The organism is Ruegeria sp. CI1, from assembly GCF_056536925.1.
In genome coordinates this window covers 111,810-168,169 of sequence record NZ_JBQFQP010000010.1, presented here as the reverse complement: position 1 = coordinate 168,169, position 56,360 = coordinate 111,810, and the positions used below count along the sequence as shown (strand labels likewise).

The following is a 56,360-nucleotide window of genomic DNA, read 5'->3' as shown; positions in this document are numbered from 1 at the left end:
TTGGCTATTACTACGCCAAGGGTGACCTGCGCCCGATCAACGGATTGGCCGACATCAAGGAAGTTACCGCCTCGATCGAAGTCCTTCTGGGTTAACGGCGCATGGGGGCTTGACGCCCCCGCCAAAAGCCCATATCGACCCCCATCCCCATTGGGAATCAACCGTGCAGACGGGATTCGTTCCGTTTGTCCGGATCACCTCGAAAATGATGCTGGACCCTCTGGCCACACTGCCACGGTCAAGCGTTGTGAAAAAAGGTTCTGGAGTTACGGAACCGCAACGAAAAGGAAAGTGACACGTGGCACGTATTGCCGGCGTAAACATCCCGACTGCAAAGCGGGTACCCATCGCCCTCACATATATCACCGGTATCGGCAACACCTCGGCCAAGGCGATCTGCGACGCCGTGGGCATCGAACAAAGCCGCCGGGTCAACGAACTCAGCGACTCCGAAGTGCTCGCCATCCGCGAACACATCGACGCCAACTACACCGTCGAAGGTGACCTGCGTCGTGAAACGCAGATGAACATCAAGCGCCTGATGGACCTGGGCTGCTATCGCGGTCTGCGTCACCGCCGCAACCTGCCGGTTCGCGGTCAGCGCACCCACACCAACGCTCGTACCCGCAAAGGCCCCGCAAAGCCGATCGCGGGCAAGAAGAAGTAAGGAGGGTCTGACCGATGGCACGCGACAAGACACGCATCAAGAAAAAAGAGCGCAAGAACATCGCATCGGGCGTCGCCCATGTGAATTCGACCTTCAACAACACCAAGATCCTGATCTCGGACGTGCAGGGCAACGCCATTTCGTGGTCGTCTGCTGGCACCATGGGCTTCAAGGGATCGCGGAAATCGACCCCCTACGCCGCTCAGATGGCTGCCGAAGATGCAGGCAAGAAGGCGCAGGAACATGGCGTCAAGACGCTCGAAGTCGAAGTTCAGGGCCCCGGTTCGGGTCGTGAATCGGCGCTGCGCGCGCTGGCTGCAGTGGGCTTCAACATCACGTCGATCCGTGACGTGACCCCGATTGCTCACAATGGTTGCCGCCCGCCGAAGCGCCGCCGCGTCTGAGCGATTGCAATTACAAGCTGGGGCCGTGTTATTGCGCGGCCCCGGTTCGCCGTTTTGAAACCTCGGGCGTCTGCACCTGATTGGTCATGGGGCGCAGACAGGAATGGAGGGATTACATGATCCATAAGAATTGGGCAGAATTGATCAAACCGACCCAGCTTGACGGCAAGCCGGGCAACGATCCCGCACGCCAGGCCACCCTGGTCGCCGAACCGCTGGAACGCGGCTTTGGCCTGACGCTCGGCAACGCGCTGCGCCGCGTGCTGATGAGCTCGCTGCAAGGCGCGGCCATCACCAGCGTTCAGATCGACAACGTCCTGCACGAGTTCTCGAGCGTGGCAGGCGTTCGCGAAGACGTCACCGACATCATCCTGAACCTCAAGGGCGTGTCTCTGCGCATGGAAGTCGAAGGCCCCAAGCGCCTGTCGATCAATGCCAAAGGCCCCGCAGTTGTCACCGCAGGCGACATCAGCGAAAGCGCCGGCATCGAGGTTCTGAACCGCGATCACGTCATCTGCCACCTGGACGATGGCGCCGACCTGTTCATGGAGCTGACCGTCAATACCGGCAAGGGTTATGTCTCGGCTGAAAAGAACAAGCCCGAGGACGCGCCCATCGGCCTGATCCCGATCGACGCGATCTATTCGCCGGTCAAAAAGGTCGCCTATGACGTTCAGCCGACCCGCGAAGGTCAGGTTCTGGACTATGACAAGCTGACCCTCAAGATCGATACCGACGGTTCGATCACCCCCGAGGACGCGCTAGCCTATGCCGCCCGCATCCTGCAGGATCAGCTGTCGATCTTCGTCAACTTCGACGAGCCGGAATCGGCTGGCCGTCAGGACGAGGACGACGGTCTGGAATTCAACCCGCTCCTGCTCAAGAAAGTGGACGAGCTGGAACTGTCGGTCCGTTCGGCAAACTGCCTGAAGAACGACAACATCGTCTATATCGGCGACCTGATCCAGAAGACCGAAGCCGAGATGCTGCGCACCCCGAACTTCGGCCGCAAGTCGCTGAACGAGATCAAGGAAGTGCTGTCCGGCATGGGTCTGCACCTCGGCATGGATGTCGAGGACTGGCCGCCCGACAACATCGAAGATCTGGCAAAGAAATTCGAAGACGCGTTCTAAGCATCTTCGGCTGCGGCGGCGGGGCCAACCTGCCGTCGCGGGTTTTGTACAATTCGGACAAATGAGGTCTGAAAACCGGTACAAAACGAACAATCCGGGCAATCCCGCCCCAAGGTGAGCCTCTGACACGCATCGGAGGCCGGACAAAGCAAAACGCTAAAGAAGGAACTAGAAAATGCGTCACGCACGTGGTTACCGCCGCCTGAACCGCACTCATGAGCACCGCAAGGCTCTGTTTGCAAACATGGCCGGCTCGCTCATCGAACATGAGCAGATCAAGACAACTCTGCCCAAGGCAAAAGAATTGCGCCCGATCATCGAAAAGCTGGTCACTCTGGGCAAGCGCGGCGACCTGCACGCCCGCCGTCAGGCCGCATCGCAGCTGAAAGAAGACAAAGACGTCGCAAAACTGTTCGAGGTTCTGGGCCCCCGCTATGCCGAGCGTCAGGGCGGCTATGTCCGTATCCTAAAGGCAGGCTTCCGTTATGGTGACATGGCTCCGATGGCGATCATCGAGTTCGTCGACCGTGACGTCGACGCCAAAGGCGCAGCCGACAAGGCCCGCGTTGCTGCCGAAGACGCGGCCGCTGACGAAGAGTAAGTCTAAAACATCTTTTTTTTCAAACCCCTGCGCACCTTGCGCGGGGGTTTTCTTTTTGGTTGATCGTACCTGACATTTTGACTGTTGGCCCTTATGGTCATGTGAAAGACATTGCTAGGATCGAAGCACGTCGCTTTGGAAAACGGTTTTATGGCCAACACAAAAACCGCCGGGTACTCCGGCAAGCCGCTGTCGCAGAAGCTTGGGTTCAAACCGGGCTGGTCGGTTCGCTTGGTGAACCCGCCAGCATACTATCCGCAGCTCGTTGCGGACGCCCAAGACGTTCGTTTCGCCCCCGATATGGCCGAACCTGACGCGGTGCATCTATTCCTGCATGGCGGGGAAAACATCGCCCAGATCGCGTCTGAACAGATAGGTATCCTGCGTGAAGGCGGGATGCTTTGGGTGTCCTGGGCAAAAAAGTCTTCAAAACTGCATTCCGGCATTACCGAAGACGATCTCCGCACCGCAATTCTGCCGCTGGGTTGGGTCGATGTGAAAGTCTGTGCCGTAGACACAGACTGGTCAGGCCTCAAGTTCCTGCGCCGAAAGGGCTGAGTCCCGCGCTTGCATTCACGCGAACATCGCCGCATATCCCAATGGAAGTCTGCTAATGGGATCGACAATGCTCCGCCTGATACTCATCGTTTTTTCATTCCTGACGCCTCCATTCGCCGCCGCCGAAACCCGGGTGCCGCAGTCGCAGACTGAAATATCAATGGGGTTCGCCCCGGTCGTCAAACAGGCCTCGCCCGCCGTGGTCAACATCTATGCCAAGATCATCCGGCAGGGGCGATCTAACCCGTTGTTTTCAGATCCATTTTTTCGCGATTTTTTTGGCGGGGATTTCGGAGCACCGCGTCCCCGGGTGCAGAACTCGCTGGGGTCGGGCGTCATCCTGTCAGAGGACGGCTATGTCGTGTCCAACTTTCACGTTGTCGGAATGGCGTCGGAAATACAGGTCGTGACCACGGACCGGCGCGAGTTTACCGCCGAAGTGGTGCTGGGAGACGAAGAGAGCGACATCGCAATCCTGCGCCTGCAAGGCGCCGAAGGATTGCCATTCCTGAGACTGCGCGATTCTGATCACGTCGAGGTGGGAGAATTGACACTTGCCATCGGTAACCCTTTCGGGGTGGGTCAGACTGTGTCCTCCGGCATCATCTCGGGCCTTGCGCGATCCGGGACAGCAACCGGGAATGCGCGGGGGTATTTCATTCAAACCGACGCACCGATCAATCCCGGCAATTCCGGCGGTGCTTTGATTGACGTTAATGGCAATCTCATCGGTATCAACACCTCGATCCTCAGCCGCTCGGGCGGGTCGAACGGGATCGGGTTTGCCATTCCGGCCAATCTGGTGACGGAATTCCTGCGTCAGGCGCGGGCCGGGAACGAGACATTCGTACGCCCCTGGGCCGGAATGGCCGGCCAGCCGATGAACGCCGATATTGCCGAGTCTCTGGGACTGGCGCTACCAGAGGGCGTGGTGATTTCGGACCTGCACCCTGAAAGCCCCATTGCCAAGGCCGGGTTCCGCGTGGGGGATGTAATCACCCATGTCGACGGGCAAGAGGTCAACTCGCCCTCCGAGATGAAGTTCCGCATGTCCGTGTCCGGGATTGGTGGTGTTTCGAAGATGACCCGCCTGCGTGGCGGCGAGAGGGTAGAGATTGAGGTAGCGATGACCGATGCTCCCGACGAACCGCCCGCCGAGGAAACGGTACTGGACAAACGGACGGCGCTACCTGGTCTGACTGTGGCGCGCCTCAACCCGGCGGTGATCTCTCGGCTTGGCCTGCCGTTGTCATTGGACGGCGTGGTCGTGCTTGACCCCGGGGCTTTTGGCGCCCGAGCGGGTTTACAGCCGGGCGACATTCTGGGGGCGGTAAACGGCGAAGAGGTAAAGCGCCCCGACGACGTGCGTCAGGCCTTGACCGATACCGGGCGCCGCGTCCGCATTGATCTGCAGCGACGTGGGCAGTGGGTGTCGCTGCGGTTCAGGATCTGAGCCGTGGCAGACCTGTTCGACACTGGCGCAAAGGAACCTGCGACCGAGCCCCCACGGCCATTGGCCGACCGGCTGCGGCCAAAGTCGCTTGGCGAGGTGATCGGACAAGAGCAGGTGTTGGGGCCGGATGCCCCGCTGGGGGTGATGCTAGCCTCGGGCAGTTTGTCGAGCCTTATATTCTGGGGTCCACCCGGTGTGGGCAAGACCACCATTGCGCGGCTTCTGGCACAGGAAACGGATCTGCATTTCGTTCAGATCAGCGCGATTTTCACCGGTGTACCAGATCTCAAGAAGGTGTTTGAGGCGGCGAAGATTCGGCGTCAGAACGGGCAGGGCACCTTACTGTTCGTCGACGAGATCCACCGGTTCAACAAGGCCCAGCAGGACGGATTCCTGCCGCATATGGAGGATGGCACTATCCTGCTTGTCGGGGCGACGACCGAGAACCCGTCATTCGAGCTGAACGCTGCCGTACTTAGTCGTGCGCAGGTTCTGGTACTGGAACGGTTGGGTCTGGCCGATCTGGAACGATTGACTCAACGCGCGGAAAAGGAACTGGGCCGCGCCTTGCCGCTGACGGGTACGGCGCGCGAGGCACTGCAGGAAATGGCTGACGGAGACGGGCGCGCATTGCTGAACCTGACCGAACAGGTCGCGGCCTGGAAAGTGGACGGCCCGCTCGATGTCGATGCATTGGCCAACCGGCTGATGCGACGAGCGGCGAAATACGACAAGTCGGGGGATGAGCATTACAATCTGATCTCGGCATTGCACAAATCGGTGCGGGGGTCGGACCCGGACGCTGCCCTTTACTGGTTCGCGCGGATGCTGACCGGTGGAGAAGATCCGCGTTATCTTGCCCGCAGGATTACCCGCATGGCGGTCGAAGATATCGGTCTGGCCGATCCGCAAGCGCAATCGATCTGCCTGCATGCGTGGGAAACCTACGAACGGCTCGGCTCGCCCGAAGGCGAGTTGGCCCTGGCGCAGGCCGTCGTCTATCTGGCACTGGCACCGAAATCGAACGGGGCCTATGTCGGTTACAAGGCGGCGATGAAACTAGCCAAGCAGTCAGGCAGTGAACCCCCGCCCAAGCACATCCTGAACGCGCCGACGTCGTTGATGAAAGATCAGGGGTACGGCGCAGGATATGCTTATGACCACGACGCCGAAGATGGATTCTCGGGACAGAACTACTTCCCTGACGGGATGAAGCGACCGGTTTTGTACCAGCCGGTCGAACGTGGTTTTGAGCGTGAGTTGAAAAAGCGGCTGGACTATTTTTCCAAGTTGCGGACTCAGCGGAACCAAAGCTGAACTGGATCTGACCGAACCCATCTGGGCTTGACTTCACGGGCGTCGCGCGCGAGAGCAACGCCAATGTTTTCTTCGGTTCTGCATGTAGCGCTTGGCGGCGCGATCGGGGCGACGCTCCGTTACCTCACCGGCGTGGGTGTGATGCGCGCGCTTGGTCCGCAGGAGTTTCCTGTGGCGATCATTCTGGTCAACGTGATTGGCTCGTTCCTGATGGGTATGTTTGTCGTGGCCGCGGCGCACCGCGGACTGCATTACCTTAGCCCGTTTGTCGTGACTGGCTTGATGGGCGGGTTCACCACCTTCTCGGCTTTTTCGCTTGAGGCAGTGACGCTGTATGAACGCGGCGCTGTGGTATACGCGGTATTGTATGTCGGGCTGTCGGTGATCCTGTCCCTGTCGGCACTGGCTGTTGGGCTTTTTGTTGCACGGGAGATGTGGGCATGAGCGTTCAGTTGATCACCATCGGGCAAGAGGATGCCGATCAGCGCATTGACCGTTGGCTTCGCCGGGTGTTCCCGCATGTGGGGCAGGGCCGGATCGAAAAGATGTGCCGAAAGGGCGAATTGCGGGTCGACGGCGGGCGAGTCAAGGCTTCGACCCGGTTGGCCGCCGGACAGGTCGTGCGGGTGCCGCCGCTGCCGGATGCCGACCAGAAACCGATCGTTCAAAGATCACGTGTTTCGGATGCGGATGCAAAGATGATCCAGTCGTGCGTGATCTATCGCGACGATCACGTTCTGGCGCTCAACAAACCGGCAGGCCTGCCGGTGCAGGGCGGCAGCGGACAAACCCGGCATGTGGATGGTCTGGCCGAGGCGCTGAGATTTGGCTATCAGGAAAACCCCCGGTTGGTTCACCGGCTGGACAAGGACACGTCGGGTGTTTTGTTGCTGGCGCGGACGCGCGAGGCGGCCAAGGGTCTGACCGCTGCCTTTCGCCACCGCAACACGCGCAAGATCTATTGGGCCTTGGTCGCTGGTGTGCCAACCCCTTATCTGGGCGAGATCAAGACCGGGCTGGTCAAGGCGCCGGGTCACGGCAAGCAAGGTGAAGGCGAAAAGATGATTGCCGTGCATCTGAAAGAGATCGACAGCACACCGGGTGCCAAGCGGGCGCACACACTATACGCCACACTTTATCGGGTGGCCGGGCGTGCATCCTGGGTCGCAATGGAGCCGGTCACGGGCCGCACGCATCAGCTGCGCGCGCATATGGCGGCAATCGGGCATCCGATAGTCGGGGACGGAAAGTACGGAGGCTCCGGGCAAGAAAATCTGGGCGATGGCTGGGGCGCGCAACTTGGCGGTATCATCAGCAAGAAACTGCATCTGCACGCACGTCAGCTTTCGTTCGAGCATCCGGTGACCCACAAACCGACGACTGTCACGGCCGATCTCCCGGAGCATATGAAGGAGAGCTGGACCACATTCGGCTGGACCGAAGATCTGGCAGCCGAGGACCCGTTTGAGGCATTGCAATGACCGGTTCATTGCGACTGATCCTGTTCGATGTGGACGGCACGCTGGTGGACAGTCAGGGCTCCATCGTGGCCGCAATGAATGCTGCCTTCCAAGCGTTGTCACTTCCCGCACCCGATCGAACAGCGACCTTGTCCATTGTTGGGTTGTCCCTGCCGCAAGCCATGGCGCGTCTGGCGCCGGAGTACTCTGACAAGATTTGGCACAACCTTGTCGAAGGCTACAAAGAGGCCTATCACGCGCATCGCCTTGCGCAGGGTGCAGCAAGCTCGCCGCTCTATCCCGGCGCGGTTGACGCTTTGCAAGCGCTGCACTCGGTCCCCGAGTTTTTGCTTGGCGTGGCGACAGGGAAATCCCAACGAGGATTGGACGTGTTGCTGGAAGCGCATGGGCTGAATAGCTTTTTCGTCACCCGTCAGGTCGCAGATCACCATCCGTCGAAACCTCATCCTTCGATGATCGACACTGCACGGCGGGAAACGGGCGTCGATGCCGCCTCGACGGTCATGATCGGCGACACCAGTTTCGATATGGAGATGGCCCGGGCGGCAAATGTTGCAGGGGTTGGTGTAAGCTGGGGGTATCACGACAGATCAACCCTGTCACAAGCTAATCAAGTCATCGATGGTTTTGATCAACTCCCCTCTGCCCTGGGAAATATCTGGAACTGAATACATGAGCGATTGGAAACCGAAGCGGTTTTGGAAAGAAAGCGCCGTAGTTGAGGTCGAAGGCGGATTTACAGTCGAACTCGACGGTCGGCGGGTGAAAACTCCGGCCAAATCTGGGCTGGTAATGCCAACTGCAGGCATGGCCAGTGAAGTGGCCAGGGAGTGGGATGAACAGGAAACCGTGGTCGATCCAAACACGATGCCGTTTACGCGTTCGGCCAATGCGGCAATCGATAAGGTGCATCATCAACATGCCGAGGTTGCGGACATGTTGGCCGCCTATGGCGATTCGGATTTGCTATGCTATCGGGCAGACCAACCCGAATCTCTGGTCGCAAGGCAGGCTGCACAGTGGGACCCGGCGCTCGATTGGGCAAAAAGTGATCTCGGTGTGAGACTTGCGCCGGTTGTCGGTGTCGTTCACCAGCCACAATCTGTTGCTGGGCTAAAGGGGCTCGGTGAAAAAGTTCATCGGATGAACGACTTTCAGTTAGCAGCGTTTCACGATCTTGTGAGCCTTTCAGGTTCGCTGATTCTCGGGTTTGCAGCTGCCCGGAATTGGCGCGATCCGGATGAGATTTGGCGCATTTCGCGTTTGGATGAACTTTGGCAGGAAGAGCAGTGGGGTCCCGACGAGGAAGCGCTGAAACACGCGGAAGTAAAGCGCTTGGCGTTTTTGCACGCTAAGCGGTTCTATGATCTCGCAGAATAGGTGGAAGCTTTCTGCCAAAACTGATTGACCCAAGGTCAATCGATACCAAAGCGTTATCGATTTCCCATATACTGGTCTTGACGTTTCTTGACGAATGGGACCAAACTTGAGCCCACTAAAGGGGAGAGACCTTTTGGGTAACCTTTCCGGCAAATGGGATTGCCGGTTGAACCGCCTCGGTAAGGGGTGGAAAATCAGGAAGAGGTAAATATGAAAAAATCCGTAATTTTGGGCGCGGCTACGGTTGCCGGTCTGGCTGCAGGTGCCGCAGCGGCAGGAACCATGGACGACGTCAAGGCGCGTGGCAAGCTGAACTGCGGTGTGACCACCGGTCTCGTTGGCTTTGCAGCGCCTGATGCAAATGGGGAGTGGAAAGGCTTTGACGTGGCCGTGTGCCGCGCTGTGGCAGCCGCAGTACTCGGCGATGCCAATGCCGTTGAATTCGTGCCGACCACTGGTAAAACCCGCTTTACCGCCCTGGCATCGGGCGAAATCGACATGCTGGCGCGCAACACCACTTGGACCTTCAGCCGTGACGTCGACCTCAAGTTCGAATTCACCGGGATCAACTATTATGACGGTCAAGGCTTTATTGTGCCTAAAGCGCTGGGCGTAAGCTCGGCCAAGGAACTGGACGGGGCGACCGTTTGTATCCAGACCGGCACCACAACCGAGCTGAACCTGGCGGATTTCTTCCGCTCGAACAACATCAGCTATGAGCCGGTTCCGATCGAAACCAACGCGGAAGGCCAGCAACAGTATCTGGCGGGCGCCTGTGATGCCTACACCACCGACGCGTCTGGCTTGGCAGCCACCCGCGCCACTTTCGAAAACCCGGGCGATCACGTGATCCTGCCGGAAATCATCTCGAAAGAGCCGCTGGGGCCGCTGGTCCGCCACGGTGATCACGAGTGGGGTGACGTGGTTCGCTGGACCCTCAACGCATTGATCTCGGCAGAAGAACTGGGTGTGACCTCGGCCAACCTTGACGAGATGACTGCCGGAACTGACAATCCGGAAATCAACCGCCTGCTGGGTACCGAAGGCACCTTGGGCGAAATGCTGGGTCTGGATGCCGAATGGGCCAAACGCGCAATTGCGGTTGCCGGAAACTATGGCGAAATCTTTGCCCAGAACATCGGTGAAAGCACTCCGATCGGTTTGGCGCGTGGTCTGAACGACCAGTGGACCAAAGGCGGTCTGCTGTACTCGCCGCCGTTCCGTTAAGTGTCACGCTGAAAGGGCGCAGGACAACCTGCGCCCTTTTTGCACCCATAAAAAACAACAGACCCGGCGATGGGGAGCAGGGAAGAACCCTGCCCGACAAAAAAACCGGGATGTCACGGGGATTACATAGGTCATGACGACTCTCACTGACCCGCCAAAGGAGCAGTTCCGGCTGTCCATGCTCCTTTACGATACGCGGTACCGTTCTGCGACAATCCAAGTTATCGCGCTGATCGGTTTCATGCTTTTGGCAGCCTGGATCATTTCCAATACTATCAACAACTTGGCAGAGCTGGGAAAACCGGTCGAATTCGGCTTCTTCGCGGAACCGGCCAGCTATGACATCAATCAACGCCTGCTGGACTACACTTCGCGCGACACACACCTAAGGGCGGCTTTTGTCGGTTTGCTCAACACACTGGTCGTAGCGGTATTGGGGTGTATCACCGCGACCGTACTGGGGGTGATCATTGGCGTTCTGCGCCTGTCCCATAACTGGATCGTTGCACGCTTGATGACAGTTTATGTCGAGATGTTCCGCAACGTCCCAGTACTGTTGTGGATCGTTTTCATCATGGCGGTCCTGATCGAAACACTTCCATCGCCGCGAGCCTTCCGTGGAGAGAATCCCGAGGCCACGATGATGCTTAGCGACAGCGTGGCGGTTACCAACCGCGGTGTGTATGTCCCAGATTTCCTGTTTTCCAACAGTTTGGGAGATGTCCATCTGTTTGGTGAATCCAGCCTCCGGTTTGATGTCAGCCTCGATCTGATCGCGGTTCTCATCGTTCTTGGCGCTGGTTTTTGGGTTTCAAACTGGCTCAAGCATCGCGCAGACCGCATTCAGGAGGCCACCGGCGACCGTCCGGTGACATGGTGGCAGCGACTAGGCGTAGTTCTAGTGCCGCTGGCAATCCTTTTGTATCTGCTGGGATTTCATCTGGGGTATCCCGAACTCAAGGGCTTCAACTTCATGGGTGGGACACACCTGCGGAACTCGCTGATCGCCCTGTGGCTGGCGCTGTCGCTCTATACGGCCGCGTTCATTGCAGAGATCGTGCGAGCAGGCATCATGGCCATATCCAAGGGCCAAACCGAGGCCGCAGCCGCGCTGGGTCTGCGTTCAAACAAGATCATGAGCCTGGTAATCCTGCCGCAGGCATTGCGGGTGATTATCCCTCCGCTGATCTCGAATTATCTCAACCTCACCAAGAACTCCTCGTTGGCGATCGCCGTGGGCTACATGGACATCACCGGGACGCTGGGCGGCATCACAATGAACCAGACTGGACGTGAACTGGAATGCGTTCTGCTGTTGATGCTGGTGTACCTGACCATTTCGCTGAGCATTTCGGCGGTTATGAACTGGTACAACGAATCCGTAAAGTTGAAGGAGCGTTGAGATGTCTGACATAGGTTTTGTCCGAACTGAAATGCTCCCCGAAAAGGAGCCACCCGCGTCTGAAGTAGGCGCCCTCGGCTGGATGCGCCACAACCTGTTTTCTAACTGGTTCAACTCGATCCTGACCATTTTGGCGATCTTCTTCGTCTATAAGATCCTTGCAGGGCTGGTTCCGTGGATTCTCTCTCCGACTTGGGATGCTGGTTCGTTGTCGGAGTGTCGGGAAATCCTGCATAATCTGGGCCGTGAAGGTCATTACGCCGGCGCGTGCTGGGGTGTGATCCATGAGCGTTGGATCCAGTTGATCTTTGGCTTCTACCCGGCAGAGCTGTATTGGCGTCCAATTGCGACTTTTGTCCTGTTGGGGGTGGCTTTGGCGCCGGTTCTGTTTGCCGACAAGGTGCCGTCGAAACTGCTGATCTTCACAGCGCTTTACCCGTTCATCTTCCCCTGGCTTTTGTGGGGTGGAACGATCTGGGGGCCTCTGGCGGCCCTGCTTGGGTTCGTTATCGGTTGGTTCGTCTATACCGCCGTTAGCAAGGCGACCAGCAATCTACTGGGCATCATCCTGGGGGTGTTGGCGGCCGTGATCTGGTGGGTCGTCGTTTCCGGGTATTTTGTCGAAACAATGAACTCGATTGCTGCAATTGGCATTGAGCCCGTGGAAAGCCGCAAATTCGGGGGCTTCATGTTGTCGATCACCATCGGCGTTGTAGCCATTGGTTGTTCGTTGCCGCTGGGCATTGTTCTGGCGTTGGGCCGTCAATCTGATCTGATGATCGTCAAATACCTGTGTGTGGGCTTTATCGAGTTCATCCGGGGCGTGCCTCTGATCACGTTGTTGTTCGTGGCATCGACACTGTTGAACCTGTTCCTACCGCCGGGGACGAATTTCGACATCATCTTGCGTGTGCTGATCATGGTGACACTGTTCGCCTCGGCCTATATGGCCGAAGTGATCCGGGGTGGTCTCGCTGCCCTGCCGCGTGGCCAGTATGAAGGCGCGGATTCGCTTGGCCTCAACTATTGGCAGGCGCAGCGTCTGATCATCATGCCTCAGGCACTCAAGATCTCGATCCCGGGTATCGTTTCGACTTTCATCGGGGTGTTCAAGGACACCACGCTGGTTTCGATCATCGGACTTCTGGACCCTCTGGGCCTCAGCACCGCAACACGCGCGACGACTGAATGGAATGGCATCGTATGGGAACTTTATGGCTTCATCGCCTTGATGTTCTTTGTCTTCTGCTTCTCCATGTCCCGCTATTCCATGTATCTGGAGCGCAAGCTCCACACTGGCCATCGCTAAGGAGGGCCCAATGTCTCAACTTGCTGTAGATCGTGAAATCGACCGTTCAAAGATGACGGTCAGCGACGAGGTCGCTATCGAGATCACCAATATGAACAAGTGGTACGGGTCCTTTCACGTGCTGCGCGACATCAATCTGACGGTCAATCAGGGCGAACGTATCGTCATCGCGGGTCCGTCAGGGTCCGGGAAATCCACCCTGATCCGATGCCTGAACGCGCTGGAAGAACACCAGCAGGGCAAGATCGTGGTGGACGGAACGGAACTGTCGAACGACCTCAAGAACATCGACAAGATCCGGTCGGAAGTTGGCATGGTGTTCCAGCACTTCAACCTGTTTCCACATCTGAGCATTCTGGAAAACTGCACTTTGGCCCCGATCTGGGTGCGCAAGACGCCCAAAAAAGAGGCCGAAGAACGGGCAATGCACTTTCTGGAAAAGGTGAAGATCCCGGAACAGGCGGACAAGTATCCCGGTCAACTTTCAGGTGGTCAGCAACAACGTGTGGCGATTGCCCGTTCGCTCTGCATGATGCCGCGGATCATGTTGTTCGACGAACCCACTTCGGCGCTGGACCCGGAAATGATCAAAGAGGTGCTCGACACCATGATCGAATTGGCCGAGGAAGGCATGACCATGCTATGCGTCACGCACGAGATGGGCTTTGCACGTCAGGTCGCCAACCGTGTGATCTTTATGGATGCAGGTCAAATTGTGGAACAGAATGAACCGGAAGAGTTCTTCAACAACCCAAAGAGCGACCGAACCAAGCTGTTTCTCAGCCAGATCTTGGGTCACTGATATTTGGTTGGGGAAGCCCATTCTATTTCGACAAAAGGGAGGGCGGGGTTTCCCCGCCTTTCTCATTCCAGAAGGTCGCGTGGGACGACAAAATCCATCACTTCGCCGGTGCGTTTGCCGAGATCGTGCCAGTTACAGATTGGAAACTCGATAGTCGTGGTTGCGCATGTAGGATAGTCGAAGAATCGAGCATGAGCAGGCGCTTCCTCGACAACACTCCTGGCGAATGTGGCAATGCCAGGATTGTGGCCCAGCAACAGAACTGTCCGCCCGCTGGCTTCGCGCAGAACGTCAAATATCTGTTGCGGCGATGCGTGATACAGCACGTCCGTATAGTCGGGTTCGGGCGTGTCGAAACCCATTTCCTTCCAGGTTTCGCGGGTGCGTCGCGAAGATGAACTGAGAACCTGATCCGGCTGCCAGCCTTTGTCTCGCAGCCAAGTTCCTATCGCTTTTGCGGATTTTTGACCGCGTTTGTTCAGAGGGCGGTCGAAATCCTCCTGAAACGGATCGTCCCAGCTGGATTTGGCGTGTCGGGTCAGGATCAAGGTGCGGGTCATCGGGGATGAAAATGCTGCATGTGATGTGCGGTTTGCGCCGGATTTCGTTCTGCCCCAGCACTGAGTGGGCAAGCCAGACGGGCGGTACAACCTTGTGTCATGCAGGTTTGGCCGCCCTTGGTGTCGAGATAGCTGTGACAGGCATCCACTTGGTAGAAGGTGTCTGAATTCAACGCACCCACCGGGCAGGACGTGGAGCAAGGGGCACTACATGTAATACAGGGCGAGGGCGCATATGTCGTGGGAATGGCGAGTTCACGGTCAAACCAAAGAGCCCCCCGATATGAGATCATCATGCCCACCGTGTCATGCACCAGAGCGCCAACTGGGCTTTGAAAGGCCCGCCCGGATTTCAGCGCCCAATCAATGAATGGCTCGTAAGGGGGGCCGCCAAAAGGAAATCGCGCTTCGGCGCCCAAGCTGTCGGCCATGTCGCCGATGACGCGGGCCGACCAGCGATCGACCGGATCAGGGTGGCCATCCTTCCCTTCGGGTGCAGCTTGAAAAACGTCCCAAAATTCAGGTCCTGTCCCCAGCAAGATCAGGGTGCCCGAGTCAAGACCTTTGGCCTCGCTTCTGCAAGGATGCTGGGCACCCATCACGATCAGCCGAGCTGTGTGAGCAACCGCTTCGATTTCGGAATAACTCACTTGTTCCGAAACGGCAGCCAAAGACTCCACCCCAGTCGTGCTGGTCGGTCGTCCTGCCATTTCAGGCCGACAGTCATCGCGCCGTGCCCGCGTTTCGGCTGCGCCACATATGTTCCCAACATCCGATCCCATATCGACAGGGCAAATCCGTAATTGCTGTCGTGCTCGTCCCGCAGCACCGAGTGATGAACACGATGCATGTCGGGCGTAACCAGAACCCTACGCAGAACCGCGTCAACGGCAAGCGGAAGTTTCAGGTTCGAGTGATTGAATAGTGCCGTCCCGTTCAGCAGGATTTCAAAAATCAGCACCGCCAGTGCACTGGGCCCCAGCAGGTAGATCAGCCCGATCTTCAAGAGCATGGAAAGCGCAATCTCGACCGGGTGAAAACGGATGGCAGTAGTCACGTCCATGTCACGGTCGGCATGATGAACCCGGTGCAATCGCCACAGGACCGGAACTTTGTGCGTGATCAGGTGCTGCGTCCATATCGCAAAGTCCAGTATTAGAACCGAAACTATGACCTCGATCCATCCGGGCCAATTGACAGTATTGAAAAGGCCCCAGCCATTGCGGTTGGCATCCAATGCAGCACCAACTGCCAGCAACGGCATGCCGATGGCCATGAGGCGCAGCAGGACGCTGTTCAGCACCGTGATCGACAGATTGGTCAGCCATCTTCGAGATCGCGCCAATTGCCTTGCGCGACGCGGCGCCAGCGTTTCGGCGCCCGCGAACAGGGTAAAAAGGGTCAGGAAAACACCCAGACGAATGGCGGCTTCATTTTCCATACATTCACACTTGAGCATGTGAACGAAAAGCGCAAGCTTGGAACCGTCACGAAATCGTCAATCCGGGCGAATCAACGACCCTGCGCCATGTTCAGTGAATAATTCCAGCAAGACTGCGTTTGGCGCGCGACCGTCCAAAATGACCACCGCTCTCACGCCACTGTGCAATGCATCAAGCGCGGTTTCCGTTTTGGGGATCATGCCACCTGCGATGGTACCCTCGCGCGTCATCTCGCGAATCTGCCCGGCTTTCAGTTCGGTAACCACCTCTCCGGCGGCGTTCTTGACGCCCGAAACATCAGTCAGCAACAACAGGCGGTCGGCTTTCAAAGCAGAAGCAATTGCCCCGGCCGCAGTATCGCCGTTGACGTTGAAAGTTTCGCCGTTTCGGCCTGCGCCCAGGGGTGCGATCACCGGAATGATGTCATGGGCGAAAAGGTTGTGCAGCAATTTGGGATTCATCAGCGATGGTGTGCCGACAAATCCCAAGGAGCTGTCGGTCTGGTCGCATATCATCAGATTGGCATCCTTGCCCGATAGCCCGACCGCCATACCACCCTGGGCATTGATCGCCTGCACGATTCGCTTGTTCACCACGCCGGACAGCACCATCTCCACTACTTCGACGGTAGCCTGATCGGTGACCCGCTTGCCATTTACGAATTCGGACTGGATATCCAGCTTGTCCAGCATTGCGTTGATCATCGGGCCGCCACCGTGCACGATGACCGGATTTACTCCGACCTGACGCATCAAAACCACATCGCGGGCGAAGCTTTCCATGGCCTCGTCGCTGCCCATGGCGTGACCACCCAGCTTTATGACGACGATGGCTCCGTCATAGCGTTGCAGATACGGCAAGGCGCTGTTCAATGTGGCGGCGGTTGCGATCCAGTCCCGGTTCATGTCTCGTGTCTTCATGGCTTAGGTCCCTTTGACGAACCGTGTTAGGGCCTTTGGGTCAGGCTGCCAAGACCCTGTGATTGCCAATATTCGCTGTGGTTATTCCAAATGTGCGATGATTGAGCGTAGGGTCGCAATGCCATCTCCCTTCTCTGACGAGGTCAGGACAATCTCGGGAAATGCGGCGGGGTGCTTTGCCAGCGCGGAACGTACCTGTGACAGAACCTTGTCACGATCATTGGCCTTAACCTTGTCCGCCTTGGTCAACACGCATTGAAAGGTGACGGCGCTTGTGTCGAGCAGTTTCATGATCTCGTCATCGACCGGCTTCACCCCGTGGCGAGCGTCAATCAGCACAAAGGCCCGTCTCAGCGTTTGCCGCCCGCTAAGGTACTGTTTCAGGAGCTTTTGCCACTTCTCGACTATCTTGATCGGTGCGTTGGCGTAGCCATAGCCGGGCAGGTCGACCAGATACAGATCGGGGCCTTGGGCAAAAAAGTTGACTTCCTGAGTACGTCCCGGCGTGTTCGACGCCCGCGCCAGCCCCTTGGTACCTGTAAGCGCATTTATCAGGCTCGACTTGCCTACATTCGAGCGGCCTGCGAAGCAGACCTCCAGCCGGTCAGGTTCGGGCAGGCCAGTCATGGCAACCACGCCCTTTACGAATTCCGACGGCCCGGCAAAGAGCTTTCGCCCGGCCTCTTGGGCCAGCGCGTCAGGGTCTTCAGCCAGGGGAAATGGAAGGGCGGTCACAGAGGCACTACCTTATCGTTGAGACGGATGGAGCCGCCTTTGAGGACTTCGGCGCGAACACTGAAATCACGATGCCCCCAGGTTTCGAGTGTTTTTAGCGGGTCCGCATCGTGAACACCTGTTTCGGGGTTGGTCATTGTCGATGGGCATCGCACCGTCCGTTCCCGAACGCGGAGAACCGCATCCCCGATTTGTATGTTGCGGTTGATCCAATCGAACTCTTCCCAAGGGGCCAGCCCATCAAACCAAATGTTGCCGCGCCAACGCAGTATTGACAGTTCTCGTCCCATCTTTTGCTCGACCGCCTGATGCGAAGCCATGTTGCACAGGGTAACGGAGGGAAAATCACTATCCGTCATGCCGCGGCCCGGCGCGCGGATGATCCGGGCTGACGCGGCTCGATTTTCGGGCATCAGTGGGCGCACCCAATCCAGAAATACGTCCGCCTCGACGTCGGGCGCAAAGGTCAAATCCGGTCGTTGTGGGTGGCTCAAAGTAACCCGGTCGCCTTCCAAGAGGGCGGTTATGGCCATTAGTGCAGGAACTTTTGCGACCCGACTGAAATTCACGCAAGGTGCCCATGTGGTGCCGTCCGCTTTTGACATCTCGTGGGCAACGGCCCAAACACGATCCCCGGGCATGGTCTGCCCGGGGGTCAATGTTACGTCTTTCAAAGCTTCGCGGCCATGACTTTTGATCGGATGCCGCCAGAGGCTGGTGACGACTCCACTCATTTTTTATCCGTTTTCGGCGTTTTCTTGAAGCTGGATCTAATGTTGCCAAACACGTCGGGGGTATAGCCGTGACTGCGCATAATGATGTATTGCTGCGTGAATGTGATCGTGTTGTTCGCGATCCAGTACACCACGAGTCCGCTGGCGAAACTACCCAGCATGAACATGAAGACCCATGGCATCCAGGCAAAGATCATCGCCTGCGTTGGATCGGTTGGCGCCGGGTTCAGCTTTTGTTGTACCCACATCGAGATACCCAGAAGCAGTGGCAGGATTCCAATCAGAATGGTTGCCATCAGCGTTCCCGGCTCGGGGCCGGCCCAAGGCAGCCAGCCGAAGAAATTCATGATCGAGGTCGGGTCCGGCGCGCTCAGATCCTGGAACGGGCCGAACCAGGGGGCCTGACGCAGTTCGATGGTGACAAAAATCACCTTGTAGAGCGAGAAAAAGATCGGGATCTGCAGTAGAATCGGAAGACAGCCCGCGGCAGGGTTAACCTTTTCCTTCTTGTAGAGCTCCATCATTCCCTGCTGAAGCTTTTGGCGGTCGTCGCCAGCGGCTTCTTTCAGGGCTTCCATCTGCGGCTGCAATTCCTTCATCTTGGCCATCGACACATAGGATTTCAGCGCCAGCGGGAACACGATTGCCTTGATGATCAGGGTCAGACCGATGATTGACCAGCCCATGTTGCCGATCAGCTGGTTGATGTTGTGAAGCAGCCAGAAGATCGGCTTGGTCAGGAAAAAGAACCAGCCCCAATCGATGCTGTCGATAAATTTCTGAACGCCCTGGGCCTGGTATTCGCGAATGGTTTCCCATTCTTTTGCTCCGGCGAACAGCCGCGTGGTGACCTCGACAGAACCGCCGGGGGCGACTGTCAAGGTCGGCAATACGGTTTCGGTTTGGTAGATCTTGCGGCGATCATCATATTTTGCGGCGGCTTTGAATGCCGTACCCTCAGCGGGGATCAGCGTTGTCATCCAATAGTGATCGGTAAAACCGATCCAGCCGCTGTCCTTGACCTGGAAGACCTCAGCCTGCGCGCGTTCGTTCGGATCAACGTCGAAATCGCGCACGTTCTTGTATTTGATCTCCGAAAGCGTTCCGTCGGTCATCCCGATGACGCCTTCATGTAGGATGAAGAAATTCTTCAAACCGGGCAGGTCGGCGTCCTCGCCAGTTCCGTGTCGGGCCAGAATACCATAGGGTGCCATGCCCACTTCGGCCTGTGAGGCGTTTTCGACGGACTGGGTCACGGTGAACATGTAGTTTTCGTCGACCGAGATTGTCCGACGGAAGGTCAGGCCCCGGCCATTGTCCCAAATCAGCGTAACCGGGCTGTCAGCGCTCAGCGTTTCGCCCTTCTCCAAGCTCCACAGGGTATTGGGGCCGGGTACGTCAGTGCCGGTAACACCTGCACCCGGCGCCCAGCCATAGAGCGCATAATAGGCCGATTGCGTTCCTACTGGGGACATCAGTTCTACGATCGGGGAGTCCTTGGCCAGAGAGACCCGGTAATCCTTCAGTGACAGCTCGTCGATCCGACCGCCGGACAGCGACAGGCTGCCGGTCAGGCGTGGGGTGTCAATCTTGACCTGCGGTGCTTCTGCTTCGGGCTCGGCCTCGGCCGTGACGTTGGTCGCGGGCGCCGACCCGTCCGTGCTGACGGCACTTGGAGTTTGAACGCCATCGCTTTCGATCGTGCTTATAGCGGTCTCATTGGTGGGAGTTTCGGGTTCCGGAGGAGGGAACAGCACGAACCACACAAGGATCACTAGAAAGCTGAGCACGGTTGCGAGGATAAGGTTCTTGTTCTGATCGTCCATCTGGGACAGCCACCTTGTGCTTTGATTGACACCGGTGGGTTCAACAGAGTGCAGCCCAAAAGGTCAAGCAGATTCGCCCTGAAAGTCACCGGTAATCCGCCGTAAAGGACACGGAATGTGAAAGAATCACCCGGTATCGCGCCCAATTTTCGGTGTCTCCTGCAGTTTAGTGTTGTGAACGGACAACCAATCCAACGTCTGCCCAAACGGCATGGGGCGCCCGATCTCGAACCCCTGAACGTGGCCGCACCCCAACTGCGCGAGCACTGAATGTTCTCCCGCAGTCTCGACGCCTTCTCCCAGCGTTTCAAGATTCAGCCGTTCGGCAAGTGAGAGAACCGCAGTCAAAAGCTGCCGCTGCGCAGGGTCACGATCAACACGTGTTACAAAGGAACGATCGATCTTGATCCGTGAGATATTGAAGCGTTTCAGAGAAGCGACCGAGGCATGCCCGGTTCCGAAGTCATCCAGGTCGATCCAGCAACCCAGATTGTGCAACTCTGCAATGTTGCGCGCCACGATGTCTCCTGGTGTCTTGCTAATCACTGTTTCAAGAACTTCTACGGTTAGCCGACCTGGCGTCAGATCGAACTGATCCAGATCCCACCGAATCCTGTCCACCAAACCCGGGTTGTGCAACTCGTCTGACGAGAAATTGACCGCGATACGCGGCACGTCTGCCCCGGCTTTGTCCCAGGCGACCAGTGCGGCAAGGGCACCACGCAGGATGTTCTGCCCGAGGCGTTCCATCAAACCCGCCTCTTCGGCGACGGCAAGAAAGGCACCGGGGCCAAGAATGCCGCGGTTCGGATGTTCCCACCGGGCCAAAGCCTCGAATCCGGTCAGTTTGCCTGTGTTCGTCGAGATTTGTGGTTGAAACCACGGAACGATCTGGTTGCAATTCAGGGCGTGCTGAATATCCCGCCGCAGATCCGCCCGGGTGGTTATCCTGTTACGTGTGTCGGAAGTGTAGGCGCGGATTGACGAAGGGCCATTTTGTCTGGCTTCGTTCGAAGCCGCTATCGCGGCACCGATCCATTCTTGCGCGCCGTGACCTAGTGCGCGCCGATCGAGGCAGAAACCAAGGGAGCATGAGACATAGATGGTTGTTCCGTCCAGCGATATCGGATCTTCGATCCCGCTTTGAATGCGCCCCGCCAATTGTATGCAGTGTTCCAGATCCAGCTGACTTACAGGTGATACACAGACAGCAAATTTGGCGTTCCCGAGGCGGGCCACGATATCCTGACTGCGAACCGTTGCCAAAATGCGTTCACCACTGCGTTGGACGATGGTGTCGACGGCCAATGTGCCGTGCCGTTCTTCGATTCGATCGAGGTCGTCCAGAACGATTATGAAACACGCCGATTCCTGCCCGCTGGCCCGCAGGCCTGCGAGTAACTCTGCGGCCTTGATTTGGAATTCATCCCTTTGAATAAGACCGGTCACGCGGTCGCGTGAGTGATTCTGTTCGGTGGGCCAACGCCCCAGTGCACCCGCAAACGCGAATACTAGCGGCAAGCCAAGAGAGGTCAGGAGCAGCGCGCCTTCGCCGCCTAGCCAGAATGCACCCAGAGTGATCGCGGGTAGAAAAGCGAGAATGGCCGGTCCGTTCAGCACTGCAAGAGCTCGACCACATAACCGAGTGAGCAAAGAATGTATCTGCATCGTTTCCTTGGCCTCGTGTTAGAGCATCGTACGCTCTGACTGAACCTAGGAAACCTCTCTAAGTGAGACGTTAACGCAGTAACGGAATTTCGTCTGGATCCTCAGATTTTTTTCCAACCTGAGCCACAAGCCCTTGAAAATCGAACAGTTTCGGATCCAGCATATGCGAAGGGCGGATGTTGGTGAGTGCTCGGAACATGACCTGCCGGCGTCCCGGGGTGTTCTTCTCCCACTGGTCCAGGATCTGTTTGACCTGTTGACGCTGCAATCCATCCTGACTGCCGCACAGGTCGCAGGGAATGATGGGATAATTCATCTGGGTCGCAAATTTCTCGCAATCTGTCTCGGCGACATGGGCTAGCGGACGATAGACGAACAGGTCGCCTTCTTCATTGACCAGCTTCGGAGGCATTGTCGCCAAGCGCCCGCCGTGGAACAAGTTCATGAAGAATGTTTCCAGAATGTCATCGCGGTGATGGCCAAGAACGACCGCCGAACACCCCTCCTCACGTGCAATCCGGTACAGGTTTCCACGTCGCAGCCTTGAGCAAAGGGCGCAATAGGTTCGCCCTTGCGGAACTTTGTCGACCACCACCGAATAGGTATCCTGATACTCGATGCGGTGGGGTACGCCCATGCGTTCCAGAAACTTGGGCAGTACAGTTGCGGGAAAACCCGGCTGTCCCTGATCCAGATTGCAGGCCAACAGTTCGACCGGAAGCAGCCCGCGCCATTGCAATTCGTGCAATACTGCCAACAAGGTATAGCTGTCCTTGCCGCCCGACAGGCATACCAGCCATTTGGCACCGCGATCCACCATGCCATATTGCTCGATCGCTTCGCGTGTTTGACGCACGATGCGTTTGCGCAGCTTCTTGTACTCGGTGGTCGAGGGCGCGCCGGTAAAAAGCGGGTGGATATCATCGGGTTCGTCGAGCATTGGCTGGCTGTACTAGGTTTGCCGGAACCGGGCAAGGGCATGCGATTGTCGTTCATGATAGGAAAGGCAATGGCATGTCAATTTCGCTTCGGTCTGGCGAATTCGCAATCGCAATATACTCATTTGGGTCCTATAGAAGGGTGGATATTGCCTGGCGGTCCGAGGTCTAACCGGGACGATGCGCACTATACCGTCAATGGAATGTGCCGAGCACAAAGGTCGGATCAGTCAGCGGGTGCTACGACGGATAAGAGGAAATCGGATGGCAAAGGCCGTTGTGATCGGCGCGGGACCGGCGGGACTGATGGCTGCCGACGAACTGGCTATCGCCGGTCATTCGGTTTTTGTTGCAGAAGCCAAACCCTCGGTCGCACGAAAGCTCCTTATGGCGGGCAAGTCCGGTCTAAACCTAACCAAAGACGAAGCTTTCTCTGACCTAATCAGCGCTTATGGTGATGCTGCCGATTGGCTATGCCCGATTGTTTCGGAAATGGATTCTCAGGCGGTTCAGGATTGGGCGCGGAGATTGGGGCAGGAATTATTTACCGGGTCCACCGGGCGGGTGTTTCCGGTTGCAATGAAGGCATCTCCCCTTTTGCGAGCGTGGTTGTCCCGCTTGGACCGGTTGGGTGTTCGATTGCAACCGCGGTGCCGTTGGGTCGGATGGGATGGTGCCGATTTGGCTTTTGAAACGCCTGAAGGACGGCACTGTGTCGCTGCTGACGTCACTGTGTTTGCGATGGGGGGCGCCAGTTGGTCGCGCTTGGGCTCGGATGGGGCATGGGCGCCCTTGCTGGCCGCGCAAGGTGTGAAAATTGCTGAGTTCGCACCGGCAAACGCCGGTTTGCTGGTTGCGTGGTCAGAGCATATGCGACCCTTGTACGGCGAGCCAATCAAGGGCGTCGCTTTGAGTGCGGGAGGGTCGCGAACACGAGGGGAAGCGGTTATTTCTGCGCGGGGGCTGGAAGGTGGTGGTATCTATGCAATCTGCAAGGCGGTTCGGGAAGGCGCGCCCTTGCAAATGGATCTGTTGCCAGAGGTATCGCCTGCAGTTCTCACGCAGCGACTGGCAAAACCGCGAGGAAAGCTCAGCCTATCGAACCATTTACGCAAGACATTGAAGCTTGGGCCGGTACGAACCGCATTGCTAATGGAGTTTGGGAGGCCGCTTCCCGATGGTCAGGAACTCGCCGACCTTATCAAGTCCTTGCCCATTCGCCATGCGGGTTTGCGCCCTTTGGATGAGGCAATTTCGACCGCGGGTGGCGTCAGCCGCACAGCATTTGATGGTGGGTTGATGTTAAAGGCACTTCCCGGCGTTTTCTGTGCCGGGGAAATGCTGGACTGGGAGGCACCCACGGGTGGGTATCTGCTGACGGGGTGCCTGGCCACAGGCCGCTGGGCCGGTCGGTCCGCCGCCGCGTGGCTGCACCATACCAAAAGGGATCAGGCAGGTTGTGTCAATGCGCCCATGCGTTGAAACGCCGGACGACTGCGCATTTCCTTTGCATAAGCTTTGAGGGTGCCCGAATTCATGGGAAAGCCCGCGTTCACGGCCCAGTTCATGCAATGAACACATAGTATGTCGGCAATTGTCATTTTGTCGCCCTGCAGAAACGGGCCTTTGAACCGATCAGCCATCCGCACATAGTTGCGGTTATATTCCCATTTTGCGGTTTCGATCACCTGTGGAACCCGTTGTTCTTCCGGCAGAACGAACATATGCCGGGCCGCCACCCATAAAATACTATCGAAGTCGTCGAGGAGGGTGAAAAACAACGAATCCTGTTCGGCGCGCTCCTTGGACCCAGCGGGATAGGTGAAGCGTCCATGCTTGTCGGCCAAATAAGTCATGATCGCGGAACTATCGGTTATGACTGTCTCGCCATCCACTAGCACCGGGACCTTACCGGATGCATTCAGTGCCTTAACCTGAGGGTCATGAGGGCCGACGTCGATGAATTCGTACTCTTGTTCCAACTCCTCCAGAAGCCACAGAACTCGCGATGCACGGCTTTTGATGCGACCATAGATCTTGTACATGATGATTTCCCTGCCAATCTGTTCGCCCTTCAATCTGGGAACGCGAGCGGTCACGTCAAGCCAGACGCTTCGTCAGAACACCTCAGCGTGAACGCGCCAACATCGCAAGCCGGATCATCGCCCGTTCAACCAATGCCATGGCGGGGGCCGTCTGACCGGCCGAGCGCAAGGCAAGGTCGGTGTCGGTGAGAACTGTCAGTGCAGTTTCCAGTTTGCGGGCACCCCAGTTATGTGCCTGCCGCAAGATGCGATCACGGCGTTTACCGTAAATCGGTGGTCTCAGCTTGCCGATCCCCTGGGCAGCGCCGCCAGGGTCGGAAGCACAAGCATAAAGCGTCCGGAAATGCCGGGTCGCGCCAATGCAGAGGCTAACGGCGTTTGTTCCCTGTGCCTGCAGGCGGCGGATCAATGGGCCGATTTCACCTGACTTGCCCTCGGCAACCACATTCAGAACGTCGTCCAGTGCGGCCTCGGTGGATTGAGGCGCGCAGGCTTCGATGTCTGCAATAGCAAGTTCTGATTCGTCGCCGCGTTTGTAAAGTGCCAGCTTTTCGACGGTTTGGGCGAAATCTCCCGGTCCAAGCTCGGCGGCAAGATCGGTCAGGGCAGCCATCGATTCGCGAGGTACATTTGCGATCCCAGCATGCGTCAATGTTCGCTCGATCTCCGATCTGGAAGGTGGGTCGTCATAGATTCCAACCGCATAGGCGTTGGGATGCGACTCGAAGGCCTTTCGAATCCTGGAGGTAGTCTTTAATTGGCCGGCGGTTACGACAATCTGGGCATCGCCCGGGGACCACTCCTCCAACGCTGCCAAGATGGATTGGGCTGCTGCATCTGTTGCGTCCTCGACAAATGCGGCACGCGGGCCGGGAAAGAATCCCACAGCCTTTACGGCATCCAAAAGCTGGGCGGGTTCTCCGCGTAAGTCACTTCCCGACATCCGGGACAGCCTCATTTCCTCTTCGGAATTCGGACCCAGTAGTGCGACAATCATCTGCTGCCGTTTTAGCGAGACGCGCATCGCGTCCGCACCATAGATCAGAATACCTGCCTTATCGGAGTCCGGTCTGGCGAAATACCCTTCGGCCTCGCGCGGACTGAGCTTCATGGTGACACTTCTGCGGTTGCGTAAAGCTGGGCGGTCAGCTGATCAGCCAGTATGGTCATGAGGCGCCGGCGCGCATCGCGTTCCGACGCCAAAGTATCGACTGTCGAGCCGGTCGCGGAATAACCGACAAAGTTTTCGACGTCTCCGGATGCGACGACCCCGCCATTTGTTGACTGAGTGAGAGAATATTTAACTCTACCGACAATCGTGTACCGGGTCGTTTCATTGGTCGACGTAATAGCTTCGCCTTGGGTGAAAGTCGAAAGGTCGACTTTTAGCTTGTAGTCGCCGCCAGATACCGCGCTGCGCCCCAACCGTTGTTCAAGATCCTCAACCAACAGATAGGTTTCGACGGAGTTGGGAGCCGAAACCTCGACCCGCCCATAAAGGGCTGATCCCGCCCCGCCCGGAGCATAAACCGGTTGAAAGCCGCAGCCAGCCAGCGCCAGCGGCATCACAAGCAATGTTCTGCGATCAAACAACGACATTCACGATCCGGCCCGGAACAACGATAACTTTCTTCGGCGCGTTGCCATCCAGCGCCTTTTGGACAGCTTCGGTGCTGAGCGCGATATTTTCAACCTCGGCTTTGTCCATATCTTTTGGTACGCTGATTTCCGCGCGACGCTTGCCGTTGATCTGGATTGGCAATGTGACGGTGTCATCAACCAGCATCATCTCGTCCGCGACGGGCCACGGGGCAACGGCCACAAGGCCCTCACCGCCCTGATGCGCCCAGATATCTTCCGCCAGATGTGGCGTCATCGGCGACATTAGCTGGGCCAATGTTTTAATCGCCTGTTTCTGAGCCGCCGCACCGGCCTTGGATTTTGCCAGTGTATTGGTGAAGGCGTACAGTTTGGCGATGGCTGCGTTGAAGCCAAAGCTTTCGACACCCAATGTCACGTCGCGGATGGTTTTGTGCATCTCGCGCAACAGGTCCTCATCGCCTTCGCCCGCTGCATCGGCCTCCATGGCGCCGATCCTGTCGCAGAGATTCCAAACGCGGCTTAGGTGCTTGTGCGCAGCCTCCGCTCCGGCGGCAGTCCATTCAACGTCCCGTTCGGGTGGCGAATCGGACAGTACAAACCAGCGCGCGGTATCGGCGCCAAAAGCCGAGATGATCGATACGGGATCAACCACGTTCTTCTTGGACTTGGACATTTTCGCCGAAGGAATTACTTCGACCGTCTCACCTGTCAATTTGAGTTTTCCGTCCTCGACATCTTCGGGCAGGTGATAGACCGGGCGGCCGTTGGCGTCGCGCGTCTGGTAAATCTCATGCGTCACCATGCCTTGCGTGAACAGCGCATCGAACGGCTCGATGGCCTTTTTCGGCAGGTGTCCAGTGATGTTCATCGCCCGCGCAAAAAAGCGGGAATAGAGCAGGTGCAGGATCGCGTGTTCAATGCCGCCGATATACTGGTCCACATTCATCCAGTAGTCCGCCTCGGTCAGATCGGTGGGCGTTTCCGCACGCGGAGCGGTGAAGCGCGCGAAATACCACGACGAATCGACGAAGGTATCCATCGTATCGGTCTCGCGACTGGCTGGTGCGCCACAAGACGGGCAAGTGCAATCGCGCCAGGTCGGGTGGCGGTCCAGCGGGTTGCCCGGTTTGTCGAATGTCACATCGTCGGGCAGGCGGACCGGCAGGTTTTCTTTTTTCTCGGGCACCACACCGCAGCTTTCGCAATGCACGACGGGAATCGGGCACCCCCAATAGCGCTGGCGGCTGAGGCCCCAATCACGCAGGCGGTATTTGGTGACACCCTCGCCCCAACCGGCTTTTTCAGCAAAATCGACGGTGGCGTTGATCGCCTCTTCTCCTGTCGCTTCGGTCAAGCCTGCGAAATGGTTCACCCAGCGAACTTTCTCGGTTTTCGGCGGGACGTATGCAACCTTGTCGACCGGTGTGTCGTCATCCAGCGCAAAGAATGTATCGACCACGGGCAAGCCGTATTTCCGGCAGAAGTCGAGGTCGCGCTGGTCATGCGCAGGGCAGGCAAAGATTGCGCCAGTGCCGTAATCCATCAGGATGAAATTGGCGATCCAGACCGGCAGTTCCCAACTCGGGTCCAGCGGGTGCTTGACCTTGATGCCTGTGTCAAAGCCCAGCTTTTCGGCGGTTTCTATGGCTTCCTCAGTGGTGCCACCTTTGCGGCATTCGGCCACGAATTCAGCCACTTCGGGGTTTTCGGCTTCCAGCTTTTTTGCGATCGGGTGGTCGGGCGAGATGCCAACCAAAGATGCGCCCAGCAGCGTGTCGGGGCGGGTTGTATAGACGGTGATCGGATCGTTGCCGTCAGTGCGTTCAAAGCCGAATTGCAGACCACGGGATTTGCCGATCCAGTTCTCCTGCATCAGGCGTACTTTGGCGGGCCAGTTGTCCAGAGTGTCCAGCGCGTCGAGCAACTCTTCGGAATAATCCGAGATCTTGAAGAACCACTGGGTCAGTTCGCGCCGCTCTACCAATGCGCCCGAACGCCAGCCACGACCATTTTCAACCTGCTCGTTGGCCAGAACGGTCATGTCGACCGGGTCCCAGTTCACTACAGCGTTCTTGCGATAGACCAGCCCGGCATCGAGCATGTCGAGGAACAGCGCCTGTTGCTGGCCGTAATATTCCGGATCGCAGGTCGCGAACTCACGTGACCAGTCGATGGACAGGCCAAGTGGTTTCATCTGGTCGCGCATGTCGGCGATGTTGCTGTAGGTCCAGTCCTTCGGATGACCACCAATGGCCATCGCGGCGTTTTCCGCTGGCATCCCGAATGCATCCCAACCCATCGGATGCAACACGTTGTGGCCGGTGGACAGCTTGTAGCGCGCGATGACATCGCCCATTGTGTAGTTGCGCACATGTCCCATATGAATGCGGCCCGACGGATACGGGAACATTTCAAGCACATAGTATTTCGGCTTGTCGGCGCTGCGGCGCGCGGTGAAGATCCCGGCCTTGTCCCAGGCTTCTTGCCATTTTGCTTCGATTTCGGTGGCGGAGTAGCGCGACATCGTGCGGTCCTTCGTGAATGAAAACGCCGGGTCAGGGCCCGGCGTGGTATTAGAGCGATTTCGCGCCGGATTCTAGAGTTTGTCGTCGGCAATACGAAGCTGGCGCGCGCGGGACAGGATTGCATCCTCGACCGCACGCGAGGTCGCGGGGCTGACGGCACCACCACCGCTGGTTTGCAGCGACACCGACAGGGAACGTGCATCGAGTGCCGGATCCTTGATATGCACTGTCGCACGATACGAGCGGCCACCTCCGGGAGGTGTGCCGTATCCTGTGACAATTACCCCGGTGAACGGATCAACGGATTGAACCGGAAGGAAATTCAGCACATCGAACGAAGCGGCCCACAGGTACTTGTTTACGTTGCCCGCGCGTTCGGTCTTGTCCGGGCCGAAGAGGTCCCAAAATGACGACTTGGCCCGATCTTGAGAGGCTCTGACATCGTCATTGAAATCCAGCGAGTCGGTTGGCTGCGGGGCTGAGGTGGCCGAAGGGTTCGCGCCGCAGGCGGCGACACCAAGGGTAAGCGTGATGGGCAAGATGAATTTGAGGCGCATCTGCAAGAGTGTCTCCAGTCCCGAATTCCAAAACCGCGGCCACTCTATTCTTGTCCATATGTGCGGGCAAGGGCGTTTCGGCAACCGCAGGTAAACTGATGGGCATCGTTGGATATCCTACGACGTTGGACGCGGCCAAGGCACAGACTGTGGCAAAGCTGCACCATCCGGGACGACTTTGACCCGGCGCTGGTCACAAGGCTTGCCAAAACAGGGGGGAAAGAGCGAAACCCCTGTCCATACCCACGCCGGATTCTCCGGTTTGGGCGAATGATTGAAAACCGAGGGAAACACGATGAAAAAAGTTCTCTTCGCAACGACTGCGCTGATCGCCACCGCAAGCATGGCAGCCGCAGAAGTTCGCATCAGCGGCTATGGCCGTTTTGGTCTGGACTATAACGACGCCAACGAAAACGTTGTCGGCGTTTCGGAAACCAACATCACCAGCCGTCTGCGTCTGCAGTTCGACATGTCGACCGAAACCGACGGTGGCGTGACTCTGGGTGCCCGCCTGCGTGCTCAGGCCGAAAACCGTGATGGCGCACCTGGTGCAGCCAGCTGGAACGGCCCCCAGTTCTTCGTGGCTTATGAAGGCCTGCGTGTGAACGTTGGCAACATCTGGGGCGCGATCGATAACGCACCCGGCCTGTACCTGCCCACCATCTCGGTTGGCACCGGTATCGACGGCATGGGCTTCTTCAGCCTGCCGATCATCGGCGCAGCTTGGGACTCGTTCTCGTCGGCTGGCGCTGGCAACAACGGTGTTGAAGCTCTGTACACTGTCGGCGGCTTCACCGGTCACGTGTCGTACTCCCAGCGTAACGGCGGCTCGGTTGCCGGTTCCGCTGGCGGTGAAAACCGCACCGGCGTCATGCTGACCTACAGCTTCAACGATTACTTCGTCACTGGCGCGTATCAGGCTTCGTCTGACGGCCCGGTTGCCGACACCGGTGAAGAGCTGAACGATGGCCTGTGGCTGATCGCAGCCGGCGCTGACTGGGGTCAGTTCGGTGCTCAGATCGCATACGGCCAGACCGAAGCAGCTGACGCGATCACCGTTTCGGGTAACGTTGACATTGGCGCAGCCAGCAACCTGCTGCTCTGGGTCCAGAATGCTGACTCGAACAACCTGGCTTCGGGCGGCACTGCAATTCTCGCAGACGACGGCACCAGCTGGGGCCTGAACTACCAGTACGACCTGGGCGGCGGCGTGACCTTTGTTGCCGGTTACGTTGACTCTGCAGTCGCAGACAGCAGCCAGGTTCAGGCCGGTGTGTACTTCAGCTTCTAAGCTGTACACCGTCTAACGGTACTGAATATGGGCAGGTCTTTGGACCTGCCCTTTTCTTTTTTGCCCACATGGTGTTTTTCTGCTGCCAGTGAGCAGAACGAGGAAAACAATGCCCCTGCAAGACATAACCGACCGTATTGCCAAGGCCGAGGCCGCCGCAAGCCGCCCTGTCGGCTCCGTCAAACTGATTGCGGTGTCCAAGGTTCAGCCGAATGAGCGCGTCGAAGAGGTTTTGCAGCAGGGTCACCGGTGTTTCGGCGAAAACCGGGTACAAGAAGCCGCAGGCAAATGGCCCGAATTCATGGAACGGTATGATGGGATCGACCTGCATCTGATCGGCCCGTTGCAGACCAACAAGGCGCGGCAGGCGATTGAGCTTTGCCATGCCATCCACTCGGTCGACCGGCAGAAACTGGCCAAAACCATTGCGCGGTTGGCGCAGGAAATTGGCCAATGCCCGGATCTGTTCGTTCAGGTCAACACCGGCGAGGAAGAGCAGAAGGCCGGTGTGATACCCGCTGCGGCAGACGCATTCATTGCCGAATGCCGTGCTCTGGATCTGCCCATTCGCGGATTGATGTGCATTCCGCCCGTCCACGAGGAGCCGTCGCTGCATTTCGCGCTTTTGGCCAAGATTGCGGAGCGCAATGGCCTGACCGGCCTGTCGATGGGAATGAGTGACGATTTCGAATCGGCAATCGCATTGGGCGCGACACATGTCCGCATCGGCTCGGCGATTTTTGGCGAGCGTGTCAAGCCGAAGGGATGATCAGGCGCGTTCCCGGTGTCATACGTTCCGCGATCCAGCGCAAATGGTCGCGGCGAAAGGCCACGCAGCCTTCGGTCGGGTAACCCGGACGACGCCACTGATGGACAAAGATGGCCGAGCCGCGCCCCGGTACAGCATTCGGCCAGTTCCAGTCCGTGATCAGTACAAGGTCATACAAAGGGTCGGCACGACGCAGCCGTTCGTGATTGAACCGATAAGGGTCTTGGACCAGATGGTTGTAGGACGCATCCCGAACGTCATCCGACCATAGGTCGCGCGGGCCAATTGGCCGCGCCCACGAAGCTGGGCGGCAGATACGGTCTGCGCGATAGAGCATTCCAACGATTCGGTGGATGCCGGTTGGGGTTGCACCATCCCCCTCTTGCTTTTTGTTGCTTAGCCCACCTTTGCCGATCGAGCAGGGAAAATGCCGCCCGCGAAACCGAACACCCATTGGGTTGAGTACGAGGTCGAACGGAGTCACAAAAGATGACCGGACTTGGCGGCTTTGGTCGCCAGATACCCGCGATTGTGTGCGGTTTCGCCGACTTTGAGCGGGACCCGTTCGGTTACGGCGATCCCAGTTCGTTCCATCATCGCTATCTTGGCCGGGTTGTTGGTCAGCAATCGAACCGATTTGAACCCCATTGATTTCAGGATATCCGACCCAAGCCGGAAATCTCTTTCGTCATCCTCAAAACCAAGCCTGTGATTGGCCTCGACCGTGTCAAACCCCTGATCCTGCAGGGAGTAGGCGCGCATCTTGTTAGCCAGACCAATTCCGCGCCCCTCCTGATTAAGATACAGCAGAACGCCCGTTCCCTCGGCCCCCATCTGAACCAGCGCGCCGCGCAGTTGCGGCCCACAGTCACATTTCAGACTGCCCATGAGGTCCCCGGTAAAACAAGCAGAATGCAATCGGGTCAGCACGGATTTTTCACGATCTGGACGGCCGATTTCGATTGCATAGTGCTCTTCGCCGCCGTCGTCAGGACGAAAGACATGCAGTCGTCCTGCTTCGGATACGTCCATCGGCAAGCGTGCCGCCACCACCTCACGCAGGGGGCTGCGATCCGCCAGATGGGGTGCAGCCTGTAAATGATCGATGCAGGTGAGGGCATGCGAGGCAGCAAAAGCTATACCGTCGTTGATCGGCAAGACGACTGCGGCGGGCAGCAAACGCGCGGATTTCGCCAGAGCGATAGCGATTCGGTGAAGATTGGCGTTGCCCTGCCGTTCACTAATCAAAGGACCCTTCATCGGTGAGTTCAGATCGTCGGACGGGTCAGCGATTGCCTGTACCCAGACCATGTCAGCGTCTATTGGAAGAACAATCCGCGCAAGTTCACCGTCATAGGCGCGCGCCTTGAGCGTTTCAGCCCGTCGTGCGGTAACGGCGACGACGGGCGATCCACCTAAAGAGCGAAGGTCCGCCAGCCGCTGTGCGCTCATGGTTTCGGCGGCAAGCGCCACCACGCAATACCCGGTACCATCGCTCAAAACGACCGGCACGCCCATGCGCAGATCGGCCCGGGCACGCGCCAACAACTCGGTAATGTCCGGAAAGAGACTCATTGCTTCATCCTGTAACGTTCTGCATTTCGTCTATTCTTTCACGCGGCAAAAGTGAAACAATTAGCAAATAATAACCGGAAAGGAGACACGAGGGCGTGAGAGCGTTGCAGTAAATCTTGCCGATTGTGCGTTCTGCGATCAAGTGATGGAAAAGCTTTAGGAGGACCGGTACATGGCTCAGCTCAAGAAAATCCTGCTGGTTGATGATGACGAAGATCTGCGTGAGGCGCTCAGCGAGCAACTCGTGATGACCGAAGATTTTGACGTTTTCGAAGCGTCGGACGGGCAAAGCGCCTTGGAGCGCGCCAAAGAAGCGATCTACGACCTGGTAATTATGGATGTGGGTTTGCCCGACACGGATGGGCGCGAGTTGTGCCGTCTTATGCGCAAGCAAGGCGTCAAAAGTCCGATTCTCATGCTGACTGGTCATGACAGCGATGCGGACACGATCTTGGGTTTGGATGCAGGCGCCAACGATTATGTACCTAAACCCTTCAAATTCCCGGTCCTTTTGGCGCGTATTCGCGCGCAGCTTCGCCAGCACGAGCAATCCGAGGACGCGGTTTTTGCGCTTGGGCCGTATACGTTCAAACCGGCCATGAAAATGCTGCTGACCGAGGATGAGCGAAAGATTCGCCTGACCGAGAAGGAAACCAATATCCTGAAGTTCCTGTACCGCTCGACCGATGGCGTCGTTCCGCGCGATGTCCTTTTACACGAGGTTTGGGGGTATAACGCTGGTGTGACAACCCACACGCTCGAGACGCATATCTATCGCTTGCGGCAGAAAATCGAACCAGACCCCTCGAATGCTCGCCTTTTGGTCACAGAATCCGGTGGATATCGACTTGTTTCATAACTGAGTGTGGATTGACTTCGATCAAAGTGATACCCTGATTGCAACTTTAAGGTCTACCTAACCCGCGCATGTCCGGGTCATGACATGCACCTCCCTGTTGGACTGACCCCGGCCTCGTGCCGGGGTTTTTTTGTTGTCCATTTCAGGTGGCACCCCAGTGATCAGCACGATAGGTTGCCTGGTGTTGCCTTAGGAGAGTTTACCGATGCCCTTCACAGTTGCCACATGGAATATAAACTCGGTGCGCCTGCGTGAGCCCATTGTTCTGAAGCTGCTGCAGGAAGAAGCCCCTGATGTCTTGTGTTTGCAAGAATGCAAATCACCGGTGGAAAAAATCCCGACCGAAGGGTTCGCTGAACTGGGATACACCCACATGATCGCCCGCGGACAAAAAGGATATAATGGCGTCGCCATCCTGTCGCGCCTGCCAATCGAGGATATTGGCGACAAGGACTTTGCCGAGCTTGGCCATGCGCGGCACATCGCTGGGCGATTGGAAAACGGTGTGACGATTCACAATTTCTATGTCCCGGCCGGTGGCGATGTACCAGACCGGGAGACCAACGAGAAATTCGGGCAGAAGCTGGACTATCTGACCGATATGCGCGACTGGTTCCGCGCCGACAAACCCGAAAAATCAATTCTGGTGGGAGACCTGAACATTGCTCCGCGCGAAGACGATGTCTGGTCGCACAAGCAGCTTCTTAAGATCGTTTCCCACACACCAATCGAAGTCGATCATCTGGCCGAGACGCAAGAGGCGGGCAACTGGGTCGACATCACGCGACAGGATATCCCGCAAGGGCTGCTTTATAGTTGGTGGTCTTACCGTGCGCGTGACTGGGATGCGGCGGACAAGGGTCGGCGGCTGGATCATGTCTGGGCCACGCCGGACATTTCAAACTCAGGCCATTCAAGTCGAATCTTGCGTGACGCGCGTGGGTGGGAAAAGCCAAGTGATCACGCGCCTGTATTTGCAACTTTCGATCTGTGAATGATGCAAAGAATGCGACTCTGCTCTTGGTTTCCGTACTACGCGGCGGCATATAGGAGCCAAGTTCAAACCGGAGAGTTGAAACCATGGACATTCTGAACGGCGCAGGTGCGCCTGCCGCAACCGATCTGATCAAGGACGGAACCGAAGCCACGTTCATGGCAGATGTGGTTGAAGCGTCACAAGAGGTTCCGGTCATCGTTGATTTCTGGGCACCCTGGTGCGGCCCATGCAAGACTCTCGGTCCGGCACTGGAAGACGCTGTGACCGCAGCCAGGGGCGCTGTGAAGATGGTCAAGGTCAACGTGGACGAAAACCAGACAATCGCGGCGCAGATGCGCATTCAGTCGATCCCGACCGTATATGCGTTTCACAAAGGCCAACCAATTGACGGATTCCAAGGCGCGTTGCCCGGGTCCGAGATCAAAGGATTTGTTGACAAGGTAATCGAAAAGGCCGGTGGCCAAAGCCCGGGCGGGCAGCTTGATGAGGCGGTTCAGGCCGCCGAAGAGATGTTGGCCGAAGGTGCTGCCGTCGACGCTGCGCAAACCTTTGCGGCCATATTGGGCGAAGATCCGGCCCATGCCGGTGCCTATGGCGGTCTTGTTCGCGCCCATATCGCCATGGGCGATCTGGATCAGGCCGAGGCTATCTTAAATGGCGCTCCAGCCGAGATTTCGAACTCGGCCGAGATTGATGCCGCGCACGCTCAGTTGCAATTAGCGCGTCAAGCTGCCGATGTTGGTCCGGTTGCGGAACTCGGAGCGGCGGTCGAGTCTGAGCCAGACAACCATCAGGCGCGGTTCGATCTGGCACAGGCATTACACGCAAGTGGCAATGTCGAAGAAGCGGTGGCGCAGTTGCTTGAACTGTTTCGCAGAGATCGCGAATGGAATGATGGCGCTGCAAAGACTCAGCTTTTCACAATTTTCGATGCCCTCAAGCCCAACGACCCAATCGTTCTGAACGGCCGACGGAAACTCAGCTCGATGATATTTGCCTAATTTCGGTTCAGAGCTACACTCGGTACATGATGCACCCTGCCGACCTGCCGGATACGGTGTCCGTATTTCCGCTTCCGGGCGCGCTGCTGCTGCCCCGGGCGCGGTTACCGTTGCATATATTCGAGCCGCGCTACCTGCAGATGCTGGACGACTCGCTCAAAACGTCCGAGCGGCTGATTGGCATGGTGCAACCAAATCCTTGCCACAGCAAAGCGGATAAGCTGCATCTGATCGGATGTGCAGGGCGGGTCACGCAATTCTCGGAAACTGAGGATGGCCGCTATCTGATCACGCTGACCGGCGTGTCCCGGTTCCGGATCAAGTCGGAAATTGATGCCTTTGCTCCATATCGTCGGTGTTCGGTGTCCTGGGACGGCTTCGAGCGTGATCTTGGCCGTCCAGAAGGCGATCATGAATTCAACAGGACGCGGTTTTTGCGACTGCTGGAACGCTTCTTTGCCGCCCGACAGTTATCAACCGACTGGGAAACCCTGAAAGACGCGGACGATGAGTTGCTGGTCAACTCGTTGTCGATGCTTTTGGATTTCGACCCGGAGGACAAGCAGGCACTTCTGGAAGCTCCTTGTCTGGCAACACGCCGGGAAACGCTGGTGACATTGATCGAATTCGCCCTGCGCGGCGGCTCCAACGAGGAAACATTGCAATGACCGAAACCCTGTCTTCATTCGACCGCCGCATGCTCGAAGCACTGATCTGCCCCCAGACGCATACGATGCTGGAATATGAACCTGAGCGACAGGAACTGGTCTCCAAGGCGGCAGGGTTGGCATTTCCAATCCGAAACGGCATTCCGGTGATGCTGGTGGACGAGGCTCGGGTTTTGGAGTGATCAGGACAGTGAGCCTAGATCGGCTGGCCCTGCAAAAGTTTCGGCAAGTCTCCGGTTAATCCGGCGGCTTCGCGAACAAAGCCACGGCGCAATCCGGGCAATGACCCTACAATGCCCATGCCAATGTCCCGCCCTAAGCGCAGGATCGGATTATCGTTGGAAAACAACCGATTGAAAGTATCCGTAGCCAGCGCGAGCGTCGCAGTGTCGAACCTGCGCCATTCTTGATATCGCTCCAGTACCAGTGTGGCGCTGATGTCTTCTCCGCGTCGTGCCGCCAGTGTCAGAACTTCGGCCAAGGCAGCCACATCGCGCAGACCCGCATTGAGGCCCTGACCCGCGATCGGATGCATTCCATGCGCGGCGTCTCCCACAAGCGCCAAGCGCTCGCTAATGAATGAATTTGCGATGGTCAGGTTCAGGGGGTAGGTGAACCGGTCGCCTTCGAGGCTGATCTCACCCAAGAAATCACCGAACCTGGGGCGCAGAACCTGCAGATAGTCTGATTTGGACATCGCGTTGATCCGTTTCGCCGTCTCGGAGCGCTCGCTCCAGACAATGGAGCTTCGGTTTCCGCTCAACGGCAAAATGGCCAGAGGCCCTGGTGGCATGAAGAACTGATGCGCGACGCCGTGATGCGGCAGCTCATGAGAGATGGCGCAGACAAGCGCCGTCTGCCCATAATTCCAGCCGGTTCGCTTGATGCCTGCGCGCTGTGCAGTTCCACTACGACGCCCGTCGCAACCCACCAGCAGTTTGCCGCGCAATTCGGTGCCATCATCCAATGTTACGGTGGCGCCATCAGGGTCGGTTTCCTGAGACGTGACGACACTTCCGCTGATCTGAGTGATCCGGCCCTCTTCGGCGACGGCTTGGAGAAAAGCCCGCCGTAGATAGCGGTCTTCGACCATATAACCCATCGGGCCTTCCTCGATCTCGGCATGATCGAAATGCATGAAGAAAGGCGAAGGGCCGGCCCCGGCATGGCCATCGGTGACTTTGATTTCCAACATTGGTTGGGCTTGCTGCGCCACTCGATCCCAAACACCGATGATCCGGAGCAACCGCTGCGAGGCCAAAGCGAGCGCATAGGCACGCCCGTCAAAGGCCGCATCTTGCCTGATATCCTCGGCCAGTGCATCTACCAGAGAGACCGAGTGTCCGGTTTGCGCCAGCGCCAAAGCCAAAGCGGGGCCATTCAGGCCGCCGCCGACGATCAGGATATCGGAAACATCTTTCATGGCCTGCAATATGCGCGCGCGAACGGGATTGTCCATGGGTTGTCCTGTCGCTACCGTCGCCGAAAGATATTGGGAGGGTGCGATGCAAGATTGGCTGACAATGACAGCAAGTGATTTGGGAAGGGGAATCGACGGCGGCTCTATTGATCCTGTCGAACTGACAGAGGTTTACCTGTCCGCCATTGATGCACATCCTCATAGCAATCGAATTTATGCCCGGGTGACCCATAACCGCGCCCGAGCTGAAGCAAAGGAAGCCAGGAATCGCGCCAAATTCGGTTTGCGCCGGTCTTTGCTGGATGGAGTGCCCATCAGTTGGAAAGATCTGTTCGATTCGGCGGGCACGGCGACCGAGGCCGGGTCGGCGCTGCTGAAAAATCGGGTGCCGGAGACCGATGCGGTGGTGATGCGGAACGCAACCGCGATGGGCACGGTCTGTTTGGGCAAGACGCATATGAGCGAGTTGGCCTTTTCTGGACTAGGATTGAACCCGATCACGAGTACGCCACCGTGCATCCATGACGAGACGGCGGTTCCTGGTGGGTCTTCATCGGGTGCGGCGGCATCGGTTGCCTGGGGCCTCGCGGCTTGTGGGATCGGTTCCGATACAGGCGGATCGGTGCGAATACCGGCGGCCTGGAACGATTTGGTCGGCTTGAAAACCACGGCGGGTCGGCTGAGCCTGGAAGGCGTTGTACCACTGTGTCTGAAATTCGACACGATTGGCCCGCTGGCACGATCTGTCGAGGATGCGGCGCAGATGCTGGCTCTACTTGAAAACGGATCGCCCGCCGATCTGCGGGGGGCAATTTTGAAAGGACGCAGGTTTGCAAGCCTGCAAACCGTGGCGCTGGATAACCTGCGGGAAGCGCCGCGCGCGGCCTACGAAGAGTCTTTGCGCCGGTTGGCGGAGGCTGGGGCGCAAGTCGTGCCTCTGGAGGTGCCGGAATTGCAGGAAGCCATGCCACTGTCCGGCGCGCTCTACACCGCCGAGGCCTATGGCCTTTGGCGCGATGTGATTGAAACCAATCCCGAGGTTATGTTCCCTGAAATACTGGACCGTTTTAGGCAAGGAAAAAACTTCTCGGGTCCAGATTATGTTGCGGCTTGGTCCAAGCTGGAAAACTGTCGGGCCGCCTGGGATGCCGCGACCTCAGGATTTGATGCGGTGTTGGCGCCAACGGCCCCGATCACGCCGCCAAATCTGGAACGGTTGATGAATGACCATGACTACTACGTGACGGAAAACCTGTTGGCGCTGCGCAATACGCGCATTGGCAACTTGATGGGGCTTTCTGCACTGACTTTGCCAACCGGAACACCGGGTTGTGGTCTGATGTTGTTGGGGCACCCGAATTCCGAAGAGATGTTGTTGCGACTTGGAGCGGCGGCTGAATCAGCTTTGACCTGAATGCCACAATTACCTGTTTTGACATCGCTTTAGCTGGACGTATTGGGGGGGCGTATGTAACTTGATGTCAAACGGGGCGATCAACGATCCCGATATTGAGGCAGTAATGATGGATTTCCCCGAGCGGTTTTCGAACCTACCGGCATATGCATTCCCACGCCTGCGTGCCCTGCTCGATCATCACGAGCCGGGTGGCGATATTGTGCATATGACAATAGGAGAGCCAAAACATACGTTTCCTCAATGGGTTACGGATGTGATTGTGGAAAACGCCGCCGGGTTTCAGGGATACCCAGATAACGACGGGACACCGGAACTGAGGGCTGCGATCACCGATTGGATCGGACGTCGCTACGGTGTTTCGATGAACCCCGACACCAACGTGATGGCGCTGAATGGAACGCGTGAGGGGTTGTACAATACTGCCATGGCGCTGTGTCCAGAGCAGAAAAACGGCCAGCGACCTGTAGTCTTGTGTCCAAACCCGTTTTATCAGGTTTACATGGTCGCCTCGATCTCGGTTGGGGCCGAGCCGTGGTTTGTTCCGGCAACCTTTGCCACGGGGCATCTGCCGGACTATGCCAGTCTGCCCGAGGAGGTGCTGAACCGAACCACTATTGCCTATATCTGCTCGCCTGCCAACCCACAGGGAGCGGTTGCGTCGCGTGACTATTGGGCCGAGCTGATCCGGCTGGCTGAACATTTCGATTTCCGCATTTTTGCCGACGAATGTTATTCCGAAATTTACCGCGACGATGCTCCTACCGGCGTTCTGACGGTCGCGCAGGAGTTGGGAGCAGACCCCGAGAGGATCACGCTCTTCAACTCGTTGTCGAAGCGGTCGAACCTTGCCGGATTGCGTTCGGGGTTGATCGCCGGTGGGCCGGAGACGATCAAGAAAGTCAAGCAGTTGCGGGCTTATTCGGGCGCACCCTTACCATCTCCCTTGCAGGCGGCGGCGGCGCGAGTTTGGGCCGACGAGGTGCACGTTTTGGAAAACCGGGGGCTTTATCAAGAGAAGTATCGCATCGCCGACGAGGTTTTTGAGGGTGTGCAGGGCTATATGCCTCCCGAGGCCGGGTTCTTTTTATGGCTTCCTGTGGACAATGGTGAACAGGTAGCGCTGAAGCTTTGGAGGGAGACGGGTGTCCGGGTGCTGCCGGGTGCTTATCTCGCCCAAGGTAAGTCGGGGCAAAACCCGGGTGAGGGATATATCAGGGTCGCGATGGTGGCCCCAAAAACAGAGTTGCAGCAGGGGCTGATCACACTCCGCGACTGCATCTATTCGTGAGGTACGAGGGTAGCATGGCATCATACAACACGCGCAGTCGCGATCCGTTGCTGGACAGCAAGATGCAGGCGGCAATCGAAAGGCGTGGCAAGGAACTGATCGGGATCGTATTGATCCTGCTGGGGTTGGCTGCCGCTGCGATGATAGTTTCCTATACACCGGACGACCCGAACTGGATGGTATCGACAGACGCGCCGGTTCAGAACTGGATGGGACGAGCGGGTGCATCCATCGCAGCACCGTTGTTCATGATTGTGGGTTGGGGCAGCTGGGGCGTCGCTCTGGTGCTGACGGGCTGGGGCGTTCGGTTTGCAGTTCATTCGGGCGAAGACCGGGCCATCGCACGCCTGATCTTTGCTCCGATCTGGATTGCGATCGTATCCGTCTATGCTGCGACACTTGTTCCGGGTGATGCATGGCGCACAACGCACAGCTTTGGCCTTGGCGGGCTGTTCGGGGATACCGTGATGGGTGCGCTGCTGACGCTGTTACCCATCTCGTCGCACTTCATGGTCAAGATGATGTCGCTTGCGATGGCCGCAGGCATGTTGACGCTGGGTGTGTTTGTTCTCGGTTTCACTATGGCCGACGTAAGACGCGGTTTCCGGGCGTTTCTGCTGGGCCTGGTGATGACTTACGACATGCTGATGGCACTCATAGGGCGCGGGGCACAGGCGACGGCGCGGGCGGCACGGGACCGTCGGGCGCAATGGGCTGATGGACGCGCTGCAGCGCGCGCTGTGATCAACCATTCAATTGATGACGACACAGCATTTTCGGAAGAGTTTTTTGAAGAAGGCTATGCCCATCCCCCTCAGGCGGAACGCACTCCGAAATCTGGACTGCTGGCACGCATGCCGGGCCTGATCCGTCGCCCCGACCCAATGCCAGAACCTGAACTGGTCGAAGCCGTACCGGTACAGGGTTATGACGAGATGCCCGGGGACGACCGTATTCGATCCAAGATTGCCGCGGCTGTGCGGAACCGGCAGGTTGCCACCGGTTCGATGGAGCCTGAACCAGATCCAAACAGGCCGCTGACCAAAGGGCGTGGGCGTGGGCCGGATCCACTGATCCTGAATGTGAACCGGGGTGGCGAACTGCCACCCGAGCCGCCGCTGACTGCAGGTGTAACATTGCCGATGGAACCAGCGCTGAATGCTTTTGAGCCGGGTTGGGATCAAGCCGGTCACGAGCATGTGGTCGAAACCTATGACGATTTTGCCGATGAACCGATGATCGACGAAGAGTCGGAAGTTTCACCCTCTACTCCTCGTATGCCGATCCCGATTGCAGAGCCACGCAAACCCGTCGTGGCACAACCCGTCCGCCGCGTGCCACAACCTTCGCGTCGGGCGCAGGCCGAGGCGCAACCGGCGCTGTCCTTTGAAGACAACGCTGCTGATTTTGAGCTGCCGCCGCTCAACCTGCTGTCCAACCCAGCAAACATCCAGCGCCATCACCTCAGCGACGAAGCGCTTGAGGAAAACGCGCGGATGCTGGAAAACGTGCTCGACGATTATGGGGTTAAGGGCGAGATCGTAAGCGTCCGCCCCGGTCCCGTCGTCACCATGTACGAGCTGGAACCGGCGCCGGGCCTCAAGGCCAGCCGCGTCATCGGCTTGGCCGACGACATCGCACGCTCGATGTCGGCGCTTTCAGCGCGGGTCTCGACCGTGCCGGGCCGCTCGGTCATCGGGATCGAATTACCTAACGACAATCGCGAAATGGTGGTGTTGAGGGAAATCCTGGCCAGCCGGGATTTTGGAGACGGAAATCATGCTTTGCCGTTGGCGCTGGGCAAAGACATCGGTGGCGGTTCGGTTGTGGCCAACCTCGCCAAGATGCCCCACCTGCTGATTGCCGGGACCACGGGGTCGGGTAAGTCGGTGGCGATCAACACCATGATCCTGTCGCTGCTCTACAAGCTGACGCCAGACGAATGCCGCCTGATCATGATCGACCCCAAGATGCTGGAGCTTTCGGTTTATGACGGCATTCCGCATCTGCTAAGTCCTGTTGTGACCGATCCGAAAAAAGCGGTCGTTGCCTTGAAATGGGTCGTGGGCGAGATGGAAGATCGGTATCGCAAGATGTCCAAGATGGGCGTGCGCAACATCGCGGGCTATAATGGTCGGGTGAAGGACGCGCTGTCCAAAGGTGAGATGTTCAGCCGTACTGTCCAAACTGGATTTGACGAGGAAACCGGCGAGCCGATTTTCGAGACAGAACAGTTCGAACCCAAGGCCATGCCATATATAGTTGTCATCGTCGACGAGATGGCCGACCTGATGATGGTCGCAGGCAAGGAAATCGAGGCTTGCATCCAACGTCTGGCGCAAATGGCGCGCGCCTCGGGTATTCACCTGATTATGGCGACGCAGCGCCCGTCTGTCGACGTCATCACCGGCACAATCAAGGCCAACTTCCCCACTCGGATTTCGTTTCAGGTAACCTCAAAGGTCGACAGCCGTACCATTCTAGGCGAAATGGGCGCCGAGCAACTGTTGGGGCAGGGCGATATGCTCTATATGGCTGGTGGGGCCAAGATAACTCGTTGCCATGGACCGTTCGTGTCGGATGAAGAGGTCGAAGAGGTCGTCAACCACCTGAAAGCATTTGGCCCAGCCGATTATGTGGGTGGTGTGGTTGAAGGCCCGGACGAGGAAAAGGCAGACAACATCGACGCGGTTCTGGGTCTGAATACCGGCGGCAACACCGATGGTGAAGATGCGCTCTACGACACAGCCGTTGCGATCGTGATCAAGGATCGCAAATGTTCGACCTCCTACATCCAGCGAAAGCTTGCTATCGGCTATAACAAGGCTGCTCGGCTGGTCGAGCAGATGGAGGACGAAGGCATAGTTTCGCCGGCCAACCATGTCGGCAAGCGCGAAATTCTGGTGCCAGAACAATAGGGCATTCCAAAGCGAGGGCAGAACACTTATCTGATCACTATGAAACAGATCGCTTATGCCCTTGCATTTTCCTTACTGGCCCCAGTGGCCTGGGCCGCAGACAAACTGCCGCTTGCAGACATTTCGAACTACCTCAACAGCTTGAAAACTGTTGAAACCACATTCACCCAAGTCAATGATGATGCTTCCCTAAGCACTGGAAAGTTGTGGTTGCAGCGTCCGGGTCGGATGCGGTTCGAATACGACCCGCCCGAACGAGCAGTGGTGTTGGCCAAAGGCGGATCGGTGATCATCCACGATCCCAAATCCAACCAACCGCCCGAGCAGTACCCGCTCAGGCGAACGCCACTGTCCATCGTTCTGGCCCCGACCGTGGATCTTGGTCGAGCCAACATGGTCGTAGGACATGAATTCGACGGCACCGCGACCGTTGTTACAGCGCAGGATCCGGAAAATCCGGATTACGGCAAGATTGAACTGATGTTCACGAGCGATCCGGTGGAGCTGCGCAAATGGGTCGTGCATGACAGTGGCGGAGCACGAACGACCGTGATCCTGGGGCCGCTGACAACGGGAAACAGCCTGAACCAGAACCTATTCATCGACGGAGAACCGCGCGTCTCGGGCAATCGCTGAAGCGCGCTGCATCAAGGGCTAGTATCGGCAACCTGTCAATTGCTGACGGTACAGGTCGGCACGGGAATCAACGTCGTCGGCGACGCGTAACAACCAGGATTTGCCATTGTGGCTTCCGCGTGCGTAACCGGCATGGCCTTCGTGATAGGCCAGATACTGGTTTCGCGTATCACTGGGGTGGATGCCGTTCTTTTCCCAGCTTTTGTTCATGTACCAACCCATGAAATCGGACGCGTCTCGAATACGGTTCCGCTTTGCACGCCGTTTTCCGGTTTCCTTCTGGTACTGTTCCCACGTTCCGTCCAAAGCTTGGCTAAAGCCATAAGCACTGCTCTGCCGCCCCATCGGGATCACGCCCAGAACGAACTTGTGCGGCGTGCGGGCGTCAGCGCGATAACGGCTTTCCTGATAGATGGTTGCCATCTGAACATGGACCGGGACACCCCATTTGCGTTCGGTCGATTTGAAAGCTTTGATATAGTCGGGGCGCTCTCTTGCAATGCTGCAAGCGTCATTGAGATTGCGCGGAGGAGTCTTGGACCCACCGCTGCACGACGCTAGCATCAGCACCGCCAATAGTGCGCAAAGAGATCTGCTCATCTGCCTCTTGCCTTTTTTTCAGATGATAGCGCAACTCGCGACGCGATGAAATCACATTCGGTTATGAAGGGTCCTTCAACAGTGCAATTTGGTGTATCTCCACCTCAGTTGTGGAATGAGTACAACAGTTGATGGCGCAAAGGAAAAATTGACGTGGCAACAACCTGTGGGGATAACTGTAAAGTCAGAGTTCACAGACTGTTTCCTGCGATTTCTGAGCAAGTATTGGACTTTTGCGATGCGTTAAGGGTAAAAATGACTTTGGGGGCCAAGTAATGTTGAAAACACACGCAAAATACCACCTTGGACAAGTGGTTCGTCATAAAAAGCACCCTTTCCGAGGGGTGGTTTTTGACGTTGATCCAGAATTTTCTAACACTGAAGAATGGTATCAAGCGATTCCCGAGGACAGCCGACCGGCGAAAGAGCAACCATTCTATCATCTTCTCGCCGAGAACGATCAGTCTTATTACGTTGCTTATGTTTCCGAACAGAACCTGATCGAAGACTGGTCCGGGGAACCTGTCGATCACCCGGATATCCCGGATATGTTTGGCCCATTTCGGGACGGGGCTTACCCGCTTCATTTCCAACTAAATTGAAAGTCCAGCAGCGTTTTTTGGCATCAGTATCCCAGTGCGCAACCGTCTTTTCGCGGATCGCTGGCGCCTTCCAGGACACCATCATCTCGAATTCGAATGGCCTGAGCACCCCCGAGCGGTGCTTCGGGCGTCTCGATCTTGTGCCCTAGATCGGTCAACTGTTGTTTCACTTCATTCGGATATCCACGTTCGATTTTTAGAACACAGCTGTCGGCAAATGCCCGAGGCGCTGCAATGGCCTCCTGCAAACCCATGCCGGCATCGGTGAGGTTTGTAACGAACCGGGCATGACCCGTTGGCTGATAGGCGCCGCCCATGACGCCGAATGGCATTGTTACCCGACCATTCTCGCGCAGCATTCCGGGGATGATGGTGTGCATCGGGCGTTTACCGCCGCCTAACTCGTTCGGATGGCCGGCGGTCAGATTGAAGCCAGCACCTCTGTTTTGCAGCAATATGCCAAATTTGTCTGACGCAATGCCAGATCCGAAACTGTGATAAATCGAATAAATCAGCGACACAGCCATGCGGTCACGATCCACGACCGTGATATACACCGTATCCTTGTGAATCGCCTCGGTCAGAGACTTCACCGGTGGTAATACTTTAGTGGCGTTGATCAGGCTCGCAAGTTTTGAGGCGGTTTCCGGGGCAAGCATATGTTCCAGCCGCTCAGTGCTATCCGGATCGGCAATGAAGCGGTTGCGTGCGTCATAGGCGAGTTTTGTTGCTTCGGCTTCGATATGCACGCGTTCGCAACCCAACGGGTTCATCGATGCCAGATCGAAATGGCTGAGGATGTTTAGCAGCAAAAGTGCCGTCGCCCCTTGGCCGTTTGGTGGGTGTTCAACTAGTTCGACGTCTTTATAGATGGTGCTTACGGAAGTTGTTTGGGTGCAGCGAGTGTTGGCGAAATCTTCAAGCGTGTGTACTCCACCCAAAGCGTTGAGCGAGGAGACCATGTCTTCGGCAATTTCGCCGCTATAAAAGGCCTCTCTCCCGCCACGCGCGATTCGGCGCAAGACTTCGGCCTGTTGGGGAGCGCGAAACAACTGACCTATTACTGGGCTTTTTCCGCCGACCAAATAAAAGTGCCGACCAGCGCCTTGCAAGTTTCCGGATCCCAAACCCCAATCGAACGCGACTCTGGGTGCGACGGGAACTCCTGCCTCGGCATAGTGGATTGCCGGCTGTAGCAGCCTGTCCAGGCCCAAGCGACCTTCGGTTTCCGAAAGGTGGCAGAACGCGTCGACAGCACCGGGTACAGTCACAGCATGAGGGCTGTACAAAGGCATTGAACTATAGCCGCAATTGCGCAGCTCTTGAGCGCTGGATGCATTTGCTGATCTGCCGGATCCGTTCAGGGCATGAACAACTGAGTTGCCCGAACGGTTGAACAAGACAAAGCAATCACCGCCGATCCCCGTCATTTGCGGTTCACAGATGCCTAAAAGAGTCGCTCCCGCTATTGCAGCGTCCATCGCATTGCCGCCAATTTTGAGAATGTCCAATGCGGCTTGCGTTGCGAGTGGATGAGACGTTGCACACATCCCTTCAGTTGCCAGAACTTCGGATCGCCCCGGCTGGTGAAAATCACGCATTTTTCGCCTCTTCCTGTCGAACGTGCGGAAGTTAGGCTGTGTTGGCAGAAAGTCCAATAACAGTTTTTAGGGGGGTGTTCCTCGGCGCCGCTCACTGGTGGGGGCTGTGACGCATGGCGCCGAGGGAAGCTATCTTGAGCTACATGATCAGGTTCGTCCAAGTTTGCGGCGGGACAATGTTGTGACCTTGACTTTATTATGGCGAAGGGTGGAAGTTTTGGGGCATATCAAAGCGTAAGGACAAGCGGTTATACCCTTGTTTGCGCTCGTACTTGATATCGTTGGCAATTTGGCGAATCAGAAACCAGCCAAACCCACCCTCGGGTAGTTCCTGCAGGCAGGTATCTACATCTGCGGGCTCTCCCAAGGGGACTTTGCCGCCGGGCAACGGATTCCCGGTATCGGAAACAAGGATATCCAGGCGATCCTGTGTTTGACGACAGTTTATTCGAACCTGAGCCGGCTCGACGCCAGCATATGCGTGTTCCACTACATTGTTGATTGCTTCGGTCAGGGCAATTCGCACCTCGCCTGCATGCTCTTCGGAAAGCCCAAGGGACCGAAAATGGGCAGCTAGCGCTGATATTCCGGCGCTGGCCTCGGTCTCGGTGGCTAGAAACGCCAGCTCAAAAAAATTTCTGTCGGACGCGCGCTTCAAAACGTTTGCCTCCGGCTATCGGGATACCGCTGCTTCTGCCAGGGCGCTGTCCAGGTTGGGGAAAAGGACAAAAACCGTATCCATGCGCGTCAAACGAAAGACCTTTTCTACCATCGGCGACAGTCCGACCAGATCCAGACGGCGTTCGCCCCCAAGTTGCTTCATTGAGGCCACAATGGCACCCAATCCGCTGGAATCTATAAATTCGACGGCAGTCAGATCAAGGATCACATACTCTGCGCCACTTTCCGTCTCGTTGCGCATATCTTCTTTGAACTGGATCGCCATCGCCGCATCAATACGATCCGCGTGCACGGTGATCACCTGAACGTTTCCCGCCGCAGTGCTGGTTAGCCCCATACCTGCCCCCTAAAAAGCGTAATCCTTGCGTAGAAATACGCTAGACGTCAAATCTTACCATTCGGTATTCAAGTCCCTGGATCAGGAGGAATATTTAAAATGAAGGCTGTTGTCATTGCTGGGGCTGCACGGACACCTATGGGCGGGTTTCAGGGTATGTTTGGCGGGGTTTCCGCCGCCGATCTTGGGGGGGCAGCGATCCGCGCCGCGCTGCAAGGTGCGGGTGTATGTACAGTGGACGAGGTTCTGATGGGTTGCGTTTTGCCCGCTGGGCAAGGGCAGGCCCCGGCACGGCAAGCAGGCTTTGCTGGCGGTCTGGGTGAAGAGGTGCCCGCGACAACGCTCAACAAGATGTGCGGGTCGGGTATGAAGGCGGCCATGATGGCTTTTGACCAGATCGCGCTGGGGCACGCCGATACGATGATCGCGGGTGGGATGGAAAGCATGACCAATGCACCATATCTTCTGCCCAAGATGCGTGGTGGTGCCCGGATTGGCCACGGACAGGTTGTGGATCACATGTTCCTTGATGGCCTCGAGGATGCCTATGACAAGGGCCGCCTGATGGGAACTTTCGCCGAGGATTGCGCTGAAACCTATCAGTTCACCCGTGAGGCGCAGGACGAATATGCGCTTCAATCCCTCTCCAACGCGCTAAAGGCCCAGGATAACGGGGCATTCCATGGCGAAATCACCGCCGTGAATGTGAAAACGCGCAAAGGAGAAGTGATTTGCGACGCCGACGAACAGCCAAAATCCGCGCGTCCGGACAAGATACCCTCTCTGAAACCGGCCTTCCGCTCGGACGGTACTGTGACGGCTGCGAATTCATCGTCCATCTCTGATGGGGCTGCCGCACTGGTTCTGGCTTCTGCCGAGGCGGCCGAGGCTCAAGGCTTGGCCGTGCGGGCCCGTATTGTTGGGCATGCAAGCCATGCTCAGGCGCCGGGTCTTTTCACCACCGCACCCGTACCGGCTGCGAAGAAGCTTCTCGATCGCATCGGCTGGAACAAGGACGATGTTGATCTGTGGGAAGTCAACGAGGCTTTTGCCGTCGTTCCCATGGCCTTCATGAGAGAAATGGGCTTGCCGCGTGAAATCATAAACGTAAACGGCGGCGCCTGCGCCTTGGGGCACCCGATTGGGGCCTCGGGAGCACGCATAATCGTGACGCTTCTGAACGCGTTGGAGAAACGAAACCTCAAACGCGGGGTGGCAGCTATATGCATTGGTGGTGGTGAAGGCACGGCCATCGCCGTTGAGCGCATTTGACCATTCATCTTTTTCCAAATATTCCGGGGGCAACGCCCCCGGCATTGTTGAAAGAAAACAATCATGAACGCCGACTACGCCTCTCTTGCAAAAACCATCGCCGCCCTCACCGAAGGTGAAACCGATGAAGTGGCGCTGATGGCCACCGTCGCCTGTGAGGTGCATCATGCCGACGACCGCTTCGATTGGACGGGATTTTATCGTGTTACGGAACCTAAACTGCTCAAGATTGGCCCTTATCAGGGCGGCCATGGCTGTCTTGCCATTCCTTTCGATCGTGGCGTTTGCGGTGCCGCAGCGCGGACTGGAGAAGTGCTTATAGTTCCCGATGTAGATGCCTTCCCCGGACATATTGCATGCGCATCTTCGACCCGGTCCGAGTTGGTTTTGCCGGTGCGCAACGGAAGCGGTGAAGTAATCGCGGTTTTTGATATCGACAGTGATCAGCCAGATGCGTTTACGACAAAAGATGCCGAGGCCCTGTCATCGATCCTGTCTCGGGTTTTTTCTCGTTCGTAAGTCACGCTGCCAACCAGTGTCAGGGAAAAAAAGGCGGCTTACCTTCGGTTAACCAGACATATCCCACCACCTGTGCGGCAACGATCGCAATCAGCCAAACTGTGAACCTACGTTTGCGGCTCTTGTGGCGGAAAACCCATCTTCCCAAAACCGCCCCAGGGCTACCACCGATCACCGCCAGCCATAACAGAGTGCGCTCGGAAATACGCCGCTTGCGACGGCCTGCGCGCAATTTGTCCCAGCCGAAGGCCAGTAAGGTCAACAGGTTGACGGCCCATAGATACATCACTGCAATCCACATTAGGCGGACATAGCCAATCGGGTTCCGGCCATCAAATGAAAAATCTCTTGGAAATTTCACGAACCTGCGGCATCGTGAAAAAGTGAGTAGAAATTTCACGAGATTCGGAGCGGTTTTTTGAACACGCAAGCCCGTCACAGCGCCACACTCGGGGCCGATATCCGCGCCTTGCGCAAGGCGCGTGGCTTGACGCTGACCGAGATCGCGAGGCGTCTTAACCGTTCGGTTGGTTGGCTCAGCCAGGTAGAGCGCGACAAGTCCGAACCTTCGATCTCGGACCTGCGCCAGATTGCGGCATGTCTAGGCGTGCCGATGTCGATGCTTTTCGCCCATTCCGCGGCACTTAAAGACGAGCAGGGATATGTCGTCCGCGCCGGGTCGCGCCGCCCGATGGGTTCTGGTGAGGAAGGGCTGATCGAAGAACTGCTTTCTCCTGATCTGACAGATGACTTTGAAATGGTGCATTCGACCTTCCGGCCCCGTTCGCGGATGCAGACCCCAGCCAACCGGCCAACGCAGGAGGTCGGATACATGGTTTCGGGTCGGCTGGATCTGATTATCGGTAACCGCGCCTTTACCGTTGGTCCCGGCGACAGCTTCCGGATCAAACATGAACCCTATCAATGGGCCAATCCCTATGACGAACCCGCCGTGGCCGTCTGGGTCATCGCCCCACCGGTGTATTGATGAGTTTCGATGCTTGGACGGTATTTGCACTGTTCTGGGTGGTCTTTGTCACCACACCGGGGCCGAATGCGGTCAATTGCATCTCAAACGGAATGAGTCTGCCTTTCGTAAAGGCAATGCTTGGTGTGCTTGCAATCCTGACTCAGGCCAGTGCTTTTCTGATCCTGTCGGCGCTTGGAGTGACCGCGCTTATCGCGGCATCTCCGACCGGTTTTTTTGTCGCCAAACTGATCGGAGCCGGTTTTCTGATATGGCTAGGGGTGCGGGGCTGGATGACTGCCAAAACGCCCGTTCGCGCAGACGAACGCCCGGCTCGCCACGTCTATATACATGCGCTGGCAATTGCCACGATCAACCCAAAAAGCGTAGCGGGATACCTGGCGGCTTTTTCGCAGTTCGTTCAACCGGATGTACCGATCTGGCAGCAAATGGTGGTCATCGTACCCACTGCTCTGGCGATAACCACCCTCAGCTATACCGGCTTTACCCTGTTGGGCGCTCTGATGGGCAAGGCCGCCATTGGTGCCGTCTTTAACGTCTGGGTGCGCCGGATCATGGCCACCTGTTTCATCATCTATGGTGTGTTGCTGGGGACCAGTGCCGCGCCTGCAGCTAGAGGATAACGCAATGCATACTGGCTCCTGCTTGTGCGGCTCGGTTTCCTTCAACATCGACGGAGAGCTTTCCCCGCCTTCGGTTTGCCATTGCAGTCAGTGCCGCAAGCAGTCAGGGCATGTCTGGGCATCGACCTCGACGCATCAAGATAACTTGACGTTCAGCACTTCCCGCGCACTCGGCTGGTTCCGCGCATCGGATACCGCAAAACGCGGGTTCTGCAGTAAATGTGGTACGTTCCTCTTCTGGCAGCACAATGACGAGGACACGATTTCGATCTCGATGGGTGCGCTGGACGCGCCCACCGGGCTTGTCCTCGCGCGGCACATCTTTGTGGCCGATAAAGGGGATTATTACGACATCACGGACGACTTGCCTCAACAGGCGCAATGACAGGGACTTAGAACTATGAGTGATTTTCCGACGAAAGCCCGCGTGGTCATCATAGGTGGCGGTGTTGTGGGGACCTCCTCGCTCTACCATCTGGCCAAGAAAGGTTGGACTGACTGCGTTCTGCTCGAAAAAAACGAGTTGACCGCCGGGTCTACATGGCATGCCGCCGGGAACGTACCGACGTTTTCGACCTCCTGGGCGATCATGAATATGCAACGCTACTCGACAGAGCTGTATTCGCGCTTGGGTGAAGAAGTCGATTATCCGATGAACTACCATGTAACTGGGTCTATCCGGTTGGCGCACAGCAAGGAGCGGATGCAGGAGTTCCAGCGCGCCGCTGCCATGGGTCGGTATCAGGGTATGGATATCGAGATCCTCAGCCCGGAAGAAACCAAGGCGCGGTATCCTTTCCTCGAAACCCATGACATTGTAGGCTCGCTCTATGATCCGCATGACGGTGACATCGATCCCGCTCAGCTGACGCAGGCGCTGGCCAAGGGCGCGCGCGACATGGGTGCAAGAATTTTGCGTTTCACCCCGGCCACTGGCGTTACGCAGAACAATGATGGCTCATGGATGGTGCACACTGAAAAAGGCGACATCGCTTGTGATTATGTGGTGAACGCCGCTGGTTACTATGCCCAGCGAGTGGGCGAGTGGTTCAAACCCTATGGCGGGCGCACTGTGCCCATGATGGTGATGAGCCACCAGTACCTGCTAAGTGAAGAGATTCCTGAGATCGAGGCCTATACAAAGGAGTCTGGGAAAAAGCTGCCGTTGTTGCGCGACGTGGATATCTCCTACTACCTGAGGCAGGAAAAGAACGGTTTCAACCTCGGTCCATATGAACCCAATTGCAAGGGGCACTGGATGTCTGAGGACGACCCGATGCCCGAAGACTTCTCGTTTCAGCTATGGAATGACGACCTTGACCGGATCGAGGATATCGTAACCGATGCAATGGAACGTGTTCCGGCGCTTGGCACGGCAGGTGTATCCCGTGTGATTAATGGCCCCATTCCATATGCGCCGGATGGCCTGCCGCTGATTGGCCCGATGCCGGGAGTCAAAAACGCCTTCGAGGCCTGCGTGTTCACCTTTGGCATCGCTCAAGGTGGCGGTGCTGGTAAGGTATTGGCCGAATGGATCGTCGATGGTCACACCGAATGGGACATGTGGGCCGTCGACCCACGTCGTTACACGGACTATACTGATCAGAACTACTGCAACCAGAAGGGCCTGGAAGTCTATGGCAACGAATACGCCATGCATTTCCCGTATCACGAATGGCCCGCTGGGCGTGACAAGAAACTCAGCCCGGTTCATGCAAGGGTGAAAGACCTTGGTGGTGTGATGGGGGCGTTCAACGGATGGGAACGCGCCAATTGGTTTGCGCAGCCGGGTGACGATATCTCACTTGAATCAACCCGCACTTGGGGACGCTCCGGCCCGTGGGCGCAACGCATCAAGGAAGAATGCGAGGCCGTGCGCGACTCTGTCGGGGTACTCGATCTTCCGGGGTTTTCCCGCTTCAATCTCGAAGGCACAGGTGCGGCGGACTACCTGCGGGGCTTGATCACAGGTGGCCTTCCGAAAGTCGGCCGGATGAACCTAGTCTATTTCTCGGATAGCCGGGGCCGCATTTTGACGGAAATGTCCTGTATGCGCCATTCCGAGGACCACTTCACCATGATCACCGCGGGTGCAGCCCAATGGCATGATTTCGAGTTGCTGAAAGGCAACTTGCCTGCGGGAGTCAGTCTGACCGACCATACTCGTGACTGGGGAACCATGATCGTGAGCGGCCCGAAAGCTCGGGACCTACTGGAGCAAATTGGGGCCAAAGCGGATCTGTCCATGGGTTGGCTGACGCATCAGGATGCAGTTTTGGCCGGGCAACCCTGCCGTCTGGTTCGTGTTTCCTTTGCTGGCGAATTGGGATGGGAGGTGCATTGCCTCAATGAGAACCAGCCCGCCATTTATGAGGCTATCCTTGGTGCGGGAGCCAAACCGTTTGGCATGTACGCTCTGAACTCGCTGCGCGTCGAAAAAGGGTACAGGGCGTGGAAAGGTGATCTGTCCACCGACTACTCGTTGCTCGAGGGAGGTCTTGAACGGTTCGTGAAACTCGACAAGCCACAGGACTTCGTTGGCAAGGCTGCAATCCAGAATGAAAAACAGCAAGGGGTAAGTAAAAGCTTCGTGACCCTGATCGTGGAAGCGGACGACGCAGATGCACCGTATATGTCCTGCATCTGGCACGACGGTCAGATCGTAGGGGAAACCACATCAGGGGCCTGGGGCTATCGAGTGAATGCTTCGATTGCCTTGGGTATGGTTCGCTCTGAACTTGCGGTGCCCGGGACCGAGCTTGAGGTGGAAATCTATGGCCAGAAATGCCGCGCCGTGGTTCAGGAAGACCAACCACTTTGGGACCCTGCCAACGAACGGTTGCGCGCCTGATGTGCTAATGTCGGCTCACCAAGACATAGGAGAGAATGATGACCCGGCGCATGCAAGGTATATATCTCACCCGGCACGGTGGGCCAGAGGCGTTGGAATGGCGCGATGATATATCTGTCCCGACCCCCGGGCCGGGACAGGTTCTTGTACGCGTCGCCGCAGCGGCGGTGAACAATACCGATATCAACACGAGGGTGGGTTGGTATTCTTCGAATGTAACCGGGGCCACCAACGAAGTGAACCAAGAAGTCGAGGAAGGTGGATGGGGAGGAGCGTTGAACTTTCCTCGCATTCAGGGCGGTGATCTATGCGGCATCGTCGAGGAAGTCGGTCCTGGTGCAGAGCGATTTCGCGCTGGGCAACGCGTTACATGCCCGGTCAACCTTCCGCGCCCCCGTCCCGGTGCGCCTTGGGGTTATATCGCGCTGGGTTCTGAAATAGACGGAGCATTTGCTGAATATTGCCTCGTCGAGTCTGATGACCTGTATGACGTCTCGGGCTCTCCGCTGACGGATGTCGAGATTGCGGCGATCCCATGTGCGTTCGGCACGGCGGAGAACTTGCTGACCCGCGCTGGCGTCACGGCGGGACATAAGGTCTTGGTCACCGGCGCATCAGGTGGTGTCGGCCTCGCCGCCGTGCAACTTGCTGCTCTTCGGGGTGCCACAGTATGTGGCGTGACCAGTCCGGCCAAGGCCCGCATTGTCAGGGACCAGGGCGCTGCAGAGACTCTCGACCGCGATAGCGCTTTGCCGAATGACACGTTCGAAGTGGTGATCGACGTTGTTGGTGGCCCTGCCTGGCCCGGACTAATTCTGTCCCTAAAACCGGGTGGGCACTATGCTGTATCGGGTGCGATCGCTGGGCCGATTGTCGAAGCGGATTTGCGCGACATCTATCTGCGCGACATCACCATTCATGGCTGCACGCATCAGGCGCCTGAAGTCTTTGGACGTCTCGTTTCGCTCATGAATGAGGGTCGGATTAGGCCGGTTGTTTCAAAAACCTATCCTCTGCGTGACATCCTCCAGGCGCAGGAGGAATTTCAATCCAAATCCCTTCCCGGAAAAATTGTTCTCATTCCATAAAGAGGTCAATCATGGCTGAAATAACGCTTCTGGACGGATCCATTGGTCAAGAACTGGTCAAGCGCAGCGGTAACCGGGCAACTCCGCTTTGGTCCACGCGTGTGATGATCGATCATCCGAACCTGGTAGGTGATGTACATGCTGATTATTTCAGGCGCGGTGCGACTGTGGCGACAACCAACACATACGCAGTCCACCGTTCGCGTCTTGTCCGCGTCGGATTGGAGGATCAGATGCCGGCACTGATCAACACAGCTTTGACGCAGGCAGAACGTGCGCGCGATGTCACGGGCAGTCGTATAGCTGGTTCGCTGGGACCATTGCTGGCCTCATATCGCCCTGATCTGAACCCTGATCCTGCCGAGGCAGCAGAGAAGTTCAGAGAACTGGTGGTGCTTATGTCGAAACGTGTCGATCTTTTTCTGATCGAAACCGTATCTTCGGTTCAAGAGGCCGATGGTGCGCTACGCGGAACACATGAATGCGGAAAACCGGTCTGGCTGGCGCTCACAGTCATGGATGATGATGGCACCCGCCTGCGCTCAGGCGAACCACTGGGCAATATTGCCCCGCTGGTCGCGCGGTTCGACCCTGAAGCCGTCCTGATCAACTGTTCGCCTCCCGAGGCTATCGCGGCAGCGCTAGATATCCTCAAGACGATGGGAAAGCCATACGGGGCCTACGCCAACGGGTTTACCCGCATCTCTGAAGGATTCCTGAAAGATGAACCAACAGTGGATGCACTGGAACAGCGCCAGGACCTAGACCCGGCGGCCTATGCCGAACTCGCAATGGGCTGGATCGTGCAAGGCGCCACGATTGTCGGTGGTTGCTGTGAGGTCGGCCCGGATCATATCGAAGCACTAGCTCACCGCCTCCGCGCTGCGGGCCACAAGATTGCGTGAGGGCAGGCTTGTGACAGCCAGACCGGCAAGACGAAAAGACAATACGGTCCCCAAAAAATGGAAGATCGACATCGTCGTTGCGGAAGGCTTTGTATTGATCGAAGTGGCGGGGATTGTCGACGTCATAAGAATTGCTAATCGCGTTTGCCCGCAACCTCCATTTCAATG

60 protein-coding genes (2 of these 60 cut by a window edge) are annotated in these 56,360 nt (G+C 57.2%); 38 read left to right on the top strand and 22 right to left on the bottom strand.

Features of this window, described 5'->3' with window-relative positions; genetic code table 11:
• The 16 genes from ACR0LZ_RS13675 to ACR0LZ_RS13600 form a co-directional block, all read left to right on the top strand.
• Positions 1-95, top strand: partial view of an adenylate kinase gene (locus ACR0LZ_RS13675; RefSeq protein ID WP_480750394.1) — the end only. Its footprint begins 550 nt before the window's first position; only the last 95 of its 645 coding nucleotides appear in the window; its start codon lies off the left edge, out of view; it ends in the stop codon at positions 93-95.
• 203 nt (positions 96-298) lie between these two features.
• A complete protein-coding gene (gene rpsM, locus ACR0LZ_RS13670; RefSeq protein ID WP_480750392.1) occupies positions 299-667 on the top strand; it encodes a 30S ribosomal protein S13 in 369 nt (122 codons plus the stop codon).
• A 14-nt stretch (positions 668-681) separates the two neighbouring features.
• Complete coding sequence (rpsK, locus tag ACR0LZ_RS13665) at positions 682-1,071, top strand: 30S ribosomal protein S11 (protein WP_480750391.1); 390 nt, start codon at positions 682-684, stop codon at positions 1,069-1,071.
• A 116-nt stretch (positions 1,072-1,187) separates the two neighbouring features.
• Positions 1,188-2,204, top strand: a complete 1,017-nt coding sequence (locus tag ACR0LZ_RS13660; protein WP_480521635.1) for a DNA-directed RNA polymerase subunit alpha — start codon at positions 1,188-1,190, stop codon at positions 2,202-2,204.
• Between the two features lie 175 nt (positions 2,205-2,379).
• The gene (rplQ, locus tag ACR0LZ_RS13655) at positions 2,380-2,805 is read left to right on the top strand and encodes a 50S ribosomal protein L17 (protein WP_480750390.1); all 426 of its coding nucleotides are present in this window, start codon (positions 2,380-2,382) and stop codon (positions 2,803-2,805) included.
• A 150-nt stretch (positions 2,806-2,955) separates the two neighbouring features.
• A complete protein-coding gene (locus ACR0LZ_RS13650) occupies positions 2,956-3,363 on the top strand; it encodes a hypothetical protein (protein WP_480750388.1) in 408 nt (135 codons plus the stop codon).
• 67 nt (positions 3,364-3,430) lie between these two features.
• Entirely contained in the window at positions 3,431-4,816 is a 1,386-nt protein-coding gene (locus tag ACR0LZ_RS13645) for a trypsin-like peptidase domain-containing protein (RefSeq protein WP_480750386.1), read from the top strand.
• A 3-nt stretch (positions 4,817-4,819) separates the two neighbouring features.
• Positions 4,820-6,133 (top strand): replication-associated recombination protein A, encoded by a 1,314-nt coding sequence (locus ACR0LZ_RS13640; protein WP_480750385.1) that lies wholly within the window; start codon positions 4,820-4,822, stop codon positions 6,131-6,133.
• Positions 6,134-6,196: 63 nt separating this feature from the next.
• A complete protein-coding gene (gene crcB / locus ACR0LZ_RS13635) occupies positions 6,197-6,577 on the top strand; it encodes a fluoride efflux transporter CrcB (RefSeq protein WP_480750383.1) in 381 nt (126 codons plus the stop codon).
• The gene (locus ACR0LZ_RS13630) at positions 6,574-7,614 is read left to right on the top strand and encodes an RluA family pseudouridine synthase (RefSeq protein ID WP_480750381.1); all 1,041 of its coding nucleotides are present in this window, start codon (positions 6,574-6,576) and stop codon (positions 7,612-7,614) included. Before crcB ends, ACR0LZ_RS13630 begins: the two co-directional genes overlap by 4 nt.
• Positions 7,611-8,282, top strand: coding sequence for an HAD-IA family hydrolase (locus tag ACR0LZ_RS13625; RefSeq protein WP_480750380.1), 672 nt, complete (start codon positions 7,611-7,613; stop codon positions 8,280-8,282). The genes ACR0LZ_RS13630 and ACR0LZ_RS13625 overlap by 4 nt, the downstream gene beginning before the upstream one ends.
• A gap of 4 nt (positions 8,283-8,286) precedes the next feature.
• Positions 8,287-8,994, top strand: coding sequence for an ATP12 family chaperone protein (locus tag ACR0LZ_RS13620; protein WP_480750378.1), 708 nt, complete (start codon positions 8,287-8,289; stop codon positions 8,992-8,994).
• Positions 8,995-9,204: 210 nt separating this feature from the next.
• Positions 9,205-10,221: an amino acid ABC transporter substrate-binding protein gene (locus ACR0LZ_RS13615; protein WP_480750377.1), complete on the top strand. Its 1,017-nt coding sequence runs from the start codon at positions 9,205-9,207 to the stop codon at positions 10,219-10,221.
• A 133-nt stretch (positions 10,222-10,354) separates the two neighbouring features.
• Positions 10,355-11,623 (top strand): amino acid ABC transporter permease, encoded by a 1,269-nt coding sequence (locus ACR0LZ_RS13610; protein WP_480750375.1) that lies wholly within the window; start codon positions 10,355-10,357, stop codon positions 11,621-11,623.
• 1 nt (position 11,624) lies between these two features.
• Positions 11,625-12,932, top strand: coding sequence for an amino acid ABC transporter permease (locus ACR0LZ_RS13605; RefSeq protein ID WP_480750374.1), 1,308 nt, complete (start codon positions 11,625-11,627; stop codon positions 12,930-12,932).
• 10 nt (positions 12,933-12,942) lie between these two features.
• Entirely contained in the window at positions 12,943-13,734 is a 792-nt protein-coding gene (locus ACR0LZ_RS13600) for an amino acid ABC transporter ATP-binding protein (RefSeq protein ID WP_480750373.1), read from the top strand.
• A 62-nt stretch (positions 13,735-13,796) separates the two neighbouring features.
• On the opposite strand, the gene ACR0LZ_RS13595 is transcribed toward ACR0LZ_RS13600, so the two are convergent.
• The 9 genes from ACR0LZ_RS13595 to ttcA form a co-directional block, all read right to left on the bottom strand.
• The gene (locus ACR0LZ_RS13595; RefSeq protein ID WP_480750371.1) at positions 13,797-14,294 is read right to left on the bottom strand and encodes a SixA phosphatase family protein; all 498 of its coding nucleotides are present in this window, start codon (positions 14,292-14,294) and stop codon (positions 13,797-13,799) included.
• Positions 14,291-14,974 carry a ferredoxin gene (locus tag ACR0LZ_RS13590; protein WP_480750370.1) on the bottom strand — a complete coding sequence of 228 codons (684 nt, stop codon included), beginning with the start codon at positions 14,972-14,974 and terminating at the stop codon, positions 14,291-14,293. Before ACR0LZ_RS13590 ends, ACR0LZ_RS13595 begins: the two co-directional genes overlap by 4 nt.
• On the bottom strand, positions 14,941-15,735 hold the full coding sequence (locus ACR0LZ_RS13585; protein WP_480750368.1) for a sterol desaturase family protein: 795 nt from the start codon (positions 15,733-15,735) through the stop codon (positions 14,941-14,943). Before ACR0LZ_RS13585 ends, ACR0LZ_RS13590 begins: the two co-directional genes overlap by 34 nt.
• Positions 15,736-15,792: 57 nt before the next feature.
• A complete protein-coding gene (gene argB / locus ACR0LZ_RS13580) occupies positions 15,793-16,656 on the bottom strand; it encodes an acetylglutamate kinase (protein ID WP_480750367.1) in 864 nt (287 codons plus the stop codon).
• Positions 16,657-16,737: 81 nt separating this feature from the next.
• On the bottom strand, positions 16,738-17,391 hold the full coding sequence (yihA, locus tag ACR0LZ_RS13575) for a ribosome biogenesis GTP-binding protein YihA/YsxC (RefSeq protein WP_480750365.1): 654 nt from the start codon (positions 17,389-17,391) through the stop codon (positions 16,738-16,740).
• Positions 17,388-18,125: an MOSC domain-containing protein gene (locus ACR0LZ_RS13570; protein WP_480750364.1), complete on the bottom strand. Its 738-nt coding sequence runs from the start codon at positions 18,123-18,125 to the stop codon at positions 17,388-17,390. Before ACR0LZ_RS13570 ends, yihA begins: the two co-directional genes overlap by 4 nt.
• On the bottom strand, positions 18,122-19,951 hold the full coding sequence (gene yidC / locus ACR0LZ_RS13565) for a membrane protein insertase YidC (protein WP_480750362.1): 1,830 nt from the start codon (positions 19,949-19,951) through the stop codon (positions 18,122-18,124). Before yidC ends, ACR0LZ_RS13570 begins: the two co-directional genes overlap by 4 nt.
• A 126-nt stretch (positions 19,952-20,077) precedes the next feature.
• Entirely contained in the window at positions 20,078-21,571 is a 1,494-nt protein-coding gene (locus ACR0LZ_RS13560; RefSeq protein ID WP_480750360.1) for a putative bifunctional diguanylate cyclase/phosphodiesterase, read from the bottom strand.
• Positions 21,572-21,689: 118 nt separating this feature from the next.
• A complete protein-coding gene (ttcA, locus tag ACR0LZ_RS13555; RefSeq protein ID WP_480750358.1) occupies positions 21,690-22,559 on the bottom strand; it encodes a tRNA 2-thiocytidine(32) synthetase TtcA in 870 nt (289 codons plus the stop codon).
• Positions 22,560-22,821: 262 nt separating this feature from the next.
• Here ttcA and ACR0LZ_RS13550 point away from each other — a divergent pair, with 262 nt between their 5' ends.
• Positions 22,822-24,039, top strand: coding sequence for a TIGR03862 family flavoprotein (locus ACR0LZ_RS13550; protein WP_480750357.1), 1,218 nt, complete (start codon positions 22,822-22,824; stop codon positions 24,037-24,039).
• Here ACR0LZ_RS13550 and ACR0LZ_RS13545 read toward each other — a convergent pair.
• From ACR0LZ_RS13545 to ACR0LZ_RS13525, 5 genes are all read right to left on the bottom strand, one after another.
• Positions 24,006-24,602 carry a glutathione S-transferase family protein gene (locus ACR0LZ_RS13545; protein WP_480750355.1) on the bottom strand — a complete coding sequence of 199 codons (597 nt, stop codon included), beginning with the start codon at positions 24,600-24,602 and terminating at the stop codon, positions 24,006-24,008. The genes ACR0LZ_RS13550 and ACR0LZ_RS13545 overlap by 34 nt on opposite strands.
• An 82-nt stretch (positions 24,603-24,684) precedes the next feature.
• Complete coding sequence (holA, locus tag ACR0LZ_RS13540) at positions 24,685-25,713, bottom strand: DNA polymerase III subunit delta (RefSeq protein WP_480750353.1); 1,029 nt, start codon at positions 25,711-25,713, stop codon at positions 24,685-24,687.
• Complete coding sequence (gene lptE, locus ACR0LZ_RS13535; RefSeq protein WP_480750352.1) at positions 25,710-26,201, bottom strand: LPS assembly lipoprotein LptE; 492 nt, start codon at positions 26,199-26,201, stop codon at positions 25,710-25,712. The genes holA and lptE overlap by 4 nt, the downstream gene beginning before the upstream one ends.
• Positions 26,188-28,728 carry a leucine--tRNA ligase gene (gene leuS, locus ACR0LZ_RS13530; protein ID WP_480750351.1) on the bottom strand — a complete coding sequence of 847 codons (2,541 nt, stop codon included), beginning with the start codon at positions 28,726-28,728 and terminating at the stop codon, positions 26,188-26,190. Before leuS ends, lptE begins: the two co-directional genes overlap by 14 nt.
• Before the next feature lie 72 nt (positions 28,729-28,800).
• Positions 28,801-29,286, bottom strand: coding sequence for a DUF3576 domain-containing protein (locus ACR0LZ_RS13525; protein ID WP_480750349.1), 486 nt, complete (start codon positions 29,284-29,286; stop codon positions 28,801-28,803).
• Positions 29,287-29,581: 295 nt separating this feature from the next.
• Between ACR0LZ_RS13525 and ACR0LZ_RS13520 the strand changes: the two genes are divergently transcribed.
• Both ACR0LZ_RS13520 and ACR0LZ_RS13515 read left to right on the top strand, forming a co-directional pair.
• A complete protein-coding gene (locus ACR0LZ_RS13520; RefSeq protein WP_480750348.1) occupies positions 29,582-30,577 on the top strand; it encodes a porin in 996 nt (331 codons plus the stop codon).
• Positions 30,578-30,686: 109 nt separating this feature from the next.
• Entirely contained in the window at positions 30,687-31,346 is a 660-nt protein-coding gene (locus ACR0LZ_RS13515; RefSeq protein WP_480750346.1) for a YggS family pyridoxal phosphate-dependent enzyme, read from the top strand.
• Here ACR0LZ_RS13515 and ACR0LZ_RS13510 read toward each other — a convergent pair.
• Both ACR0LZ_RS13510 and ribA read right to left on the bottom strand, forming a co-directional pair.
• Positions 31,330-31,830: a L,D-transpeptidase family protein gene (locus ACR0LZ_RS13510; protein WP_480750344.1), complete on the bottom strand. Its 501-nt coding sequence runs from the start codon at positions 31,828-31,830 to the stop codon at positions 31,330-31,332. The two genes, ACR0LZ_RS13515 and ACR0LZ_RS13510, sit on opposite strands and share 17 nt — an antisense overlap.
• Positions 31,827-32,921, bottom strand: coding sequence for a GTP cyclohydrolase II (gene ribA / locus ACR0LZ_RS13505; RefSeq protein WP_480750342.1), 1,095 nt, complete (start codon positions 32,919-32,921; stop codon positions 31,827-31,829). The genes ACR0LZ_RS13510 and ribA overlap by 4 nt, the downstream gene beginning before the upstream one ends.
• Positions 32,922-33,093: 172 nt before the next feature.
• On the opposite strand from ribA, the gene ACR0LZ_RS13500 reads away from it, so the two are divergent.
• From ACR0LZ_RS13500 to ACR0LZ_RS13480, 5 genes are all read left to right on the top strand, one after another.
• Positions 33,094-33,780, top strand: coding sequence for a response regulator transcription factor (locus ACR0LZ_RS13500; protein WP_480750341.1), 687 nt, complete (start codon positions 33,094-33,096; stop codon positions 33,778-33,780).
• A gap of 205 nt (positions 33,781-33,985) precedes the next feature.
• The gene (locus ACR0LZ_RS13495) at positions 33,986-34,774 is read left to right on the top strand and encodes an exodeoxyribonuclease III (RefSeq protein ID WP_480750340.1); all 789 of its coding nucleotides are present in this window, start codon (positions 33,986-33,988) and stop codon (positions 34,772-34,774) included.
• Positions 34,775-34,860: 86 nt separating this feature from the next.
• Entirely contained in the window at positions 34,861-35,778 is a 918-nt protein-coding gene (trxA, locus tag ACR0LZ_RS13490) for a thioredoxin (RefSeq protein ID WP_480750338.1), read from the top strand.
• Between the two features lie 26 nt (positions 35,779-35,804).
• Positions 35,805-36,446 carry an LON peptidase substrate-binding domain-containing protein gene (locus tag ACR0LZ_RS13485; RefSeq protein ID WP_480750337.1) on the top strand — a complete coding sequence of 214 codons (642 nt, stop codon included), beginning with the start codon at positions 35,805-35,807 and terminating at the stop codon, positions 36,444-36,446.
• A complete protein-coding gene (locus tag ACR0LZ_RS13480) occupies positions 36,443-36,628 on the top strand; it encodes a Trm112 family protein (protein WP_480750335.1) in 186 nt (61 codons plus the stop codon). The genes ACR0LZ_RS13485 and ACR0LZ_RS13480 overlap by 4 nt, the downstream gene beginning before the upstream one ends.
• 14 nt (positions 36,629-36,642) lie before the next feature.
• Here ACR0LZ_RS13480 and ACR0LZ_RS13475 read toward each other — a convergent pair whose 3' ends face one another.
• The gene (locus tag ACR0LZ_RS13475; protein WP_480750441.1) at positions 36,643-37,869 is read right to left on the bottom strand and encodes an FAD-dependent monooxygenase; all 1,227 of its coding nucleotides are present in this window, start codon (positions 37,867-37,869) and stop codon (positions 36,643-36,645) included.
• 82 nt (positions 37,870-37,951) lie between these two features.
• On the opposite strand from ACR0LZ_RS13475, the gene ACR0LZ_RS13470 reads away from it, so the two are divergent.
• From ACR0LZ_RS13470 to ACR0LZ_RS13455, 4 genes are all read left to right on the top strand, one after another.
• Positions 37,952-39,280: an amidase gene (locus ACR0LZ_RS13470; RefSeq protein WP_480750333.1), complete on the top strand. Its 1,329-nt coding sequence runs from the start codon at positions 37,952-37,954 to the stop codon at positions 39,278-39,280.
• Positions 39,281-39,389: 109 nt separating this feature from the next.
• Positions 39,390-40,571: an aminotransferase class I/II-fold pyridoxal phosphate-dependent enzyme gene (locus tag ACR0LZ_RS13465; RefSeq protein ID WP_480750440.1), complete on the top strand. Its 1,182-nt coding sequence runs from the start codon at positions 39,390-39,392 to the stop codon at positions 40,569-40,571.
• Positions 40,572-40,585: 14 nt separating this feature from the next.
• Positions 40,586-43,489 carry a DNA translocase FtsK gene (locus ACR0LZ_RS13460; RefSeq protein ID WP_480750332.1) on the top strand — a complete coding sequence of 968 codons (2,904 nt, stop codon included), beginning with the start codon at positions 40,586-40,588 and terminating at the stop codon, positions 43,487-43,489.
• Between the two features lie 39 nt (positions 43,490-43,528).
• Positions 43,529-44,125 carry a LolA family protein gene (locus tag ACR0LZ_RS13455; RefSeq protein ID WP_480750331.1) on the top strand — a complete coding sequence of 199 codons (597 nt, stop codon included), beginning with the start codon at positions 43,529-43,531 and terminating at the stop codon, positions 44,123-44,125.
• 18 nt (positions 44,126-44,143) lie between these two features.
• Here the strand turns inward: ACR0LZ_RS13455 and ACR0LZ_RS13450 are convergent, their stop codons facing one another.
• Positions 44,144-44,725: a transglycosylase SLT domain-containing protein gene (locus tag ACR0LZ_RS13450; RefSeq protein ID WP_480750329.1), complete on the bottom strand. Its 582-nt coding sequence runs from the start codon at positions 44,723-44,725 to the stop codon at positions 44,144-44,146.
• A 275-nt stretch (positions 44,726-45,000) separates the two neighbouring features.
• On the opposite strand from ACR0LZ_RS13450, the gene hspQ reads away from it, so the two are divergent.
• Positions 45,001-45,327 (top strand): heat shock protein HspQ, encoded by a 327-nt coding sequence (gene hspQ / locus ACR0LZ_RS13445; protein ID WP_480750327.1) that lies wholly within the window; start codon positions 45,001-45,003, stop codon positions 45,325-45,327.
• A gap of 23 nt (positions 45,328-45,350) precedes the next feature.
• Here hspQ and ACR0LZ_RS13440 read toward each other — a convergent pair whose 3' ends face one another.
• The 3 genes from ACR0LZ_RS13440 to ACR0LZ_RS13430 all read right to left on the bottom strand — a co-directional run bounded on the left by ACR0LZ_RS13440 (position 45,351) and on the right by ACR0LZ_RS13430 (position 47,946).
• Positions 45,351-46,928 carry a gamma-glutamyltransferase family protein gene (locus ACR0LZ_RS13440; protein ID WP_480750326.1) on the bottom strand — a complete coding sequence of 526 codons (1,578 nt, stop codon included), beginning with the start codon at positions 46,926-46,928 and terminating at the stop codon, positions 45,351-45,353.
• A gap of 196 nt (positions 46,929-47,124) precedes the next feature.
• Complete coding sequence (locus ACR0LZ_RS13435; protein ID WP_480750325.1) at positions 47,125-47,586, bottom strand: ATP-binding protein; 462 nt, start codon at positions 47,584-47,586, stop codon at positions 47,125-47,127.
• Between the two features lie 15 nt (positions 47,587-47,601).
• Positions 47,602-47,946, bottom strand: a complete 345-nt coding sequence (locus tag ACR0LZ_RS13430) for an STAS domain-containing protein (protein ID WP_480750324.1) — start codon at positions 47,944-47,946, stop codon at positions 47,602-47,604.
• Positions 47,947-48,045: 99 nt separating this feature from the next.
• On the opposite strand from ACR0LZ_RS13430, the gene ACR0LZ_RS13425 reads away from it, so the two are divergent.
• Together ACR0LZ_RS13425 and ACR0LZ_RS13420 are read left to right on the top strand one after the other, a co-directional pair.
• Positions 48,046-49,218, top strand: a complete 1,173-nt coding sequence (locus ACR0LZ_RS13425) for a thiolase family protein (RefSeq protein ID WP_480750322.1) — start codon at positions 48,046-48,048, stop codon at positions 49,216-49,218.
• A gap of 63 nt (positions 49,219-49,281) precedes the next feature.
• Positions 49,282-49,737 (top strand): GAF domain-containing protein, encoded by a 456-nt coding sequence (locus ACR0LZ_RS13420; protein ID WP_480750320.1) that lies wholly within the window; start codon positions 49,282-49,284, stop codon positions 49,735-49,737.
• A gap of 19 nt (positions 49,738-49,756) precedes the next feature.
• Here ACR0LZ_RS13420 and ACR0LZ_RS13415 read toward each other — a convergent pair whose 3' ends face one another.
• A complete protein-coding gene (locus tag ACR0LZ_RS13415) occupies positions 49,757-50,167 on the bottom strand; it encodes a DUF1294 domain-containing protein (protein WP_480750318.1) in 411 nt (136 codons plus the stop codon).
• On the opposite strand from ACR0LZ_RS13415, the gene ACR0LZ_RS13410 reads away from it, so the two are divergent.
• The 7 genes in view from ACR0LZ_RS13410 to ACR0LZ_RS13380 are tightly spaced (at most 38 nt apart) and all read left to right on the top strand, a layout consistent with a single transcriptional unit that may run on beyond the window.
• Entirely contained in the window at positions 50,156-50,725 is a 570-nt protein-coding gene (locus ACR0LZ_RS13410) for a helix-turn-helix domain-containing protein (RefSeq protein ID WP_480750317.1), read from the top strand. The genes ACR0LZ_RS13415 and ACR0LZ_RS13410 overlap by 12 nt on opposite strands.
• Positions 50,725-51,348, top strand: a complete 624-nt coding sequence (locus tag ACR0LZ_RS13405; protein WP_480750315.1) for a LysE family translocator — start codon at positions 50,725-50,727, stop codon at positions 51,346-51,348. Before ACR0LZ_RS13410 ends, ACR0LZ_RS13405 begins: the two co-directional genes overlap by 1 nt.
• A 4-nt stretch (positions 51,349-51,352) precedes the next feature.
• Positions 51,353-51,733, top strand: a complete 381-nt coding sequence (locus ACR0LZ_RS13400; RefSeq protein ID WP_480750314.1) for a GFA family protein — start codon at positions 51,353-51,355, stop codon at positions 51,731-51,733.
• Positions 51,734-51,748: 15 nt separating this feature from the next.
• Positions 51,749-54,199, top strand: coding sequence for a GcvT family protein (locus ACR0LZ_RS13395; RefSeq protein WP_480750313.1), 2,451 nt, complete (start codon positions 51,749-51,751; stop codon positions 54,197-54,199).
• A gap of 38 nt (positions 54,200-54,237) precedes the next feature.
• On the top strand, positions 54,238-55,287 hold the full coding sequence (locus ACR0LZ_RS13390) for an alcohol dehydrogenase catalytic domain-containing protein (protein ID WP_480750312.1): 1,050 nt from the start codon (positions 54,238-54,240) through the stop codon (positions 55,285-55,287).
• Positions 55,288-55,298: 11 nt separating this feature from the next.
• Positions 55,299-56,192, top strand: coding sequence for a homocysteine S-methyltransferase family protein (locus ACR0LZ_RS13385; RefSeq protein ID WP_480750311.1), 894 nt, complete (start codon positions 55,299-55,301; stop codon positions 56,190-56,192).
• Positions 56,193-56,202: 10 nt separating this feature from the next.
• A protein-coding gene (locus ACR0LZ_RS13380) for a GlxA family transcriptional regulator (RefSeq protein WP_480750310.1) crosses the window boundary here: on the top strand, positions 56,203-56,360 show its start. The gene runs 826 nt beyond the window's last position; only the first 158 of its 984 coding nucleotides appear in the window; its start codon is at positions 56,203-56,205; its stop codon lies beyond the right edge, outside the window.

Coding starts and splice junctions, on each gene's coding strand:
- ACR0LZ_RS13595 (WP_480750371.1), bottom strand. CDS start 14,294: ATGACCCGCACCTTGATCCTGACCCGACACGCCAAATCCAGCTGGGAC.
- ribA (WP_480750342.1), bottom strand. CDS start 32,921: ATGAGTCTCTTTCCGGACATTACCGAGTTGTTGGCGCGTGCCCGGGCC.
- ACR0LZ_RS13440 (WP_480750326.1), bottom strand. CDS start 46,928: ATGCGTGATTTTCACCAGCCGGGGCGATCCGAAGTTCTGGCAACTGAA.
- ACR0LZ_RS13625 (WP_480750380.1), top strand. CDS start 7,611: ATGACCGGTTCATTGCGACTGATCCTGTTCGATGTGGACGGCACGCTG.
- ACR0LZ_RS13600 (WP_480750373.1), top strand. CDS start 12,943: ATGTCTCAACTTGCTGTAGATCGTGAAATCGACCGTTCAAAGATGACG.
- hspQ (WP_480750327.1), top strand. CDS start 45,001: ATGTTGAAAACACACGCAAAATACCACCTTGGACAAGTGGTTCGTCAT.
- ACR0LZ_RS13650 (WP_480750388.1), top strand. CDS start 2,956: ATGGCCAACACAAAAACCGCCGGGTACTCCGGCAAGCCGCTGTCGCAG.
- lptE (WP_480750352.1), bottom strand. CDS start 26,201: ATGTCGTTGTTTGATCGCAGAACATTGCTTGTGATGCCGCTGGCGCTG.
- ACR0LZ_RS13460 (WP_480750332.1), top strand. CDS start 40,586: ATGGCATCATACAACACGCGCAGTCGCGATCCGTTGCTGGACAGCAAG.
- ACR0LZ_RS13645 (WP_480750386.1), top strand. CDS start 3,431: ATGCTCCGCCTGATACTCATCGTTTTTTCATTCCTGACGCCTCCATTC.
- ACR0LZ_RS13610 (WP_480750375.1), top strand. CDS start 10,355: ATGACGACTCTCACTGACCCGCCAAAGGAGCAGTTCCGGCTGTCCATG.
- holA (WP_480750353.1), bottom strand. CDS start 25,713: ATGAAGCTCAGTCCGCGCGAGGCCGAAGGGTATTTCGCCAGACCGGAC.
- ACR0LZ_RS13570 (WP_480750364.1), bottom strand. CDS start 18,125: ATGAGTGGAGTCGTCACCAGCCTCTGGCGGCATCCGATCAAAAGTCAT.
- ACR0LZ_RS13630 (WP_480750381.1), top strand. CDS start 6,574: ATGAGCGTTCAGTTGATCACCATCGGGCAAGAGGATGCCGATCAGCGC.
- ttcA (WP_480750358.1), bottom strand. CDS start 22,559: ATGCTCGACGAACCCGATGATATCCACCCGCTTTTTACCGGCGCGCCC.
- ACR0LZ_RS13485 (WP_480750337.1), top strand. CDS start 35,805: ATGATGCACCCTGCCGACCTGCCGGATACGGTGTCCGTATTTCCGCTT.
- ACR0LZ_RS13515 (WP_480750346.1), top strand. CDS start 30,687: ATGCCCCTGCAAGACATAACCGACCGTATTGCCAAGGCCGAGGCCGCC.
- ACR0LZ_RS13480 (WP_480750335.1), top strand. CDS start 36,443: ATGACCGAAACCCTGTCTTCATTCGACCGCCGCATGCTCGAAGCACTG.
- ACR0LZ_RS13660 (WP_480521635.1), top strand. CDS start 1,188: ATGATCCATAAGAATTGGGCAGAATTGATCAAACCGACCCAGCTTGAC.
- rpsK (WP_480750391.1), top strand. CDS start 682: ATGGCACGCGACAAGACACGCATCAAGAAAAAAGAGCGCAAGAACATC.
- ACR0LZ_RS13430 (WP_480750324.1), bottom strand. CDS start 47,946: ATGGGGCTAACCAGCACTGCGGCGGGAAACGTTCAGGTGATCACCGTG.
- ACR0LZ_RS13390 (WP_480750312.1), top strand. CDS start 54,238: ATGACCCGGCGCATGCAAGGTATATATCTCACCCGGCACGGTGGGCCA.
- ACR0LZ_RS13545 (WP_480750355.1), bottom strand. CDS start 24,602: ATGTACAAGATCTATGGTCGCATCAAAAGCCGTGCATCGCGAGTTCTG.
- ACR0LZ_RS13605 (WP_480750374.1), top strand. CDS start 11,625: ATGTCTGACATAGGTTTTGTCCGAACTGAAATGCTCCCCGAAAAGGAG.
- ACR0LZ_RS13395 (WP_480750313.1), top strand. CDS start 51,749: ATGAGTGATTTTCCGACGAAAGCCCGCGTGGTCATCATAGGTGGCGGT.
- ACR0LZ_RS13420 (WP_480750320.1), top strand. CDS start 49,282: ATGAACGCCGACTACGCCTCTCTTGCAAAAACCATCGCCGCCCTCACC.
- ACR0LZ_RS13500 (WP_480750341.1), top strand. CDS start 33,094: ATGGCTCAGCTCAAGAAAATCCTGCTGGTTGATGATGACGAAGATCTG.
- ACR0LZ_RS13455 (WP_480750331.1), top strand. CDS start 43,529: ATGAAACAGATCGCTTATGCCCTTGCATTTTCCTTACTGGCCCCAGTG.
- yidC (WP_480750362.1), bottom strand. CDS start 19,951: ATGGACGATCAGAACAAGAACCTTATCCTCGCAACCGTGCTCAGCTTT.
- ACR0LZ_RS13495 (WP_480750340.1), top strand. CDS start 33,986: ATGCCCTTCACAGTTGCCACATGGAATATAAACTCGGTGCGCCTGCGT.
- argB (WP_480750367.1), bottom strand. CDS start 16,656: ATGAAGACACGAGACATGAACCGGGACTGGATCGCAACCGCCGCCACA.
- ACR0LZ_RS13520 (WP_480750348.1), top strand. CDS start 29,582: ATGAAAAAAGTTCTCTTCGCAACGACTGCGCTGATCGCCACCGCAAGC.
- ACR0LZ_RS13475 (WP_480750441.1), bottom strand. CDS start 37,869: ATGAAAGATGTTTCCGATATCCTGATCGTCGGCGGCGGCCTGAATGGC.
- ACR0LZ_RS13425 (WP_480750322.1), top strand. CDS start 48,046: ATGAAGGCTGTTGTCATTGCTGGGGCTGCACGGACACCTATGGGCGGG.
- ACR0LZ_RS13405 (WP_480750315.1), top strand. CDS start 50,725: ATGAGTTTCGATGCTTGGACGGTATTTGCACTGTTCTGGGTGGTCTTT.
- ACR0LZ_RS13470 (WP_480750333.1), top strand. CDS start 37,952: ATGCAAGATTGGCTGACAATGACAGCAAGTGATTTGGGAAGGGGAATC.
- leuS (WP_480750351.1), bottom strand. CDS start 28,728: ATGTCGCGCTACTCCGCCACCGAAATCGAAGCAAAATGGCAAGAAGCC.
- ACR0LZ_RS13620 (WP_480750378.1), top strand. CDS start 8,287: ATGAGCGATTGGAAACCGAAGCGGTTTTGGAAAGAAAGCGCCGTAGTT.
- ACR0LZ_RS13465 (WP_480750440.1), top strand. CDS start 39,390: ATGGATTTCCCCGAGCGGTTTTCGAACCTACCGGCATATGCATTCCCA.
- trxA (WP_480750338.1), top strand. CDS start 34,861: ATGGACATTCTGAACGGCGCAGGTGCGCCTGCCGCAACCGATCTGATC.
- ACR0LZ_RS13450 (WP_480750329.1), bottom strand. CDS start 44,725: ATGAGCAGATCTCTTTGCGCACTATTGGCGGTGCTGATGCTAGCGTCG.
- ACR0LZ_RS13615 (WP_480750377.1), top strand. CDS start 9,205: ATGAAAAAATCCGTAATTTTGGGCGCGGCTACGGTTGCCGGTCTGGCT.
- crcB (WP_480750383.1), top strand. CDS start 6,197: ATGTTTTCTTCGGTTCTGCATGTAGCGCTTGGCGGCGCGATCGGGGCG.
- ACR0LZ_RS13550 (WP_480750357.1), top strand. CDS start 22,822: ATGGCAAAGGCCGTTGTGATCGGCGCGGGACCGGCGGGACTGATGGCT.
- rplQ (WP_480750390.1), top strand. CDS start 2,380: ATGCGTCACGCACGTGGTTACCGCCGCCTGAACCGCACTCATGAGCAC.
- ACR0LZ_RS13585 (WP_480750368.1), bottom strand. CDS start 15,735: ATGGAAAATGAAGCCGCCATTCGTCTGGGTGTTTTCCTGACCCTTTTT.
- ACR0LZ_RS13525 (WP_480750349.1), bottom strand. CDS start 29,286: ATGCGCCTCAAATTCATCTTGCCCATCACGCTTACCCTTGGTGTCGCC.
- ACR0LZ_RS13400 (WP_480750314.1), top strand. CDS start 51,353: ATGCATACTGGCTCCTGCTTGTGCGGCTCGGTTTCCTTCAACATCGAC.
- ACR0LZ_RS13385 (WP_480750311.1), top strand. CDS start 55,299: ATGGCTGAAATAACGCTTCTGGACGGATCCATTGGTCAAGAACTGGTC.